At 70.6% G+C, this 57,671-nt stretch carries 50 protein-coding genes (2 of these 50 only partly in view); 21 read left to right on the plus strand and 29 right to left on the minus strand.

Annotation, left to right across the window (positions count from 1 at the left end; translation table 11 throughout):
• A protein-coding gene (locus KRR39_RS07965) for a hypothetical protein (RefSeq protein ID WP_216941509.1) crosses the window boundary here: on the plus strand, nucleotides 1-201 show its 3' portion. The gene continues 60 nt to the left of window position 1, outside the view; only the last 201 of its 261 coding nucleotides appear in the window; the start codon falls outside the window, past its left edge; it ends in the stop codon at nucleotides 199-201.
• A 106-nt stretch (nucleotides 202-307) separates the two neighbouring features.
• Here the strand turns inward: KRR39_RS07965 and KRR39_RS07970 are convergent, their stop codons facing one another.
• From KRR39_RS07970 to KRR39_RS08005, 8 genes are all read right to left on the minus strand, one after another.
• Entirely contained in the window at nucleotides 308-1,582 is a 1,275-nt protein-coding gene (locus KRR39_RS07970) for an HNH endonuclease signature motif containing protein (RefSeq protein WP_216941510.1), read from the minus strand.
• A gap of 107 nt (nucleotides 1,583-1,689) precedes the next feature.
• On the minus strand, nucleotides 1,690-3,006 hold the full coding sequence (locus KRR39_RS07975) for a family 16 glycosylhydrolase (RefSeq protein WP_216941511.1): 1,317 nt from the start codon (nucleotides 3,004-3,006) through the stop codon (nucleotides 1,690-1,692).
• A 478-nt stretch (nucleotides 3,007-3,484) separates the two neighbouring features.
• Nucleotides 3,485-4,507, minus strand: a complete 1,023-nt coding sequence (locus KRR39_RS07980; protein WP_216941512.1) for a phosphotransferase — start codon at nucleotides 4,505-4,507, stop codon at nucleotides 3,485-3,487.
• 248 nt (nucleotides 4,508-4,755) lie between these two features.
• Nucleotides 4,756-5,145: a glycosyltransferase gene (locus KRR39_RS07985; protein ID WP_302053560.1), complete on the minus strand. Its 390-nt coding sequence runs from the start codon at nucleotides 5,143-5,145 to the stop codon at nucleotides 4,756-4,758.
• 817 nt (nucleotides 5,146-5,962) lie between these two features.
• Nucleotides 5,963-7,249: an aminoglycoside phosphotransferase family protein gene (locus KRR39_RS07990; RefSeq protein ID WP_216941514.1), complete on the minus strand. Its 1,287-nt coding sequence runs from the start codon at nucleotides 7,247-7,249 to the stop codon at nucleotides 5,963-5,965.
• Nucleotides 7,246-8,610 carry a glycosyltransferase family 4 protein gene (locus KRR39_RS07995; RefSeq protein ID WP_216941515.1) on the minus strand — a complete coding sequence of 455 codons (1,365 nt, stop codon included), beginning with the start codon at nucleotides 8,608-8,610 and terminating at the stop codon, nucleotides 7,246-7,248. The genes KRR39_RS07990 and KRR39_RS07995 overlap by 4 nt, the downstream gene beginning before the upstream one ends.
• Nucleotides 8,603-11,590 carry an ABC transporter transmembrane domain-containing protein gene (locus KRR39_RS08000; protein ID WP_216941516.1) on the minus strand — a complete coding sequence of 996 codons (2,988 nt, stop codon included), beginning with the start codon at nucleotides 11,588-11,590 and terminating at the stop codon, nucleotides 8,603-8,605. The genes KRR39_RS07995 and KRR39_RS08000 overlap by 8 nt, the downstream gene beginning before the upstream one ends.
• Nucleotides 11,587-12,711 (minus strand): glycosyltransferase family protein, encoded by a 1,125-nt coding sequence (locus KRR39_RS08005; RefSeq protein ID WP_216941517.1) that lies wholly within the window; start codon nucleotides 12,709-12,711, stop codon nucleotides 11,587-11,589. The genes KRR39_RS08000 and KRR39_RS08005 overlap by 4 nt, the downstream gene beginning before the upstream one ends.
• Before the next feature lie 153 nt (nucleotides 12,712-12,864).
• On the opposite strand from KRR39_RS08005, the gene KRR39_RS08010 reads away from it, so the two are divergent.
• Nucleotides 12,865-14,262, plus strand: coding sequence for an aminoglycoside phosphotransferase family protein (locus KRR39_RS08010; protein ID WP_216941518.1), 1,398 nt, complete (start codon nucleotides 12,865-12,867; stop codon nucleotides 14,260-14,262).
• A gap of 441 nt (nucleotides 14,263-14,703) precedes the next feature.
• Here the strand turns inward: KRR39_RS08010 and KRR39_RS08015 are convergent, their stop codons facing one another.
• The 6 genes from KRR39_RS08015 to KRR39_RS08040 all read right to left on the minus strand — a co-directional run bounded on the left by KRR39_RS08015 (nucleotide 14,704) and on the right by KRR39_RS08040 (nucleotide 19,479).
• Nucleotides 14,704-15,579, minus strand: coding sequence for a site-specific integrase (locus KRR39_RS08015; RefSeq protein WP_216941519.1), 876 nt, complete (start codon nucleotides 15,577-15,579; stop codon nucleotides 14,704-14,706).
• Between the two features lie 267 nt (nucleotides 15,580-15,846).
• A complete protein-coding gene (locus KRR39_RS08020; protein ID WP_216941520.1) occupies nucleotides 15,847-16,266 on the minus strand; it encodes a hypothetical protein in 420 nt (139 codons plus the stop codon).
• Between the two features lie 293 nt (nucleotides 16,267-16,559).
• Nucleotides 16,560-16,880: a hypothetical protein gene (locus KRR39_RS08025; protein WP_216941521.1), complete on the minus strand. Its 321-nt coding sequence runs from the start codon at nucleotides 16,878-16,880 to the stop codon at nucleotides 16,560-16,562.
• A gap of 665 nt (nucleotides 16,881-17,545) precedes the next feature.
• Nucleotides 17,546-17,851 carry a helix-turn-helix domain-containing protein gene (locus KRR39_RS08030; RefSeq protein WP_216941522.1) on the minus strand — a complete coding sequence of 102 codons (306 nt, stop codon included), beginning with the start codon at nucleotides 17,849-17,851 and terminating at the stop codon, nucleotides 17,546-17,548.
• 9 nt (nucleotides 17,852-17,860) lie between these two features.
• Nucleotides 17,861-18,127, minus strand: a complete 267-nt coding sequence (locus KRR39_RS08035; protein WP_216941523.1) for a hypothetical protein — start codon at nucleotides 18,125-18,127, stop codon at nucleotides 17,861-17,863.
• Nucleotides 18,128-18,552: 425 nt separating this feature from the next.
• Nucleotides 18,553-19,479, minus strand: a complete 927-nt coding sequence (locus KRR39_RS08040) for a tyrosine-type recombinase/integrase (protein WP_216941524.1) — start codon at nucleotides 19,477-19,479, stop codon at nucleotides 18,553-18,555.
• A 139-nt stretch (nucleotides 19,480-19,618) separates the two neighbouring features.
• Here KRR39_RS08040 and KRR39_RS08045 point away from each other — a divergent pair, with 139 nt between their 5' ends.
• From KRR39_RS08045 to KRR39_RS08055, 3 genes are all read left to right on the plus strand, one after another.
• The gene (locus KRR39_RS08045; protein ID WP_216941525.1) at nucleotides 19,619-20,248 is read left to right on the plus strand and encodes a hypothetical protein; all 630 of its coding nucleotides are present in this window, start codon (nucleotides 19,619-19,621) and stop codon (nucleotides 20,246-20,248) included.
• A gap of 436 nt (nucleotides 20,249-20,684) precedes the next feature.
• A complete protein-coding gene (locus tag KRR39_RS08050) occupies nucleotides 20,685-21,101 on the plus strand; it encodes a hypothetical protein (protein WP_216941526.1) in 417 nt (138 codons plus the stop codon).
• Between the two features lie 153 nt (nucleotides 21,102-21,254).
• Complete coding sequence (locus tag KRR39_RS08055; RefSeq protein ID WP_216941527.1) at nucleotides 21,255-21,428, plus strand: hypothetical protein; 174 nt, start codon at nucleotides 21,255-21,257, stop codon at nucleotides 21,426-21,428.
• Nucleotides 21,429-21,465: 37 nt separating this feature from the next.
• Here the strand turns inward: KRR39_RS08055 and KRR39_RS08060 are convergent, their stop codons facing one another.
• Entirely contained in the window at nucleotides 21,466-23,241 is a 1,776-nt protein-coding gene (locus KRR39_RS08060; protein WP_216941528.1) for a Calx-beta domain-containing protein, read from the minus strand.
• Here KRR39_RS08060 and KRR39_RS08065 point away from each other — a divergent pair.
• The 6 genes from KRR39_RS08065 (at nucleotide 23,234) to KRR39_RS08085 (ending at nucleotide 27,984) form a co-directional block, all read left to right on the plus strand.
• On the plus strand, nucleotides 23,234-23,836 hold the full coding sequence (locus KRR39_RS08065) for a GmrSD restriction endonuclease domain-containing protein (RefSeq protein WP_254185598.1): 603 nt from the start codon (nucleotides 23,234-23,236) through the stop codon (nucleotides 23,834-23,836). The genes KRR39_RS08060 and KRR39_RS08065 overlap by 8 nt on opposite strands.
• A gap of 190 nt (nucleotides 23,837-24,026) precedes the next feature.
• Complete coding sequence (locus KRR39_RS08070) at nucleotides 24,027-24,704, plus strand: thermonuclease family protein (RefSeq protein WP_216941530.1); 678 nt, start codon at nucleotides 24,027-24,029, stop codon at nucleotides 24,702-24,704.
• A gap of 234 nt (nucleotides 24,705-24,938) precedes the next feature.
• Nucleotides 24,939-25,334, plus strand: a complete 396-nt coding sequence (locus KRR39_RS24545) for a hypothetical protein (protein WP_254185599.1) — start codon at nucleotides 24,939-24,941, stop codon at nucleotides 25,332-25,334.
• Nucleotides 25,335-25,371: 37 nt separating this feature from the next.
• Nucleotides 25,372-25,617, plus strand: coding sequence for an RCC1-like domain-containing protein (locus KRR39_RS24550; RefSeq protein ID WP_254185600.1), 246 nt, complete (start codon nucleotides 25,372-25,374; stop codon nucleotides 25,615-25,617).
• Between the two features lie 727 nt (nucleotides 25,618-26,344).
• On the plus strand, nucleotides 26,345-26,623 hold the full coding sequence (locus KRR39_RS08080) for a helix-turn-helix transcriptional regulator (RefSeq protein ID WP_216941532.1): 279 nt from the start codon (nucleotides 26,345-26,347) through the stop codon (nucleotides 26,621-26,623).
• Nucleotides 26,620-27,984, plus strand: a complete 1,365-nt coding sequence (locus KRR39_RS08085; protein ID WP_216941533.1) for a type II toxin-antitoxin system HipA family toxin — start codon at nucleotides 26,620-26,622, stop codon at nucleotides 27,982-27,984. The genes KRR39_RS08080 and KRR39_RS08085 overlap by 4 nt, the downstream gene beginning before the upstream one ends.
• A gap of 46 nt (nucleotides 27,985-28,030) precedes the next feature.
• Here the strand turns inward: KRR39_RS08085 and KRR39_RS08090 are convergent, their stop codons facing one another.
• Together KRR39_RS08090 and KRR39_RS08095 are read right to left on the minus strand one after the other, a co-directional pair.
• Nucleotides 28,031-28,600, minus strand: a complete 570-nt coding sequence (locus tag KRR39_RS08090; protein ID WP_216941534.1) for a hypothetical protein — start codon at nucleotides 28,598-28,600, stop codon at nucleotides 28,031-28,033.
• 126 nt (nucleotides 28,601-28,726) lie between these two features.
• Nucleotides 28,727-29,860, minus strand: coding sequence for a helix-turn-helix domain-containing protein (locus tag KRR39_RS08095; RefSeq protein WP_216941535.1), 1,134 nt, complete (start codon nucleotides 29,858-29,860; stop codon nucleotides 28,727-28,729).
• Between the two features lie 1,121 nt (nucleotides 29,861-30,981).
• Between KRR39_RS08095 and KRR39_RS08100 the strand changes: the two genes are divergently transcribed.
• Nucleotides 30,982-31,695, plus strand: coding sequence for a hypothetical protein (locus KRR39_RS08100; protein WP_216941536.1), 714 nt, complete (start codon nucleotides 30,982-30,984; stop codon nucleotides 31,693-31,695).
• Between the two features lie 765 nt (nucleotides 31,696-32,460).
• On the opposite strand, the gene KRR39_RS08105 is transcribed toward KRR39_RS08100, so the two are convergent.
• Nucleotides 32,461-33,570, minus strand: coding sequence for a serine hydrolase domain-containing protein (locus KRR39_RS08105; RefSeq protein WP_216941537.1), 1,110 nt, complete (start codon nucleotides 33,568-33,570; stop codon nucleotides 32,461-32,463).
• Nucleotides 33,571-33,610: 40 nt separating this feature from the next.
• Nucleotides 33,611-34,138 (minus strand): GNAT family N-acetyltransferase, encoded by a 528-nt coding sequence (locus tag KRR39_RS08110; protein WP_216941538.1) that lies wholly within the window; start codon nucleotides 34,136-34,138, stop codon nucleotides 33,611-33,613.
• Here KRR39_RS08110 and KRR39_RS08115 point away from each other — a divergent pair.
• Entirely contained in the window at nucleotides 34,137-35,054 is a 918-nt protein-coding gene (locus KRR39_RS08115) for a PHP domain-containing protein (protein WP_302053561.1), read from the plus strand. The genes KRR39_RS08110 and KRR39_RS08115 overlap by 2 nt on opposite strands.
• A 272-nt stretch (nucleotides 35,055-35,326) precedes the next feature.
• Here the strand turns inward: KRR39_RS08115 and KRR39_RS08120 are convergent, their stop codons facing one another.
• Complete coding sequence (locus tag KRR39_RS08120) at nucleotides 35,327-36,109, minus strand: alpha/beta fold hydrolase (RefSeq protein WP_216941540.1); 783 nt, start codon at nucleotides 36,107-36,109, stop codon at nucleotides 35,327-35,329.
• Between the two features lie 634 nt (nucleotides 36,110-36,743).
• Between KRR39_RS08120 and KRR39_RS08125 the strand changes: the two genes are divergently transcribed.
• Together KRR39_RS08125 and KRR39_RS08130 are read left to right on the plus strand one after the other, a co-directional pair.
• Entirely contained in the window at nucleotides 36,744-37,085 is a 342-nt protein-coding gene (locus KRR39_RS08125) for a putative quinol monooxygenase (RefSeq protein ID WP_216941541.1), read from the plus strand.
• 39 nt (nucleotides 37,086-37,124) lie between these two features.
• Complete coding sequence (locus KRR39_RS08130) at nucleotides 37,125-37,877, plus strand: AraC family transcriptional regulator (RefSeq protein ID WP_216941542.1); 753 nt, start codon at nucleotides 37,125-37,127, stop codon at nucleotides 37,875-37,877.
• A gap of 57 nt (nucleotides 37,878-37,934) precedes the next feature.
• On the opposite strand, the gene KRR39_RS08135 is transcribed toward KRR39_RS08130, so the two are convergent.
• Entirely contained in the window at nucleotides 37,935-38,849 is a 915-nt protein-coding gene (locus KRR39_RS08135) for an aminoglycoside phosphotransferase family protein (RefSeq protein WP_216941543.1), read from the minus strand.
• A gap of 321 nt (nucleotides 38,850-39,170) precedes the next feature.
• On the opposite strand from KRR39_RS08135, the gene KRR39_RS08140 reads away from it, so the two are divergent.
• The gene (locus KRR39_RS08140; protein ID WP_216941544.1) at nucleotides 39,171-39,689 is read left to right on the plus strand and encodes a SigE family RNA polymerase sigma factor; all 519 of its coding nucleotides are present in this window, start codon (nucleotides 39,171-39,173) and stop codon (nucleotides 39,687-39,689) included.
• Nucleotides 39,682-40,989 (plus strand): hypothetical protein, encoded by a 1,308-nt coding sequence (locus KRR39_RS08145; RefSeq protein WP_216941545.1) that lies wholly within the window; start codon nucleotides 39,682-39,684, stop codon nucleotides 40,987-40,989. Before KRR39_RS08140 ends, KRR39_RS08145 begins: the two co-directional genes overlap by 8 nt.
• On the opposite strand, the gene KRR39_RS08150 is transcribed toward KRR39_RS08145, so the two are convergent.
• Complete coding sequence (locus tag KRR39_RS08150; RefSeq protein WP_216941546.1) at nucleotides 40,908-41,777, minus strand: hypothetical protein; 870 nt, start codon at nucleotides 41,775-41,777, stop codon at nucleotides 40,908-40,910. The genes KRR39_RS08145 and KRR39_RS08150 overlap by 82 nt on opposite strands.
• A 360-nt stretch (nucleotides 41,778-42,137) precedes the next feature.
• Here KRR39_RS08150 and KRR39_RS08155 point away from each other — a divergent pair, with 360 nt between their 5' ends.
• Nucleotides 42,138-43,670 (plus strand): hypothetical protein, encoded by a 1,533-nt coding sequence (locus KRR39_RS08155; protein WP_216941547.1) that lies wholly within the window; start codon nucleotides 42,138-42,140, stop codon nucleotides 43,668-43,670.
• 544 nt (nucleotides 43,671-44,214) lie between these two features.
• On the opposite strand, the gene KRR39_RS08160 is transcribed toward KRR39_RS08155, so the two are convergent.
• The gene (locus tag KRR39_RS08160) at nucleotides 44,215-44,436 is read right to left on the minus strand and encodes a DUF7218 family protein (RefSeq protein WP_216941548.1); all 222 of its coding nucleotides are present in this window, start codon (nucleotides 44,434-44,436) and stop codon (nucleotides 44,215-44,217) included.
• 694 nt (nucleotides 44,437-45,130) lie between these two features.
• Between KRR39_RS08160 and KRR39_RS24555 the strand changes: the two genes are divergently transcribed.
• The 3 genes from KRR39_RS24555 (at nucleotide 45,131) to KRR39_RS08180 (ending at nucleotide 49,752) form a co-directional block, all read left to right on the plus strand.
• Entirely contained in the window at nucleotides 45,131-47,116 is a 1,986-nt protein-coding gene (locus tag KRR39_RS24555; RefSeq protein WP_254185702.1) for an SDR family NAD(P)-dependent oxidoreductase, read from the plus strand.
• A 73-nt stretch (nucleotides 47,117-47,189) separates the two neighbouring features.
• Nucleotides 47,190-48,797 carry a phytoene desaturase family protein gene (locus KRR39_RS08175; RefSeq protein WP_216941550.1) on the plus strand — a complete coding sequence of 536 codons (1,608 nt, stop codon included), beginning with the start codon at nucleotides 47,190-47,192 and terminating at the stop codon, nucleotides 48,795-48,797.
• 163 nt (nucleotides 48,798-48,960) lie between these two features.
• A complete protein-coding gene (locus KRR39_RS08180; RefSeq protein WP_302053562.1) occupies nucleotides 48,961-49,752 on the plus strand; it encodes an SDR family oxidoreductase in 792 nt (263 codons plus the stop codon).
• Between the two features lie 81 nt (nucleotides 49,753-49,833).
• Here the strand turns inward: KRR39_RS08180 and KRR39_RS08185 are convergent, their stop codons facing one another.
• The 6 genes from KRR39_RS08185 to KRR39_RS08210 form a co-directional block, all read right to left on the minus strand.
• Nucleotides 49,834-50,292: a ferritin family protein gene (locus KRR39_RS08185; protein WP_216941552.1), complete on the minus strand. Its 459-nt coding sequence runs from the start codon at nucleotides 50,290-50,292 to the stop codon at nucleotides 49,834-49,836.
• Nucleotide 50,293: 1 nt separating this feature from the next.
• Complete coding sequence (locus tag KRR39_RS08190) at nucleotides 50,294-52,714, minus strand: molybdopterin oxidoreductase family protein (protein WP_216941553.1); 2,421 nt, start codon at nucleotides 52,712-52,714, stop codon at nucleotides 50,294-50,296.
• A complete protein-coding gene (locus tag KRR39_RS08195) occupies nucleotides 52,711-53,505 on the minus strand; it encodes a hypothetical protein (RefSeq protein WP_216941554.1) in 795 nt (264 codons plus the stop codon). Before KRR39_RS08195 ends, KRR39_RS08190 begins: the two co-directional genes overlap by 4 nt.
• A 708-nt stretch (nucleotides 53,506-54,213) precedes the next feature.
• Nucleotides 54,214-55,296: an SDR family oxidoreductase gene (locus KRR39_RS08200; RefSeq protein ID WP_216941555.1), complete on the minus strand. Its 1,083-nt coding sequence runs from the start codon at nucleotides 55,294-55,296 to the stop codon at nucleotides 54,214-54,216.
• A gap of 121 nt (nucleotides 55,297-55,417) precedes the next feature.
• Nucleotides 55,418-57,283 (minus strand): glycoside hydrolase family 15 protein, encoded by a 1,866-nt coding sequence (locus KRR39_RS08205; RefSeq protein ID WP_216941556.1) that lies wholly within the window; start codon nucleotides 57,281-57,283, stop codon nucleotides 55,418-55,420.
• Between the two features lie 53 nt (nucleotides 57,284-57,336).
• Nucleotides 57,337-57,671, minus strand: the 3' portion of a protein-coding gene (locus KRR39_RS08210; protein ID WP_216941557.1) for a MarR family winged helix-turn-helix transcriptional regulator. The gene runs 115 nt beyond the window's last position; the window shows 335 of its 450 coding nt (coding positions 116-450); the start codon falls outside the window, past its right edge; it ends in the stop codon at nucleotides 57,337-57,339.

Genomic DNA, 57,671 nt, shown 5'->3' on the forward strand with positions numbered 1-57,671 from the left:
CGGGTGAGGTCCTTCTCGGTGAGTGTCTACCAGCGCAGGAACGCGCACTTCCACGGCTCGGCGCACGACCTGGACCACGCCTACCGAGCCCGCCACGTCGACCCCACCTGCGCGAGCGCCGAGGCAGCGATCGTCACGACAGACGGCCACCGGCGCGTCCGCTACGTCACCACGACCGGCATCGGCAACGGCGCGTGCTGACCGACGACGCTTCCCGGTAGTACCTCTCCCGGGTCTCTTCCGCGACGGCACGAGCTGATCGGCCGGTAGGTCCAGCGAGGCGAGATCGACCGTCCATGGGCCGTGTCTAGGTCCGTCGGTGGAACTGGATCTGGCCGGTGGGCAGGTGGCTGGTGACGTAGCCGGGTGAGTGGGCCTTGCCGTGGTGGAACGCGCACAGCAGCCGACCGTTGACGACGCTGGTGGGTCCGCCCTGGGACCAGGGCTGGTCGTGGTGGGCGTGGCACCAGGCGGCCGGCCGGTCGCAGCCCACCGTGGTGCAGCCCCGGTCCCGGATGGTCAGCGCGGTGCGCTGGGCCTCGGTGTGCAGCCGGGTCCGCCGCCCCAGATCGAGCACCACCGACGGCGAGCCCAGGACCCGGCGCCAGACCGCGGGCACGATCCCGGCCTCGCAGGCCAGCTGCCGGGCTGCACCGGCCGACAGGGGCTGACCGGTGTCCAAGGTGGCGGTGCCGAGCCCGGACAGCAGCCGGTCGTAGTCCAGCAGCACCACCACGGTCGCCGACATCCCGCCGGCCACCGGCAGCCGGTCGGCCGGCACCCGCTCCAGGAGCCGGCAGAACGCCTCCCCCAGCCGCTCGGGCCGCGACAGTCTCACCCGGCTGTTTGGCTGGTGCTGGTGCTGGTGCTGGTGTCGGGGGTGGGTGAAGGCGTGCAGCATCTTGGTCAGCATCGCCGCGTGCAGCGCAGGGATCTTGAACCGGCCGGTGTGGCTGCCGTCCGGGTTCGCCGACAGCTGCAGGAACGTGGCCCGGGCCGCCGCGGCCTCCTCGGCCTCCAACCGACGACCCTCGGCGAGATCGGCGGCGTCGGGGTCGATCACCTCCAAGACCCGCCGCCCCAGCACCTTCAGCGCCGCCGCGTCGAACTCGCCGGCCGCCCGCACCAGGTGCGCCTCGGTCCGCCCCCGGTCCACCACCGACACTCCCTGCGGCAACGCCTGGATCGAACGGACGATCACCGTCGCCTGCGCCGGATCCACCCGCCCGGCCGCCAACGCGTCCCGGGTCACGTCGAACCCGGTATCCAACGCCACCGCAAGAGCCACCTCGGCGTGCGCGGCACCCCGGCTCCGCCGAGTGACCTGGGCCAGCCAGGCACCGGTCGAGGTCGCCGCCGAGTCCGCCGCCACGTCGTTGCGGTCCGCCGCAGCCAGCACCCGCAGCCGCAGCTCGGCCAGCCGGGCCTCGGCCCGAGCCAGCCCCACCACCACCGCGCGCTGCTCGTCCGGGGTCATCGACCACGCCGGCGCCGAGGCGAGCCCGTCCAGCACCTGATGCACCCGCGTGGAGAACCGGGCGATCGGATGCGCCTGGTCCTCGGTCCGGATGGTCGTCGACATACCCACCACGCTAAGAACAACCAGCCATCTCTTCCGAACACACTTCCGGACCCGTGTACAAGCTGGAATTCGCCACGCTTGGGGACGAAAAGCGGCCGGAGCCGAGGCTACCGCTGGTACACCCGGACGTAGTCGATGACGTAGTCGCTGGCGCCCAGGGGGGCGCCGATGACCGGCTTCTGGTAGTAGGCCGGCATGCTGCCACCGACCTGCAGGTTGAGCCGGATGTTCATCGGGGTGTCGAACGTGTCGTCCAACCAGGGAACCGCGGAGACCGTCTTGGAGAAGACCAGCCGGTCGTCGACGTACCACTGAACCGAGCCCGGCTCCCGGTCGACTGCGTAGGTGTGCCAGTCGCTGAAGGTGCCGCTGGGCAGGACGTCCTCGTGACCGAACCTGGCCATGTCACCGTTGGTGGACTGGTGGACGGTCTGCACGGTGCGGTTGCCCATGCCACCGACGGCCTCCATGATGTCGAGCTCGCCCAGGCCGCTGTTCTCACGCAGCCAGAAGGCCGGCCACATGCCCTGGGCGGCGGGCAGCTTGGCGCGCATCTCGATCCGCCCGTACTGCCAGGCTGCCTTGCCGATCGTGTCGAGGTAGCCCGAGGTGTACTGCCGGGTGGTGGACCCGACGGTGTAGGACTCCTTCAACGCTCGCAACGTCAGCGCCCCGTTGGAGACGAAGACGTTGTCGGGCCGCGCGGTGACGATGGACTCCTCGTTGTTGGCCCACGAGTTGTTCCGGACGTTCCACTTGCTGCCGTCGAGCGAGGAAAAGTCGTCGGACCAGACCAGGCGGTACCCGGCGGGCGCGGGAACCACCGGCGGAACCGGCGGCGGCGTGGGAGGCGGCGACGTCGGAGCCGCCCCAGCGGGAGCAGCCGTCGTCGGGGTCGAGCGGGTCGGCGGCGTGGAGACCTTGACGAGACGCGGGGCGCTCACCACGAAGCTCCTGTGGGCCGGGAGGGCCCACGTCAGCATGTCAAGGTCCAACGTGGCCCCGGACGTCTTGGCCTTGTAGCGCACCGTCACGTGAGCCCAGCGCGACGCTGGGTGCCTCGCGTCGGCACCACGCCCCGCCACCGCGCGCCGGTGCCCCTTCTTGCTGCGCATCCACCTGCTCGCCACCGCGGAGCCGCGCTTCGTCGAACCGTCGTACTCCACGAGCCGGACACCCGAGGACACACCGGACCTGGTGGCTTTGAGCCACACGCTGGCCCGGTAGACGGTGCCGGCCCTGGTGGAGGCCACGGTGTTGGTCTTGTCGTTGAGCGCGAGCGTCCGCGCTCTGCCGGTGGTGTTCGTCACCTTGATCCCACGCCGGCCGTCGTGGCCGTCGACGACCGACAGGCGACCGCCGGACCTCACCGTCCACGCCGAGGTGCCGTGGGCGAAGTTCGGGTCCTTCACCAGGTTCCTCACGGACGGAGAAGCGACGGCGAGGGGGAACACGGCACATGCGGTGGGTACGACGGCCGTGATGACCGCGACAGCCGCGGTTCCGCGACGTGCCCGGCGGCGCGCTGAGGACGTCCGGGGGCTGGTCGAGCGGGGGGGGGAGTGCGGCCGGCCGTTCGGCTGGTCGTGCTCAGGACGCTTCTGAGGCGCTGGAAAGGGGTCATGCTGGGCCACGGGTCTCGGTGCGGTTGTCGGTGCGCTCAACGATCCCGGCCGCGTCCTACCCTCCACATCCCCCCCTCGCGGACGGTTCTGCTGCAGGGCGGCTCGGCAACCACCCCGACCGGGCGGGCCGCCTTACGGGCTGCGTCCCGTCGCCTCACCCCGATGCCGAAGATCTGGTCGGACGCACGCTCCTGTCTGGCTCCCCCCGCGACCCGACCGGCGCTGTGCTGCCCGAGCGGACAGGGGCGTGGTCCATGACTGGCAGACGCTGTTCCGGTCAGGCTCTCAGCAGCGAGGTCATCTCGGCGTGCCGTCCGAGGTCCGTCTCCAGGGCCGACTGCCAGCCGGGGGAGTGGCGGTGCAGGTGCCGGTAGCAGCGGTGCAGGAACTCGACGCCCGCACAGGTCTCCAGGAGCGCGGCGTCGATCTCGGTGCCGGAGGCGCGGGAGTACGACGCCAGCAGTCCGTGGGCGACCGCCTGCTTGACGCGTGCCGGAAGTTCCCGCAGCGCGAGCTCCACGAGGAACTCGGCGAGGTCCACCTCGGGGGGCCCGTGCACCATCGAGTCGAGGTCGACGAGCACGGGTCCTCGCGGTGACGAGACGAGCTGCGCGAGGTGGAAGTCGCCGTGCAGCGTGCGCACCCGCTCGTGGCGGGCCTCGCCGCGCCGCCTCGTCGTCGCGGTCACGACGTCGGCCACCACCGAGGTGATCGGGGGATGGGCACGGACGAGCTTGGCCGCCTTCTTGTGCGTCTCGACGAGCAGGTCGTCGACGACGACGTCCCGCGTGAGAGGCACGGAGGATGCGTGCACGGCCGCGAGCAGCGCCCCGAGCGATGCCGTCGCCTCGGGCAGCTGGTCGGGCTCGACGGCGTCCGCCAGGGGGGTGCCCGGGGACCGCGCGGGTCCACAGCACTCCTCGGACCGGGTCCGCTGCCAGCGGCTCGGCGACCCGGAGCCCGTGTGACGGCTCCGACGCGGACCACAGTGCCTGGTGGCGGGCCCCGATGTCGGCGGTCGTGCCGTCTGCGAGGTGCTTGGCGAAGACGGCCGGTGCGCCGTCTCCCTCGACCTCGACCTCGAGGCGCAGCGTGGCGCTCGCCTCGGGCTGGTAGCGGACCACCGTCGTGCGCAGCCCGTCTCCCGGCGACGCCCCCAGCAGGTCGCGGACAGCCGGCGGCATGAGACCGGTAGCCAACCGGGGGTCGACCAGGGAAGGCAGCGTGGGGAGCCGTGGGTCCTCGGGGAACCGCCACACGACCAGGTCGAGCTCGGAGAGGTGCGCGCTCCGACCGTCACCGCGAGCCACTCGGTCCTGCTGCCAGGCCACCTGACTGGCGTCGCCCGCCGGGAAGCCCTTGACGTACAGCCTCACCGGGTCGGCGTCGTGCGAGGTGACGAGGTACGTCGCCCACCCCCGGCATCGCAGGGACTCCGGACGGAACGGATGCGTGAGCCGCGCGTCGAGCAGCCGCACCGTGGCCACCTCACCCGGTAGCCCGAGCCTGCCGCCGTGACGCGCCAGGACGTCGGTCATCCACGCGACGTCAGTCAGGTTCGGGAGCCACACGCTGGCGCCCCCTCACGGCGGTCTCCGCGCTCCGTGCCGCCGACAGCGCCCGCAGCAGCTCCGACGTACGGGTGCGCCCGTCGAGGTCGAGAGGGACCGCGCGCGGAGTCCAGGCGAGGGCGTCGCGCACGGCGTCCTCGAAGGTCTGTGCCGAGAGTCGGGTCGGGTCGAGGACGCGCAGCGCACCGAGCCTCTCGAGCCTTCGGGCGCGGGCGGCCTGCTCGTCCTCCCGTCCCTCGCTGTAGGGCACGACGACGGCCGGTGTCGTGCAGCCGAGGATGTCCATCGTGGTGTTGTAGCCCCCCTGGCTCACCGACACGGCTGACGCTGCCATCTCGCTGCCGAGGTCGGGGAGGTAGCGCACCACCTCGAGCCCGGGCGCCCCCCGCCGCCCGGCTCGTGAGCTCGTCGACGACCGGGTCGGGGAGGAACGGTCCCGTCGCGATCACGGTGCGCAGCCCGAGGTCGCGCCACAGGCGCGGCTGCGCCTCGACGGCCGCGCGGAACAGCGGCGCGCCGACCCGTCCGCCACCCGCCGACACGAGGACCCGCCGCTCCCGCGAGGCCTCGCGGGTGCGGGAGCGGGGTGCACGGACGAATCCGGTGTAGTGCACGGGTACGCGCAGCGGGACGCTCGGACGGAACGTCTCCTCCAGGGTCGTGAACCGGGCGTCCGCGTGCACCAGCACGGCGTCGAAGTACGCGTTCGCCACCCTGCTCGCGCGGTCGTCGTGGCCCTGCTGGTCACGTCGGCTGCTGACCAGGATGTCGCGCAGGCTGCAGGCGATGAAGGGGACGTGGCCGGCGGAGCGCGCGGCCTCCAGGAGCGGCATCAGCTCGCCCGCGAACTTCCTGCGACCGAAGGGGAACAGCTCGATCAGCACCACGTCGGGGGTCGTGGCCCGGAAGCACTCCTGGATGATCGACCGGCGGAGCCGCAGAGCCCTCTCGACCGTGAACCGGTCGTCCCGGCTGACCAGGGCGTGGTCGCCGTCGAGACCCAGCGGCGGCAGGTGCACGACGTCGGTCGTGGGGGGGCTCGGGGAGCTCCGCGGGCCACGGCCCGCCGTTGAGGAGCGTGACGTCGAAGTCCTGCGCCAGGCCGTCGGCCAGGTGCATCGAGCGCACCAGGTGACCGAGCCCCGTCGTCTGCTGGCAGTGGAAGAGCAGACGTGGTCGCGTCGTCACCGGTCCGCCCCCTGGTGCCCGGCCCATCGCCGGGCCGTCGCCAGGACTCGCTCCAGGTCACCGATCGTGGCGACGTCGACCCGGCTGATCGCGCGCGCCGCCCGCTCGACGAGCAGGGCCGCGGCGGCGTACCAGAGCAGGTCGGTGCGTGACGGCCCGTGCTGGTACGCCGCGAGCAGCGCCTCTGCGGCGGCCCGGGCCGTGTCGGGGTCGATGGGGTCACGCGGCCGCGGGCACCAGAGCCTGGCCAGCACGCCGCCGAGCTCGGCGGCGGCCGGTCCCGCGCTCGCCTCGTCGAAGTCGACGAGGCTGACGCCCTGGTCGTCCACCAGCACGTTCTTGGGGTGCAGGTCGCCGTGCAGGAGGACGCGCGCACCGGGTGGCGGTGCGGTCCTCAGCAGCTCGCGGACCAGCCCCTCGGTCACCGGGCCCAGGTCCGGTCGCGCGGCGCGGACCAGGCTCCCCGCGGCCACCAGCCGACCCGGATCCAGCCGCGTGAACGGCGCGAACCCGTGGATCGGCTGAGCGTGCAGCACCGACAGTGCGGCGCCGAGTGCCGCCATGGCCTCCGGGTAGGCGACCCGGTCCAGCTGGTGGAGCGGCCGACCGGGCGCGGGCGTGAACAACGCCAGGTGCTGGTCGGGCAGGTAGCCGATCGCATCCGGCAGGCGCAGGCCGCCGCGCTCGGCGACCCCACGGCGCACGGCGCGCAGGAGGGCGACGCCGCGGCGGCCGTCGTCCCCGCTCTGCACCTTGGCGAAGCCGACCGTCGCCCCGCGCGCGTCCGCGCACCGGAAGGTGGCAGCCTTCTCCGGCGTGTACGCCTTCATCTCGCTCTGCGTCCACGGGGCACCGAAGACGCTCCGGAGCCCCGGTGGCGGGCTGGTCAGCGCGCGAAGGCCGAGCAGCTTGCGGTCCTGCGGGAAGACCCAGAAGACGGTGCTCGTCTCCTCGTCGAACAGCACCGACCCGGGATCGGCACCCTGGCGGACCGCGGCGTCGCGGGCGCAGCTGAACTGACCGGGGGCAGCGGCCGCCGGGAACATCCGCGCGCTCACCAGGAGGCCGCCCGGCTCGGGGCCGATGCGGTAGCTGGCCCGCAGGCTCTCGCCCCTGCGGTACTTCGCGCGGACCCGTTCACAGGTTCCGCTGCGATCGCCCGGGGCCCGGTCGAGCAGCCCGGCGAGCCGGGGGCCGACGACCCGGTCGTCGAGCAGGTCGTCGCGTCGCGGCAGCACAGGATCGGGGGCCAGGAGGACCGTCTCCTGGGCGCTGCTGCTCATCGCGCCTCCTTCCGTCGGTCAGGGGAGTCCGCGTCGCCCGCCGCTGCGACCGGGCGGGCGTACAGCAACGAGGCCATCCGCGCGGCGGCCGCCCCGGCGTCGAAGCGCTCGCGCACCGTCTCGCGTCCCCGCTTCGCCAGCTGTCGGGCCAGCTCGGGGTCCTTGATCAGCCGGTGCAGGGAGTCCGCGAGGTCGGTGGGGCGGTCGGGCTCGACGATCAGCCCGTTCACGCCGCCTCGCACCAGCTCGGTGATGCCCGAGACGCCCGTGGTGACCACCGGGACGCCACAAGCCATCGCCTCGACGAGCACGTTCGGGATGCCGTCGCGGTCGCCGTCCTCGAGCACCCGGCACGGCAGTGCGAACACGCTGGCCCGCTGGTACTGCGCGAACAGCTCGTCCTGCGTCAACGACCCCGCGAGGGTCACCCGGTCCTGCAGGCCCGTCGCGCCCACCCGGGAACGAACCTGCTGCTCGTGGTCGCCGGACCCACCGACGATGACGGCCTCCAGGTCCACACCGCGGTCGCGCAGAACTGCGCACGCGTCCACGAACGTGTCCAGGCCCTTCTTGCGCACCAGCCGCCCGACCGCGAGCAGACGGACGCGCTCGGGCTCCCGCCGTCGCACCCCCGCCGCGACGAGCGGCTCGAAGTCGGCGTTGAGACCGTGGTAGACGACGTGCACCGGGGTCGAGGATCCGAACGACGTCAGGTGGGCGCGGTTGGCCTCGGTGCACGTGACGACGAACGAGGCGGCGTCCATCTTGCGTCGCAGGAGGCCGGCCGGGTTGCGCTCCTCGGTCCAGATGTCCTTCGCGTGCCCGGTGAACGAGAACGGGAGTCCGGTGATCGTGGAGGCCAGCCAGGTGACAGTGGTCGTGCCGTGCGCGAAGTGCGCGTGCAGCCGGACCACGTCGCCGCAGGCGTCGAGCCGGTCGGCCAGGTCGACAGCGAGGAGGAACTCCTTGAAGTAGATCTTGCGGGGCGTGGCGAGGAAGCCGCGCCTGGCCCGGACCGCTTGGGCCAGTGCCTGCCCGGCGGCGTGCACCGTCCCCCTGGGGTGGCGGCGCGCCGTGCGCAGCAGGGCGGGCCGGAAGGCGGCCAGGTTGGCGCTCAGCCAGCGGAGCAGCCCGGTCGCGGACAGGGACGTCGTCTGCTGCAGGTAGTCGGGTCGGACGCGGAGGCGTCGTACGACGTCGTGCTGGACCTCCTCGTTCCCCGCCTTCAGCACGTACAGGCGCAACGGCACCCCGAGTCGCTCCAGGCGGTAGATCTCGCTGGTGATGAACACCTCGGAGAGCCGCGGGTGACCCTTCAGCACGTAGGCCACCCGGCCGGCTTCCGCTGCCTGGTCACGCATGGACGACCTCCCGCGGACGGGCGTGCAGCAGCTTGAGACGTTCGACGACCCGACGGGTGCACGTCGCGAGGTCGAAGTGCTCCTCGACGTAGCGGCGCCCAGCGTTCCCCATCTCGGCGCGCAACCGTGGATCGGCGAGCGTGCTCAACGCGTCGGCGAGCGCGGGGGCGTCGGCCGGGGGCACGACCAGGCCGCTGCCCGCGGCGTGCACGGTGTCCCCGAGGACGGAGATGTCGGAGGCGACCAGCGGCCGACGACACGCCATCGCCTCGAGGGTCACGTTGGGCAGCCCGTCGCGGTCCCCGCTGCTGTCCACGACCGAGGGCACCGCGACGACGTCGGCCCAGGCGTAGTCGTCGGGGAGGCTCTCGTGAGACCTGCGACCGGCGAGCTCCACCGTCCCGCCGAGCCCGTGGCGGTCGATGGACTCCTCGAGCGCCGGCTGCTCGACACCGGTGCCGACGATCCGCAGTCGCGCGGGGACCTGCAGTCGGTCGACCGCGTCGAGCAACGTGGAGAAGCCCTTCTTCTCGACCAGCCGGCCCACGGCCAGCACGTGCAGCCGCGCGTCGCCCACCGGGTGCCGGCGCGGACCGAAACGTGCGACGTCGACGCCGTGCGGGAGGAGGTACACCCGCGCACCGGGCAGCTCGACGTACCGCGCGACGTCGGTGTTGCACGCGATGACGCCGGCCGCGGCCCGGGCGCGACGAGCCAGCTCGGCCGGGGGGACCTTCCGGGCGTCGAGCGCGTGGACGCTGAAGCTGAAGCCCACCCCCAGGGCACCCGCCGCGCGGGCCGCGACCTCGGTCGGACGATGGGCGAAGTAGCCGTGCACGCCCTGGACCCCCGCGTCCCCCAGGTCGTCGACCAGCTCCGACGCCTGGTTCACGGCATCGCCCGGGGGCAACGTCCGCAGCAGCGGCAGCAGCTCCTCGACGCCCGGTTGCGGCGCCTCCCCGTCGCCCGACTTCGTCGCGTAGACGCGGACCAGCACACCGGCGCGGGCGAGGGCGACGAGCTCCCCGACTGCGAACGTCTCGGACGTGCGCGGGAAGCCGCTCACCACGACAGCGAGGCGGGTCGTCACGCGACGCCCCTCCCGCCGTCCGGATCCGTCGTCGTCATGGGCGATCGACCGTCCCGTCGTCGGGGAGGAGCGCCCGGGGTCCCGAGCGGGTCCGGTCCCGGCCGGTCGGGCGGACGCGGGCTGCCGGTCAGCCCGCGGAAGGCGGAGTCCCGGCTGAGCAGCCGCTCCGGGGGGCCGTAGGCGACCACCCGCCCGGCAGCCATCACCGCGACCTGGTCGGCGGAGCGTGCGAGCTCGGTCGAATGGGTGATCAGGATCGTCGTGCGTCCCTCGACCAGACGGTTCAGCCCGGCCATCACCAACGCCTCGCTCCCCGCGTCCAGACCGGTGGTCGGCTCGTCCAGCACGAGGACGGGGGGGATCGCGCAGCAGGACCCTCGCGATGCCGATCCGCTGGCGCTGGCCGCCGGACAGGCCCACCCCGCCGGGGCCGAGCAGGGTGTCGAAGCCCAGGGGCAGGGCCTCGATGAACGAGAGCGCCCCGGCGGCCCGGGCGACGTCCTCGACCGCCGCGAGGTCGGCGTCGGTGCCGTAGGCGATGTTGTCCCGGACGCTGCCGCTGAACAGGATGGTGTCCTGCAGGAGCACGCCGACCTGGTCGCGGACCCATCGCAGGGACAGCTCCCGCGCGTCCCTGCCGTCCACCCGGACCGCGCCGCGGCTGGGGTCGTAGAAGCGCGCGACGAGGGCGCCGACCGTCGACTTGCCGGCCCCCGACTCGCCGACGAGAGCCAGCCGTGACCCGCTCGGCACGTGCAGGGTGACGCCTTCCAGCGCGGCTCGCTCCTTCGTGTACCGGAAGTACACGTCGTCGAGGTCGATGGTGCCGGCAGCGCGGTGGTCCGGCCTCTCGGAGTCGGTGTCGTCGGCCAGCACCGTGTCGGAGGACAGGATCTCGGCGATGCGCTCGAGCCGGGCGAGGGCCCGCGCTGCCCGGCTGGCCTGCTTCGCGATGTCCTTGAGCGGCTTGTACAGCTTGTTGGTGTAGGCCACGACCACGACGAGGTCGCCGGGGCTGATCCGCCCGTTCGCGACCGACAGGACACCGAGACTCAGGACCAGCGCGGTGGCCACAGCCCCGAGCACGTCCACCAGCGCCCCGAAGCGGGCTTCCACCCGGGAGCTCTCGACGCCGACCTTCAGCCGCTCGGCGCTCCGCAGCTGGACCCGGTCGTGCTCGAACCGCTCGGTGCCGAACGCCTTGATGACCTGCATCGCGGACAGCGCCTCGGTGGCGAGCGACGCGATCTCGCCCTCCTGGGCCCGCTGCGTGCGCGCCATCAGCCGGATCCGCTTCTGGTAGTGCGTGGTCGTCGCCAGCAGGAGCGGCGTGACCAGGAAGGCGACGAACGCCAGCAGGGGGTCGATCCAGAACATCACGGCGAACATGCCGACGAGCACGAGCGACGAGGACGCCAAGGTGCCGAGCGTCTGCGAGAAGAGGTCACCGACAGCGTTGACGTCGCCGGTCACCCGGGCGACGAGGTCACCGGTCGGGCGGTTCGAGTGGAAGACCAATGACAGCCGCTGCAGATGCTCGTAGGTGGCCGTCCGCAGGTCGTGGACGATCTGCTCGCCGGACCGGTTGAGCCAGAAGTCCGAGAAGAAGGTGGCCAGGGCGTCGACCATCGCGATGCCGAGCACCAGGGCGGCGAGTCCCAGCAGCAGGGTGAGGTCGTCGCCGGTGAGCTCGAAGTCCGTGCCCCGCCCGGTCACCAGCTGGTCGATGGCGATCTTCAGCGGCCACGGTGCAGCGAGCTGGGCGAGGGTGAGCGCGACCGTCGAGGCGGCAGCGCCGGCGAGCGCACCCCAGTGGCGGCGTGCGTGACTCCTCAGCAGCCGCATCGTGGGGTTCCGCGGGCGTGCCGGGACGGTCTCCTCCGCACTCATCGCACGCTCCGTACGGCGCTGAGCGCCTGCAGCCGACGCGCCGCGTTCAGGGCCCCGTCGAGGTCGATCCCGGCGGACTCGAGGGCGCCGTCGGAGAGGCTGCGGGGGTGCAGCCGGATGAGGGACGCGACCTCACCGGGATCCGTTCCCGGATCGACGACGTTGGCGAGCCCCAGGCCGCCGAGCCAGTCGGCCCGGATGGCCTGCTCGCGGCGCGGCGTGCGGCGGGGCATCAGGATCGGCCGTCGTCCCGCGGCGAGTGCCTCGAGGGTGGAGTTGTAGCCGGCCATGCACAAGATCGCGTGGGCGCGCGAGAACCACCGCCCGCACGCGTCCAGGGGACCGACCACGCGCACTCGGTCGGACCCCAGCCGGCTGAGCTGGCGCAACGCGTCGGCGCCCGCGTACGGGCCGGGGGCGAAGAGACCGACCAGGTCGGCGCGGTGCCCGAGCAGTCGTGCGCCCATCTCGAAGACGGCGGCTCCGTCGCCACCGCCACCCGCCGCCACGACGAGGAGGTTGCCGTCCGAACGGCTCGGGCCCGGTCGTTCGACGACCCAGCCGCAGTAGTGCAGCGGAAGGCTGAGGCCGTACTCGACCTCGTGGTCGACGAAGTGCCGGCCTCCGTAGACCAGGACCTCGTCGTAGACGTTCCCGACGTCCGCCCACCCCCCGCCTCGCATCTCCTCCCGGACGATCGACGGCTCGTCCAGGACGTCTCGCAGTCCGAGCACGAGCGCGGACCCGAGCCCTCGCGCCAGGTCGAGGCCGGTCCGGAGCTCGCCCGCCGTGCCGTAGGGATGCCGGTCCACCACCACGACGTCGGGCCGCTCCTCCTCGACCAGGGTCGCGAAGATCCGCTCGCGTTCCCGCAGGGCGGCCCCGAAGGGAAGCTTCTCGTGGCGGTAGGACCCGTCCGCCGACTTGAGCATCGGCGGCACACGGTGCACGCGCACCCGGGCTGCCTGGCGCAACCAGCGCGGGCGCACCTCGACCCCCGTGACCAGGCTGACCTGAGCGGCCGGGTCGGTGTCCAGAACCGCGCGGGCTATCAGGCTGTTGCGACGAACGTGGCCGAGGCCGTAGCCGTCGTGCGAGTAGAAGAGATAGCGCGTGACCACGAGGGTCCCCCTCGTACTACCGCAGATCGCCCGAGGTCTGCTGGACGAAACGCTCCCCCCCAGAAAGCGCACTACCGGTTGGGATCTCCTTCATCGTGCGCCGCGACCCCTTCCGCGGCAACATCAATAGGTACTAGTCAGCTGGAGGGCGAGATGAGCGGTGGAGCTGGGCCGTACCGAGGCAGGCTCGAGGTGCTGGCGGCCGGTGGCGTTCTCGAGGCCCAGCTCGACGCCTGGGCGGCGCGACGGTCAACCGACCGGCCCGGGCCGTGGCGGCGCGTCCGCGGCAAGCTGCGCCCGCAGCGCTCTCCCTGGGCCGTCCTGGTCTACGAGGCGGTGGGCGGTCCGACCGTCCAGGTCCGCCTGCTCGAGGACAGCGACCCGAGGGCCGACGCTGCGCGCGGCGCGCTGCGTGGCGGCGACCTGGGTCCGGTCGAGATCGTGTCCTGCGCGGCGGACCCGGCGCTCCCGGGACTGCCTGCGGTGCTGGCGGCGCTCGACCGTCCTCGGGTGGTGCGCTACCACCCGGGCAACCGCTGCACCGTCCACGGAGGGGCAGGATCGGCCGCCCGGTACGTCAAGGTCCAGGCCGAGGGCATCGACGACCAGCAGGGGGTGCGGGCGCGGTGGGCAGCCTCGCTGTCCGGAGCGCTGTCCTTCGCGGTGGCCGAGCCGCACGGCTGGGACGAGCAGACCCGGTCGAGCTGGTACGGCGTCGTGCCGGGCGGACCCGTGCATCCTCGACTTCTCGGGCCCCATGGTGCCCAGCTCGCACGTCAGGTGGGGGCGTCGCTGGGCCAGCTCGCGACGGCGGTGGTGCGGCCGCCCAGGAGGGTGGACGCGACGGACCAGCTGGCCCGGACCGAACGGGCGCTGGCGCGGGCGACCGCTGCCGCCCCTGCTCTGGCGCCCGGGCTGCGGAGAGCGTCCGACTCGCTCACCCGTGCCCACGACCGACTGGGCGCACGGCCACTCGTCCCGGCGCACGGGGCGGCGCACCTCGGGCAGTGGCTGGTGGACGACACCGGTCGGTTGGGTCTCGTCGACTTCGACCGTTTCGCGTGGGGTGAGCCGGAGTTCGACCTGGCCACCTTCGTCGTCGAGCTGGCTGGTGCGTCCGCGGGTCAGCCGACGGACGAGCTCGAGACGGCAGTCCTCGACGGCTTCCGTGCGGTCGCCGGCGCGCCGGACGAGCTGCGGCTGGCGATCTACGTCCTGCACCGGCAGCTGGCCCAGGTTGCCCGGACCGCCTGCGCGCTCCGTCCCGACGCCGAGGAGCGCGCCGCGCCACTGCTCGAGCAGCTGCAGCGCCCGCTGGACCGGCTCGCCCGGCAGCGACCGGGCGGCGACACGCGCACGGCGTCGCGGGGGACAGCCGGGGGGGACCTGACCCCCGTGCGCCCGGCGGCTCGCCGGGTCGCGACCCGAGCAGGGTCTGCTCGTCGACGGAGACCATCGTCTGAAACGGAAAACGCCCCACCGGCAGGCGCTGCCTGCTGGTGGGGCGAGTCCGACTCACTGGTGTCCGAGGGGGGGACTCGGACACCGTGAACCGGGCGATTGCCCATCTGACTCGAAGGAGTGGATGGGCATGGAGGGCCTCCTAGGGATGGTCCGGTCGGTGCGGCGGTGGCTGGTGCATGCGGTCATCGTGCACCCTGGGCACCGCGAGGCGGAAGAGCCGGACGCGGATCCGTGTCCCGGCCGATGCTGCCACGGCAGGCCGGCCCGGGGCTGCGGAAACCGGACCGCGAGACCGGTCGGGTCAACCGGTCGTCTGGGGGTGACCGACGCGCGGGCACCCACTGCCAGCCGGGGTCCCGGACAGGTGGGCTGGCGGAGCCCCGCGGACGACCGGTGCCGCGATCGGGGCGCGTAGCACCAAGCGAACGGCGGCGGACCGCGGCGGCGGCGGCCCGAGCCTCGGTGCGGTCGGTGCGGTCGGTGCGGTCGGTGCGGTCGGTGCGGTCGGTGTGGTCGCGGACGGTCATCTCAGTCCTCGAGTCGACCGAACGCACGCTCCGCGGCCACACACAGTTCGGCCCAGGACGGGTTGGTCAGGTACGGGCTGGAGATGCCGAACTGGCTCATGCTGTGGTTCATCCAGAAGCTGGACAGGAAGGGATCCTTCGTCGCCTGCCGGATCCGGTCCGTCGAGGTGTGCCGCAGCCAGTGCGGGCTGACCCCGACGAAGGCACCGTCGGCACCGTAGGCCAGCTCCGCGGCAGCGGTGTGAAACAGGGTGTCCAGGTAGCGGCGGGTGACGGGTGCGCCATGTTGCTGCCTGAGCACGCGATCGGGTCCCTCTGTTGCGCCGCGTTCCCGTCCGAGCTCCAGGGCGCGGCGCAGCACGGAGCGGGCCACCGGGATCCGCTGCCCCTTCGCGTTCTTCTGGAATACCTGGATGGCGCAACCCACCAGGTCGATGCCGTCGACGGTCAGCTGCAGGATCCCTTCGCGACGCGACCCCGACCGGATGAACAGATCCAGCAGCAGGAGGTCGAGGATCGGATCGCGGCGCCGAAGGCAGATCCACGCGCGGAGATTGGCCTCTTCCCGGGCATTGATCGGACGTCGGTTGTGCTGTTGCGGAGGCTTGCCGAGACCGTCTGTCGGACTTCGGCAGAGGTGTCCGTCGCGGACCGCCTCGCTGAAGAACCGATGCGTCGCCTCGGCGAAGTTGCGCGCCGCACCCTGGCCGTGATCGTCGGCGCGGTAGGAGGCCAGGGGGGCGTCCTGCCGCGCGGGCGGCCGCCACCTTGTGTGCCCCGGTCCTCTCCTTGATGGCGGCCTGGAGCACTTCGAGATCGCTGCGCCGCACCTTGCGAATCTTCCGGTGCCCGATCCCTCGCACAGCCGGGTAGGCAACGTGGTCGATCTCTTCCGCGGGCAGCCCGTCCAGCAGTCGGCGAAGCGAGACGTCGTTGGGGGGCTGACTCATCCACTTGGGGAGCCCGAGCCGGCGCCGAACGTCGCGCACCGTCCGGTTGCGTCGGTGGCGCTTCCTGGCTCGCTTCCGTTTCGCCCGGGCGATACGGTGCTGACGGTCCTGGTCCAGCCCGTGCAGCAGCGTCATCAGGTCGTGAGTCGCGACGGGCCCGGCCTCCGGCGGCCGGGTGCCTTCCGGCTCGGAGGTCATGGCGACCACCATCCGAACCGGACGCCCTGCTTGCGGATCCGCTTGTCGACCGTGGCCGAGATCAGCCGGTGGTCGATCACGACCAGTCGGCGCGTGGCGTGTTGGTACCGGACGACGACGCGTGGCGCTCCGTCGAGGTACCGCTCCCAGAGCAGCAGCCCCAGTGTCAACCGGCCCGCGGGGTCGATGAGGGGGCGGGCCGGTCGGGTCGGCAGGCAGTCGGGATCGGTGGTCAAGACGACCCAGCCCGGCTGCGCGGCGAACACGCGGGACGACAGGGCGCTCTCTCGGACCGCGGTGGCCGTCGGACGGGGCAGGCCGAGGCGCAGGCGAGCGCTGGGGTCGACGGAGGCGACCGTGAGAAAACTGCGGGCTGCCTTGCGCGGCGCCGCGGCGTCGCGCTCGTCCCTGTTCATGCCTCAACCGTCACCCACAGGGGTGCGACCTGGGTATCGGAGGTCTGGCAATGTCCGCGAGTGACTTGAGTCGGTCGCTGGGGTCCGGGATCCACCACGTCCGGTTCGCCGGCGGCTTCATGCCTCCCCAGATGGGAGCGATGCTCCGCAGCTTGCCGACTTTCCCCGGGGACGCCGAGGAGCGCCGCGAGAGCCCGAGCACCCTCGTCAGGTCTCGTCCGCGACAGCGCCCGGGGGTGCCCGAGCCAGCCGCCGGAATGGGGAGACTGGCGGACCGCCACGTATCCGAGGTGCTAAGCGCGGTCGGCCCGTTGCACGCCCTGCCCCCAGGCGACTGCCTCGCGGCAAGCCGCGAGGGCGCGGTCGCTCAGCAGGAGTTCACAGGGATCCTCAGCGGACACCAGCTCGAGATGAACCTCCTGCTCGGAACGAGAACACATCACCAGTCCGGACTCAGGATGACGCACGATCTTCCGCAGCTCGGCATCGTTGGTGTCGAGTCCCATCGCCGCGCAGTTGCTGCGCAGGTCGATCAGATGGACTCGCGGCGAGAAGCGCTCGCTGCTTGGAACGAGTTGGCGTGCCATGACCGTCAACGTCACGACCGTGCGCACGGCTCCGGCATGGGACAGCTGAGACACGAGCGTGCTGGGCAATTCCGGGCCCCGAGGTGTGGATCTGAAGACGCGCCGAAGGGTGCCCGGCTGGAGGCGGGTTCGAGCGGCCATCTCCTCGGCCCACCGGATCGCCACACTGAGCTGGTACTCCGCGAGGAGGCGTCGCACCAGCCGCTCGAACTGTTCGCGATCGGGCTCACCGTCACGCGGGGGAGGTTCACTCGTCATCGCTAGACCTTCCAGCTCCTCGTGTGCTGACGAGTACTTGGTAGCGCATCTCCTCGCCGAAGTTTCCGGGCGCAGACGGTGTCGGAGGGAGGTGGACCTGGAGGAGGGACCGAGGTTCGCCACGCTAAGTGGGCGCCCGTGGGCGCCTGTGGGCGCTTGTGGGCTGTCGTGGGCGCTCAACAAGACCGCGAGATCTATCCCTAAAAGTACGTTTTTGTAGCGGTGCCAGGACTGGCGAGCGTGAGTTGCGTCTGGCTGTCCGTTTGGCTGCGCCGTGGCGGTGTCGCGCCCGGGCTGACCGACCGGCTCGCCAGGATTGGTTTTCACGCACCGGCGTGTCGCCCGGGTATGACCTGTTGGATACAGCCTCCGGGGGACCGAAGGTGCCGGCAACGCCGGCCGTGCGGTGTCGTCCGACGTGGTTGGCCGGAACGTCAGGTGGCGCGCCCGTCGGGAGGTTTGCTGGGGAGCCGGCGAGGCCGGGTCGCACTGCCGAACGGATAGACGCCCACCAACAGATCCACCAGGAGGACTTGGTAGGCATCCGCGAGAGAGACCAGCAACGGTATCGAGGGAAGCCTTCGCCCACGCTCGCAGTCAGAGATGTGCTGCTGGGAGGACCCGGTCAATCCCGCAACTTGGTCGAGTAGAAGCTCCGAGTCGATCCGCGCCTCGCGCAATCGCCGACCCAACTGGCGTGCGAGCAGCTGCTTGTTGCTGTCGCTCGTCCAGTCAGCCACGGGGGCAGCCTAACCATCCTCGGCCCGCGATGTGAGCATCGTGCGCCAGCTGGGCCGAGCGCGCCGAGCGACGCGCAATAGACGCGCCGAAGCGGGAAGCGCCAAGAAGGCCGGGACGCGGTCGGCGAACAGGGTCGCCAACTGGTCGACTGCGTCCCGGGCGATGCTGCGGTCGCGAGCGAGGGCCTCGAGGAGCTCTTCAACGGTCGTGTCGACGTCATCGAACACGTCGTCGATCACCGACGCCAGCGCCCGGATGACCTGGTCCCTGTTCAAGCCGATGACGGGCTCCGCCGCTGGTCGCACGTCGGCCCCGGCGGGGGCGCCAGCGCCGGAGCCGGGGGGCCCCCACTGAGGACGGGTGGGCCTGCTGCTCCATCCAGTCGATGATGCGCGTCGCCAGCACCTCCAGCGGGTAGGCGTCGCGCACCCGCAGGGGTGGGGTGTTCGGCGTCACCGGTGTCAACCACAACAGGGCGGGGTCGTCGCGGTCCCAGTGAGCGACCGCGATCCATGTAAGGCCGCCCCAAGCGGCGACCACCTGGTTGCCGGAGACGATCCGGCCACCCGGCAGCACGTTTTCGGCCAGTGTCCAGACTCCGTGCTCACCGCGTTGGTGAGGATCGGCCAGGACATCCGGCAGCGCGGCAAGTAGCTGGGCCGACCGGGTGAGTGGGCGCAGTCGTCTCGCCGGCTCCTCCTCAGTCACGGGGGCCGAAGAGTCGTTCGTACGCGGCGACAAGGTCATCAAAGGTGACCTTGGTGTAGCGACCGATGACCCCGAGCTCGTCGGGGGAGTGGCCGGCGTAGGTGGCCGCCACCCGGATGTCCGCAACCGCCGCGATGTCGGCGAGAGTGGTGTGGCGGATCCAGTGAGCCCCAACGTCCAGGGGTTCGGTCCACCTGCAGTTTCGGTCGACGCGGTCGAAGATGACATTGAACCGACGGCGGGTCAGCGGGGTGCCCCTCTGGTACCGGAAGACCGCATCCCCGGGCCGGTTGGCTCCCCGGGAGACAGCAAAGGCCTGTAGTCGGGTAAGGAGCTTCCTGCTCAAAGGGAGCTCGCGGGTGTCGCCGCCCTTCTCAGTCAATGTGACAAGGCAGTTGGTGAGGTCGAGGTGGTCGATGCACAGATTGAGGCATCCCTCTCGGCGAGCGGCCGTCTCGCGCAAGAACTGCAGGAGCAGGGCGTCCAACTCCGGGTCAGCCGAGCCGTCCAGAGCGCCGCGCCAGATGTCGACAAGTTCGTGTTCGCGCAACGGACGTTCCGGCGCGGTCGCGCGGCGAGGTGCCGTCAGGTCGAGCGCAGGATTGATGGTGAGGTGGCCGGCGGCGACCGCGTACCGGAAGTAGAACCGCAGAGCTCTGACGCAGTTCTCGGCCGCCCCGCGTCCATACGAGTCAGGGTCGTAGGACCGCAGCAACCGACCTCTCTGACGGGCCATCTCCACCTTGCGAAGGCCCACCTCGTAGCGAGTCTGGTCCCGGAGCCGCTCCAGGTCCGGGAGTCGAACCTCCTCGAGCAGCCGGTGACCATGTTCTTTGGCAAGCAAGAGAATGCCGGGGCGATATGTCGGCAAGGACTTGGGGGACACCCGCGCCAGCACGGTGTCCGTCAGGTCAGACACGAGGCGGCCTTCCGTCATATCCGATTGTCTACTACGCTGTGAGCGTAGTAGCAAGCGCTCCGAGGTGGTGTCGCCGCCCCGCGAAGCCATCCCTGGTCTCAATCAGAGGTCGAGCACGCAGTGGAAGGGAGACCATGCGATGAGCGATGTCCCTCGTCCCGCCAGCGACTGCGTGCGGATGGCCGGGCCCGGGTTGGTCGTCATGGTCATGGACGCAGACGGCGTGGTGTCGCCGATCCACGGGAGCACGGCCTGGGGCGACGACGTCCAGGCGGGCCAGCTCTTCGGGCCGCTCTGGGTCTCACCCACCGTCTGCTGTCGCCTCGACCGGATCGCCAGCCTGCCGCACGTCATCCCCGTGTGGCTCACGTCCTGGCCCCCGGAACTCCGTCAGGTCATGTCCCCCTTTCCTGGTCACGATTGGCCAGACGCGGGACTCCGCGCCGACCACACTAACGACGAGGGCGGTTGGTGGAAGTGGAACGTCTTGTGGCGCTGGCTCACCGATCACGACCGGATCGACAGGTTGGCGTGGTGCGACGACCACCTCACGCCGACACACCTGGCGCAGGTGGGGCGTCGCAGCGACCCTGCCCGACCGCCAGAAGGTTACCCACCCGACCTCAACGAAGGTCCTGGACCCGCGGCGATCTGCAGGGACCTCAAGCTGCGGGGGATCACCCCGCTCCTCATTGCGCCGGAGACCACCACCGGTCTGACCCCGGCTCATGTCGAGGCCCTTGAGCGCTTCGTACGCGGCGACCCCTAACTGCAACGGTGGACGCGTCCGTCGGGCGACAGGGTGTGCCTGAAGGCTCGTCCACCAGGTCGAAGGAGCGCCGTCGCAAGACCGGACACAACACACGCACCCCCTTCGGCAACGTGCTGAGGGATGGCAGCAGGCCGCCGAACACCGCACCGCCAGGTTCCGACCCTCTGGAGCGCGCCAGACTCTTGTTGGCGCAACGTTGTGAACCAGTTGACCTGACTGGCGGTCCGCGTTGAGGAGCTCACGGGAACACCTGCGACAAGGTCCACGAAGATCGGTCTGGACCGGCTGGCGGGACGCAATGCTCAACCCAGCGGCAGCCGCGAGAGGCCCAACGACAGATGACCGCCACACCATGCGAGACCCACTCGGGTGTCTCCGGCGAGTCTCCGACAGAGGCGGACGCATACCGGGAAGCGCTGAGGAGAGTGCACACGTGAGCGTGGAACTGCCGGGTCGCGGCCGGCCGGCCGATGCTGGTACCGACAGACTGACCGACGGAATGTTCTTCGACCGGTCAGGCGCTCCGCTGACCCTGCGGGAACTCATTCGGCTGTTCTCCGACCCGGAGTACCGCTTCTTGGCACGCGACGTGGTGCCAACTCCCGGCGGTCGTGAGATCGAGGTGGTCACGGCGTGGCTCGGCATCGACCAACGCGCCGGCATCGGCGACACCGATGCAGAGGGCGAGGGTGAGGGTGAGGACCAACCTGTCATCTTCGGGACCGTCGCGCGCGACCCGACCTGGACCGGCGGCCTCATCGAGGGCCTGGAATGGTGGGCGCGCACCGAATCGGAGGCACTGATCAACCACCGGCGCCTGCTCGCGAGGCTTAGTCAGCAGGGCGGCTGAGGGTCGCTCTCGGTAACCGCCTCCCGCCTGCGCGGCCGACACCGGAAGATCATCCGCCGCGAGGCACGGTCTCTGGATGACTACGCGTCACTAAGATCGGGGGAGTCCGCCCTAGCGGCGGAACCTGACCAGACACGACGACTGAGGGATCCGATGGCGCTCGAGCGCAAGATGCTGCGTGACCAGATCAAGGAACTGGTCCTGGAGCGGATCCTCAACGGCACCTACGAGCCGGGCGAGCGTGTCCACAGCCGATGCCCGGCGCCCGTCACAGAAGTCCACGAAACCGTGCTGAACCACGCTCTACATGTGCCCACAAGTGTGTAGAGCCGCTCAGACAGGGTCGTGGAGGCGCCCAAATGCTTTACTTTGTCTGGATGCTGCGCCTGTAGAACTCCACGCCGCCCAACCGCTCGACCGAGCAACGTTGCCGGCTGCCGCAGCACCGTTCAGGCGACGTTGACGTGCTGCGCTGCCGCCACGGCGCGCAGCAGCGCGTCGTCGGGCGGCTCACGTAGCGCTGCGTCGTCTCGGGCCGGCTGCGTGGTGACTGGGTTGGCGGCGCACGCGGACGACTGCGTGCACGACGTCGCGACGGGTGCCGTCCCCGTGCCAGTTCCCCGGAGACGGACACGACCTTGCGTGAGCCGGCGGTGGCGCGCTTCGACGCGGTCACCTGGACTCGCAGGACGTGTGAGGCGTGCGGAGCGGTCGGCAGCCGGAACCCGGCGGTCGACCGGATCTGGCGCGTCACGTCCACCTGGCCCGAGAAGTACCGGACCGTCGTGCGGGACGGTGCCGCAGCGGCGCGGAACGTGAGGGTGCTAAGCGTGTTCCCGTCGTTGGCGACCTTCACCCACACCGACCGGGTGTGTCTCCGGCGGGCGTCGACGGTGACGGTCTGCTTCTTCCCCGTCAGGTTGTAGACGTTGTTCCCGACGAACCCCTGCGAGGCCGACCGGCGTGACACGAGTGCGCCGGGCCGTTGGTCGCTGGTCGCGATCACCACCGCGGCCGTGTTCGGGGTCCCGACCGCCAACGGTGTCCCGGCATCGGCACCAGAGCCAGCACCAGACGCAAGCTGTGCGGAGTCCAGCACGACCATGAACGTCTCGGCGCCCTCACCAGACCCGTCGTTGATGATCGGGACGCTGAACTGTGCGCTGGTCTGTCCGGTCGCGAACCGGACCGTGCCGGAGGTCGACCGGTAGTCCCGTCCAGCGGCCGCGGCTTCCGCGTGGTACCGGACTGGTGGCGTGCCGGCGAGCTGCCGGGTCGTGTAGTGGGCGGTGACGGGTCGAGTTGCGTCACCGGCCCGGACCACGGTGATCGTCGCCCGCCGGGCACTCTCCTGGACCCGGGGCGTGGTAGCCGTGAACCGGACCGACGGCGCCGTCGTCCGCGACACCGTCCAGACGCCACTGTCACCGACGGCGCCGTTCCCGTCGGCTGCGCGCACGAATGCTCCTCCGGGGAGGTCGACCAGTTCGGGGGCGGCCGCCGTCGGGTCGTAGACCACCGGACGGCCCGCGCCGTCACCGGCCCGGGAGGACATCCCGTACACGAAGTCACCGCCGGCGACTTGAAGGGCTGCGCCGCCTTCCGGGCCGCTGATGGTGCCCAGGTCCAGCATCCGTGCGGACTGGTCCGCCAGGTCCAGGGAGAACGCGTGGCCGGACCCGCCGTACAGGGTGTCGCCGACGAGCGCTCCCGGAGTCGAGTCGTGAGCACCCGGTAGGACACCGAGGTCACGCATCACCGGATTCGCCGCAGCCAGGTCGTAGACGAACGCGTGCCGGTTCCCGGCCGCGGTCTGCGACCACCCAACAACCCGTGACCCGGAGACGTCCGTCGCTGTTCCGATCTTGCCGCCGAGGGTGCCCAGGTCACGCATCACCGGGTTCGCCGCAGCCAGGTCGTAGACGAACGGGTGCTGGTCGCCGGTCGCAGTGGTGGAGTATCCGAAGACCAGGTTTCCCACGATCCGGATGTCGCCGGCGTAGGTTCCACCGAGGCTGCCCAGATCACGCATGGCGGGGGACGCGGCGGCCAGGTCGTAGGCGAACGGACGCTGGCCGCTGACGGTGGAGCCGTAGCCGACCACGATGTTCCCGTCGATCCCGGCTGAGTCGTTGGTCAAGGTTCGCGGCTGCGACATCCAGCGCGGCAAGTGGCGCTCCTACTACGACGGTGCGGTGACCAGGGACTCTACGAGCTTCGACATCGACCATCTGGTGCCGTTGGCCGAAGCCTGGGACTCCGGTGCCCGGCGGTGGAACGCGGAGACCCGGAAACGGTACGCAAACGACCTCGGCGACCGACGCTCGCTGGTGGCGGTGAGTGCCTCCTCGAACCGGTCGAAGTCTGACCAGGACCCGGCCGAATGGATGCCCGACCTCGGCCAGTGCCAGTACGTGCGGCAGTGGGTAGCGGTCAAGATCCGCTGGACCCTGAAGGTGGACGCTGCCGAGAAACGAGCACTCCTGGCCCAGGCCAAGCACTGCGCGAACACCACGGTCACCGTCCGGCGTGCCGCGACCGGCCGCTCCTCCAGTGGTCCCGCAAGCGGCACCGCGCGCAGCCCCCAAGCGCCCGCGCCGTCACGCGGGTCCGATCCCCAGTTCAGCTACTGCTACCAGGCGATCGCAGCCGGCTACGGTCCCTACGTCCGAGGACGCGACCCCGAGTACGCCTGGTACACCGACAGCGACGGGGACGGCCGCGTCTGCGAGTAGAGCCGACGACGCGGACCGTCCGGTGCAGGCGAAAGTTGTGAGCGACACCACGGGCACCACCCCCGGCCGTGGTGCCTGTTCCCCGGCGAAAGCCGATCCTTCGGGTGCGCACCCGCCGGTCACCTTGTGGCTCGCCGGCCCGCGCTCACCCAGCCACCGGCCGCCCCACCACAGAACCAGGAACTCCCGCATGCGCAAGACCTTGCTCGCCGTCGCCCTCGCCGTGATCGCGTCGGTCCTCGTCGTCACCCCGGCCGCTGAGGCCGTCCAGCCCGTCCGCGTGATCCGCTGGGTCGACGGGGACACCGTCGACACGACCCGCGGCACCGTGCGTCTGATCGGCGTTGACACCCCGGAGCGAGGCAAGTGCGGATCCGCGGCAGCCACCCGCCTGGCCCGCGCGAGCGCACCGGCCGGCACCGTCATCGAGCTCGGCAACCCCACGAGTGTCCGCCACAAGGACCACTACGGTCGGCTGCTGCGCTACGTGAACCGGGGTGCCCGCGACCTCTCTGCGACCCAGATCTACCACGGAGCCTGGGCGCGGTACGACTCGCTCGACGGCTACCAGCACCACCCCCGCCAGGCCAAGTACCGCCGCCTGGACGCCGCCCACCGCAACTACTGCGGCCACCAGAACCCCGGTAAGACGTCGACGGCGTCCAAGCCGGCGTCGGGTGGCGCGGTGAGCGCACCGGTGACGCCGCGCGGCCACAACTGCCCGTCCTTCGCTCCCATCAAGGGCAACGCGCCCTCGATGATCTACCACCGCCCCGGGCAGGCGTACTACAACATCACCACGCCCGAAGACTGCTTCCGCAACGCGGCCTCGGCCGAGGCGGCCGGCTACCGCGCAGCAAAGAACTGAGGCCACGTTTGGATGGTCGGTAGGCCACTGCGTCCGGTAACGTCGATGGCCTCACGAGCTCGAGGTCGTCAGGTCGGTGCAAGGAACCACATAGGCCGCGTGTGCCAGCAGAACCAGCCCGACCCACTGCGGCGGGGGTAGGTCCCTGGCAGACTCCAGAGCGCCAGGGACCGAACCGGCCACCTGGTGCATCAACGGCGCTCGCCGACTAGCTTTCACCACCAGGGGGACCCGTTGAACCGCGCCACCACCATCGCCGCCGCGACCGCGACCGCTACCGCAGCGGCGCTCGCGCTGAGCGCCGCGCCGGCACAGGCCGCGACGTACTACGGCCGGACCGCGCGCAGCGTCGCCAGCCAGATCCACTGCGTCAACTTCGTCGGACACGGCGGCGGAGGCATCACCTACAAGGCGGGTGTCTGCTACCTGAACGGCAAGCGGGTCAACGTCATTACCTTCACCAACCGCACCCAGCAGCGGTCCTGGAACGCGGTTGCCAAGGCGGCATTCGGCACCGGGTTCTACTGGGGCAACGGGACTGGCGCACTCGTCGTGGCCAAGAACGGGAACCGCCCCGCTGCCGCTCTCGGCGCTCGCCGACTCCCGGGAACCGTCCAGCGCGGTCGCTGATCCGATACTCAGACCACTCGGCCGCCGCGTCGTCGCGGTGGCTGGCGGCGCCGGGCACACGCTGGCCCTTACCTCCGACGGCGAGGTGACCGCGTGGGGCTTCAACGACTCCGGACAGGCCACGGTGCCCTGCGTCTCCCGCACGCTTCGGACACAGCGTGCAGGTCGGGCAGGTTGGTGGTCTCCCACAGCAGGGTCTCGACGTCGGCTTGGGTTTGTTCGGGGGCGAACACGACGCCTGGGGTTCGCACGGTGCGCAGTTCCATGGGCCCGTCGAGGGTGAGGCCGACCGCGTACAGCACTGGTCCGGATCCATCGAGGCCGGCCACGAGAGCCACGGAGTGCACGGGTTGTCCGAACGGGCGAACCGTCACCGTGCTCGCTCTGGTGTGCGCGCGGAACGTGGGTGCGGCGCTGGCGAAGAGATGGGTGGGTGCTGTCGCGGCGGCCGAGGGGTCCGGGGCGGACGCGACCGCGCTGAGGAGCGCTGCGTGCAGGTTGACCTCTGTGCCGTCCGACCTGGAGGCAGACGCTCTGCCGGCAGCCGACGGCGACGTCGTGAGCGTTGACGAACAGCCTGCTGCGGTCCGTTGCTGGCGCTGGAACGCCCGGCAAGGGTTCGCGACCCTCGAACACGGCGGACCGGCCGGCCGCCAACACGAGCCCTGTGGGGTGCCAGGCAGCGATGAGGACTGACACGGGCGGCAACACTACGAGACCCGCAGCGTCGTCGGGAAGAACATGCGTTCAGGGCCGGACCGGTGCCACAGTGCACCGGCGTCAGCTGTACGAGTTCTTCGTCGAGGTGTCGACGAGCGTCTCCGGCCTGGCCGACGCGGACCTGCGGGGCGGGCGTGTCTACGATCCGCGCCCGTTTGCGTGAGGGTGGCGGGAGTGGCCGGCTCGACCCCAGCCCCGTGCGTAACGGGCTGATATGCTCACAGTAGCCCGATGGGAGGATATGCTCCCGTTACATTGATGGGAGGATATGCTCCCGTAAGGAGGTGGTGGTGGTGGCACGTTCGTCGGTGCGGTCGCCTGCCGCTCTCGGGCAGGAACTCGCGCGTCTGCGGTACGACCACGGTCTCACCCAGGACGCCCTGGCGGATGCGTTGGGTGTCACCCGTCGTTACGTCTACGAGCTTGAGAGTGGCAAGCCGAACCTGTGGGCGGTCCGGCTGTTCGAGGTTCTGCGCGAGCTCGGTGCCCACCTGGAGGTCGTCTCGGCTGTCGCTGGCGACCCGAGTTCCGGTGGGCCGGAATCGACTGGTGAGCAGGTCGGGGAGTGACCCGCGAGGCGCTCGATGTCTGGCTGTACGGGACCCGGATCGCGCAGCTGCATGAGACCGTCCGCGGCCGGATTGGTCTCGCGTGGACCGCGGACGCCGTGCAACGCTGGGGCCGCGGTGCGCGGCTGCTGTCAGCGAAGCTGACGATCGGCACCGTCCCGGTGGACGTGTTGGTGGGTGCCTACCTGGATGGGCTGCTGCCCGAGGGCAGTGCCCGGGTCAACCACGCGCTGACCGCCGGCGTCGCTCCGGATGACACCTACGCCCTCATCCGGGCCTACGGGCGCGACACTCCCGGCGCGACGATCTTCGTTCCCGCTGGTACCCCGGACCCGACGCGCGCGGGCCACTACGAGCCGTTGAGTGCCGGGCAGGTGGCTGAGCGACTGCGTCGCGCCGACGAGCACCTGCCGACCTCTCCGCGGGAGACCACCGAGTCCTCGACGCTGCCCGGCATGGTCCCCAAGGTCACCATTCACCGCGAGGGAGGTCAGTGGTTCTCGTGCAAGGAGGGTGCGCCCTCGACCTGGATCCTCAAGCGCTCCAACGACGCCGCACGTGAGATCGGTGACGTGGTCGACACCGAAGTGGCCTGCCTGACGCTGGCTCGTGAGATCGGGTTGACCAGCATCGACGCGGAGATCGTGGACTTCGGCGACGTCCGGGCGATCGCGGTCTCCCGCTATGACCGAGACGTTGCGAACGGGAACGCCCGTCTCCACCAGGAAGACTTGGCGCAGGCGCTCGGGCTCAACACGCAGGACCCGAACCGCAAGTTCCAGTGGGGCTCGCGTATGCCGTCCCTGGTGCACGCCGCGGATGTGCTTCGTCTCGACGGTGGGAACCCGGACGCGCTGCTCCGACTGGTCACGTTCTCGTTCCTGGTCGGGAATACCGACATGCACGCCAAGAACATCTCCTTCCTTCGTCACGATGACGGCAAGGTGGCGCTCAGCCCCGCCTACGACATTGCGATGCACCTGCATCATGAGCGTGAGAACCGGCGCAGCGCGCTCGACGTCAACGGACGGAACCGCATCGACGAGTTGACGATCGCGGACGTGGTCGCCGAGGCGGAGCGCTGGGGTCTGCCGGCACGCCGTGCGGCGCGGGTGGTTGCCGAGACGACGCGTGCCCTCGATGGCGCGTTGCGGGGGCTGGACCGGGCACGGCACGGCGGTGTGCCGCCGCGCGCCTGGGACCTGCTCGAGCGGCGCATTGCCGCCGCGGTGGCTGGCCTGCCCGGACCGGCAACACCCGCCCCGGCCGCGGGAGTCGTCGCTGGTGCGAGCGAGCGGCCCGCCGGTGCCGGCGTTGAGCCGCAGAGTGGCCGGCCGCGGGGCCCCCGCCGACCGCGCTGAGGGGCGCGCCTGACGCCCGCAGTGCGGTCGGCAGTCTGCGGACGACTCAGGCGGCGTCGGTCGGCTGCTCCGGGCCGCTGTGTGCCGCTGCTTGGGCGTGACGCTCGAGGCGAGCGAGGATCGCAAGCTCGTAGGGGGGCGTCTGGTAGGTCAGACCGTACGGGTTCGGGCCGCGACGTGAGTAGGTTTCGGCCGCTGACGTCCACTTGGCCATGACTGCCTCGGCAAGCCCTGGACGGTCCTCGCGGGTGTCGTTGGTCCCGGCGTCGATGATGGCTTCGAGGGTGGCTGCGGGTCCGTGCGCGTGGACGATGTTGTAGACGTTCCACCAGACCTGTCCGAGCACGGGCGCCTGGGTGGTCAGCACGTATTCGACGCGGTCGTGCTCGTCGAGCTCGTCGTCGTAGAGGTAGCCGGGGAGGCCCGGGCTGGGGTAGTCGACGTTATCGAGCCACGGACGGTAGCCCCACAGGATGGCGATGAGCCCGTACGCGACGTGCTTGTTGAAGGCCTCGTCCGCGTCGCTGTTGTAGGCCAGTTCGTCGAAGGCGTCGTCGAGCTCGTCGACGAGAGCGATGGATGCGGCAGACGCGGTAGTCGAGGGGGTGTTCGTCATGTCGGAGGATGGTGCGTGTTGGCGGCGCCTTGGCAATCACCGCGCTACTCGAGTGGGACTGCTGACGTGAGGTGAAGCGTGAGCGTTTCCGTGCTCGCAGAGGGCGGGGGCACGACGGTACCGGGCTCATGCCCGCAGGCTGCCCTCGGCGACGAACTCCGTGTAGATGGCGTCCTCGTCTTCGCGTTCCAGGAGCACTGCCAAGGGGCCTGTGCCCGTCTTGCGTGCCGCGGCAGCGTCGAGCGCAGCGTCGAGCAGTCGTCGGGGCGGGCGGACGGACGGAATGGTGCGTTGGCTCGTGACGGCCGAGTCTGCCCACTCTTTCTGGTTGTCCAGGAGGTCGATCCAGGTGTCGGTGTCAGCGATGAACCCGAGATCGGCAAGTTGGTACACGGTTGCGGGAACCGATGCTCCATACCGGTCGGCGAGGGAGCGCGCTGCCCGGCCGGCCTTGGATGCTTGCGTGTCGAAGTCCGCCTGCGTGACCCTGCGCGTGTCGAGCATCTCGCCTACTCCGGCCGGGGGCAGGAGCAGGTGGGCTGCGAACGCACTCACACGGCGTTCGGTCAGGGTGCCGCTGGCCGGCTCGACCTCGTCTTCGTCGATCACGGGCCTGGGGTCTGCGAGGAGGTGGTGGCCGAGTTCGTGGGCGAGGGTGAACCGGACGTGTCCGGCGTCGAAGCTGGTCGACGCCACGATGACGGCCCGGTCCTCGGTGTGGGCGCAGAGCCCGTCGACGTCGGTGCCGAGGGGTGAGAGGACGACGTCGGTCGCGAAGTGCGTCTCGATGAGGTCGGGTAGGTCGCCGAGCTCGGCGTTTCCTAGGTTCAGGGTCTCGCGTACGAGTTCGGCCATCCGGCGTCCTTGTCGCTGGGCCTCTTGGCGGCTGCGCGGCGGTGCGGGGAACCCGGTCCTGATCTGTTCCATGACCGCTTGCCCTGCGGCCGTCGGGACGGGCGCGTCGACTAGGCCTTGGTCTGCGAGTAGGTCCTCGACGTTCAGGACGGCGGCGGCTCGGACCTGGGCACCAGCGCTCTCTGCTGCTCCGTTGAGTCGGTGTGCAAGGGAGAACGTCGGGGTGGCCTTCAGCCCCAGGAGCCACTGCGGGGTTACCCGCAGGGCCTGGGCGAGCTTCGGCATCTCGCGCACGGAGATCCCGCGCGTCTCGCCCTCGATCTTGCTGACCTGGGTCTTGTCCAGGCCGAGGAACGCGCCAAGGTCGGCGCCAGAGAGCCCGACCTGGTTGCGTGCGGCACGCACGCGGGCCCCCACTCCCGGCAGCGTCTCGCGCGGGGGGAGGTGTGCGCCGGCGGCCGCGGTCGATGGTGCGGCGGGGCGTCTCGTTGCTGGTCATGCTGGTCTCCTTCGTCGAGCTGTCTCGACACTGTCCAAAGCTAGGCGACTATCGCAACTATTTCAACGGGCAGTTGCACTCCCTGGTGTCAGTTGGTCGGCCTCTCTGGACCGACCAAGGCCCAGACGGCTCCACGCCCCTCGACCCCGACGAAATCGAGGGCATCGTCTCGTCCTGGGTCGCAACGCGCGGCGACCTCAACGAGGTCGAACAGGCCAACATCGTCAAAGCGCTCACCCCGCGCGCCGCTGCCGGGAGTGGGGGCCCGGACGCCCGTCGCGAAGCCGCCTCTCATGCGGGACCCGACGCGGCTTTCCTACACCGCCCCGCACGCGCTCACCGTGGCCGCAGCCCATCGTGCGAACGGCCCTCATCGACTTCATCAAGTACGCGCACACCGACGTCAGGACAGCTGCTCGGGAGGTCCAGGACGCGTGGCGGAGCGGCGGCCTGTGCGACCTGATCGGTCGCTACCTAGGCACGGGTTCTCCAACCTGTGGTTCGCCGACCAGTACCGGTTATTCAGAGAATAGCCAGCCTCTTAGGTTGTGCTATCGCCGAAATAACAGAACCTATAGTTCCGGTCGCGCCCTACAGCGGCAGCGCTACAGGTGCACTGGACCCGACCAGGCTTTCCACCGGTTCACCCCTCCGCTACCCCGTGAGCGCACCACTGACGGGGTCTGCGACGTGTGCGACGGCACCGTCCACGCGCACGCCGGACCTGTCGTCTCGCGCGGGTACAGGCACCGACTGCATCTGGTCGCGGAGGCTCTCGTGGCGGTCGGCCGCGGGGTGAGCTACACCCGGGCTGCGCAGCGGGCGCGAGTCGCGGCCGGTCGCGACCCGTTGGTCGGGGGGAGCTCGGGACAGCTGGTGGCCGAGTGGGTCGACGCGTGGGCGCCGGTCATCCTGGCCGCCCACGCCGAGACCGAGCAGCCCGAGACCCTGGTGCTCGACTCGACGGACTTCTGGTGGACCAACCAACGCCCGCACCGGCATCCGACGCCGCGAGTTCGCCATCCTGGTGGCCTACGGCTACACCGGACCGGCTGCCGGCCGCATCTGGGGCATCCATGCCACACCCACGGCTCAAGGACGCGACTGGGTCCGGTTCCTGAGCAGCCTGAACCTGCCCGGACCACCCGCGAGCATCGTGGCCGACGACAACCTGGCCATCGAAGCTGCGGTGCCTCGCATGTGGAGTCCGGCGCCTGGCCCGAGTCTGCCCCTGCCGTTCCTCTTCGCCTGCGAACATCACCTCCGCGAACGCGCCAGGGACGCCCTCCAGGCCGACAACGCTCATGCTGGGTCCGGCCGCTGGATGCGGCGCCTGGACACGGCGTTCCGTCGTGACGAGGGCTGGGACGAGTTCCACCGGGCCACCAGCATCCTGGGCGCATCAGCCGCTTGGACCGCCAACAATGACGCCAAGCTGCGGCCGCAGACCTCGGTCCGTCACCTGCTGCCCGCGCACCGCTCTACGGCCGGCGCGGAGACCGCCGCCCACAGGCTCCGCAACCTCTACGAGCAGCGGTCGTTCTCGCTACGCAACGCGAACCGCACCAACCTGCTCCTCGGGCTGACGCGGCTGCATCTGAACAACCGCGACGATGTGAACGCCTACCACCGCATCCTGCGCCAAGCAGCTGAGGCTGGGCAGGGCAAACCTCGCCAGGGTCAGCGGCTCAACCGAGACCCGCGGGACACCAACGGTGACCCGCAGCCTTCCCTTCGGTAGGCCTGGCCTACGAGATGCGGTGCATCAGGACGTCCTAGTCGAAGGACGCAACGTCCAGTGAGGCAGCTCCACTCCTGCGGGTAGCCACTCAGCCTTGGTTTTCGTGTGGCCGCCCGAACGTGCTGTCAGGCAGTCACGAGCAGCTACCGCCGCCGCCCCCGCAGTCACCGCCGCCGCCGAAACCGCCGCCGCCGAAACCGCCGCCCACCATGCCTGGTGAGCCATAAGGCACGCTTCCGTTGTGGTCCTGGAGTGGCAAGACAACTGGACTCATGAGGAAGGCCCTGATGCCGATTGCGACCGGACCGGCCAACAGGACCGGCCCGGCGTAGGTCCAGCCGACCGTTGCGTATGCCGTGATGAAGCAGGCACACCAAGCAAGGGCCCCACGAAGAAGCGCCTTGGAAATGCGGCGGCGGGACACTGTGCCTGTGGAGGCTCGTGGCTCCTTCCATGAACTGAGTGTGCCACATGCGCGGCTCGGCGGAGGGGCGACGTGGGTGCCCTGAGTCATGCTGCACATGGTGTCAACCAGGGCGGCATCCGCGCCAGTCTTCTGCCCCCCCGAGTGCGTCCCATAGTCACACCGGAATCAGAGGGGGGCGGCCCTCGCCGTCTGGTCATCAGCACCTCGTTCATGCTGCCCGTCCTGATGCTGCTCGTCGTCATGCTGCTTGTCCTCGTCCAGGCCGTGTCGCCCAAAGGTCGGCATCTGCCCGAGAAGTTCAACCGTCTACTGGCGCTGGTTGCGACCTGGGGTCGGGTTCACCGCGTTCGTGAGCGCGTGGAGGAGCTGCTCGACGTCGTTTCCCCAGTGTGAGGTGACGACGAGGTCGCGGGCTGGGTCGACCCAGAGCAGGTGCCGGCCGCCGTTGCCGCGGGCACATCGCCCGGTTGCGGCGGCGGTCGACCAGACGGTCCGGTCGTCGTTGAGCCACCAGGACAGGCCGTAGTTCGCCTTGACCGGGCACGGTGTCCACAACTGGTCGATCCACGTGGAGGAGAGACCTGGCCGTGCCCCCAGGTGCCTCTGTGTAGGCACAGGTGTCCGATGCGGGCCAGGTCGAGGGCGCTGATCCACAGGCCACCGCCCCAGTGCGCACCCCCGGACACGACCGGTGTCAGCGCCTCGTCGGCGCCATCTGGGTCGTCTGGGTCGTCTGGGTCGTCTGCGTCGTCGAGGGTGATGCGGGAGTTGGGGTAGCCGTGCCAGGACCACGACGTCGACGCGCCGATGGGGTCCAAAATGCGTTCGCGGAGGACGTCCGGCAGGCTGCTGCGCAGCAGGGCGGTCAGGGCGAGGGCGGCCAGGTTCACGCGGACGTCGTTGTACGCCCACCCCGCCCCCGGTAGTCCGCCGGCTGACTCGGTGCCTTCCCGGGTGCTCTGGACGTCGACCGAGGTCGGTTTGCCCCACAGCTCCCCTTCCCACTGGCTGGTCTGGTCGAGCAGGTGACGCCAGGTGACCAAGCGGCCGTGCGGGTTCGCGAGCTGTGGGAGGTCGACGCGCCGGGTCACCGGCTCGTCGAGGTGCAGCAGGCCGTCGTCGTGCGCGATGCCGGCGACGAGCGACAGGACGCTCTTGGTGACGCTGAACGCCATCTCCACGCGGGTCGGGTCGCCCCAGGACGCGAGGACCGTCCCGCGTCGGACGACGACACCGCTGGGCCCGGCCCCATCCAGGAGCGGACCGAGCACGTCGCGGTGCGACGCATCCCCGACCTGGGTGGCAAGGTAGGACGCCATGTCGTCCACGCCGGCGACCGGGCGTGCTGCTTGCTCCGCCGCGGCGATCTCGACGGCGCCGAGGTCGACGCCCTCGAGGGGGTCGCCCAGCCAGACGTTCGCTGGGGCGCTGTCCTCGAGCGTCTCCATGACCACAGCCTTTCCGTCTCGTGTCGGCGAGCGACGTGGGTCAGAGCGTTCTCGTCGTGACGAGGTTGGTGCCGTAGGGGGCTTCCTCACGGTCCGTCTCGATGAACCCGACCTTGGCCAGCACACGGCGGGAGGCGGTGTTCCAGTCCCAGACGGAGGCCCACAGCCGTTCGTACCCGGACGTTATCGCCCAGTCCAGGACCGCCCAGGATGCCTCGGTCGCGTATCCGTTTCCCCAGACCCGTCGTAGGAACTCGAACGCCAGCTCCGGTTCGTGGGCCCCGTGTCCACTGTCGACCAGGCCGCAGTAGCCAATGGCATCGCCGACGATCTTCCGTTCGACCGCGAGCAACCCGACAGAGGTGGGCTGGTTGGCGCGGATCGCGTCCTCGAACTCGGCGAGGGTGGGGTGTCCGTCCGTGTCGATGCGCCGGTGTGGCGGCACTCGTGGGTCGCGTTGGGTCCACATCTCGCGCTGGATGGCGGCCTCGTCGACCCGCCATGGACGCAGTCGCAGGCGGTCGGTTTCCAGCACGACCTCACGGCCCCGACCTGTTTCCTCTGCCATGACCACGACCCTCTCACGAGCGCACGGACGCTCCGGTTCGGGAACGGCTGGAGGCACGGCATCTAGGCTCACGGGTGTGTCCTTGCCGGTCGACAGTCACGTTCACACGCAGTGGTCGTGGGACGCGCCGGATGGCGACATGGTCGCCTCCTGTGTGCGGGCGGTCGAGCTGGGCCTGCCGGCGGTCGCGTTCACCGAGCACGTCGACCACACGACGTGGCGGGTCGCATCTGAGGACCTCGCCCCCGACCATCTGCTGGTCCGGCTGAGCACACCGGACGGGAGCCTGACACCGCCGACGTTCGACGCGGCCGGTTACCTGGCGGCGGTCGAGGACTGCCGGGACCGGTTCCCGGAGCTACGTATCCTCAGCGGCGTCGAGCTCGGCGAACCGCATCGGCACGCGCCCCAGGTCGCGGAGGTGCTGGCCACCGGCACCTTCGACCGGGTGCTGGGGTCGGTGCACACGTTGCTGGACGGTGGCGGGTACGCGGAGCCGCCGGGCCTGTTCACGCACTGGGACCCTGCGGAGGTGCTCCGTAGCTACCTGGCGGAGGTCACCGCGCTGGTGGAGGGCAGCGACGCGTTCGAGGTCCTCGCCCACGTCGACTATCCGCTGCGGTCCTGGCCGGCAGCGGCCGGTGCGTTCGTCCCGGAGGAGTTCGAGGACGAGTTCCGGCACACGTTGCGCACGGTCGCGCAGAGCGGGCGGGTGCTCGAGGTGAACACCGTGGTGCCGTTCCACGACACGTTGCTGCGGTGGTGGCGCGCCGAGGGTGGGGACGCCATCACGTTCGGCAGCGACGCGCACGACCCGGCGGCGGTCGCCCGTGGCTTCCGGGACGCCGTGCACCTCGCCGAGGCACACGGGTTCCGCCCCGGCAGGCGCCTGTACGACCCGTGGGGACGGGTGTGACCGCCGTTGCCGAGCGCGGAGCGCTAGATGTTGTGTGTCAGGACGTTGCTGTCGTGACCGCGCGGACAGTGGCTGCCGGATGAGGACGTTTGCCGATCGGGCCGCGCCTGCATGCCTATGCAGGGCGAAGGCCGGCCGGCGGTTCGGCTTACGGACGAACCTGCCTCGACTTCTTCCTTTGCGAGTCGGCAGTCGATCGACGCGCGACACGGTGGCCGCAGAGGTATCCGCTACGACGACGGGTACTGCTGTCGGCAGGCCGAGCAACAACCTCAATCGGTGCTGTCGAGGATCAGTCGGGTCGCTTCGTGCGGTGCGTCCCATTGTGGGTAATGACCGCACCGCTCGAACCAGTGCAGCACCGCGTCGGGAAACAGTTCCGTGGCACGTGCGGCCTGTCTCGGCACGGTCACCAGGTCACGACGACCCCAACCGATCGTGACCCGGCCGGGCACTGTGCCAGCCGGGGCTCCCTGTTGCTTGGGCCCTTGGGTCAGGGCGTCCAGGGCAGCGCCGGTCGCCGGGGAGTCGGCCAGCCCGCGCACGTCCGGCAGCACGGTCTCCCGCGAGAGCGCCCAGGGCCGCGCCGAGAACTGCGCCAGCAGCAGAGTCCTTCCCACCGAGCTGCCAAGCAGTGCTGGCAGCATTCCTCGTAGCGCTCGGACCAGAGCGATCGACGGCCGCAGGGTGGCGCCGAAGACGATGAGCTCGCGGTCGCTCCAAAAGCCGCCCGGGTCCAACGCCACGGTGTCGCCGCCGACGCCCCGCCGGGCGAGCTCGAGCACTATGCGGCCGCCCATCGACTGGCCGACGGTCGAGACTCCGTCCAGGCCCTGTTCGAGGATGAAGTCCGCGACGGAGTCGGTCAGGGTGGCGATCGAGACGTCGCCGGTCAACGGCGGCGTCTCGCCGAACCCCGGTAGGTCGACGGCGATCACCTCACGGCGCTCGGCCAGTTCGTCGAGGATCGGAGACCAGGATCGCCACCCAGCGCCCAGACCGTGCACGAGCAACAGCGGGCTGCCGCTTCCTCGTCGTACGTGATTCAACGTCATACCGGGAACGCTAGCCGCTCACGCATAACTCGGGCTTTTCGGCCACCGCAGGCGGATCCGCGTGCGGGATCGGCTCCGTGGGCGCAGCGGGTGGGCGTCAACAACCTCATGAGATCCGACAGCTAGACCGACGCCCGCAAGATGAGTGGGCGGGAAACCCTCCGAGCGCGACCTGGTCGTTCGACCCCACCGGACCAAGGAAGACATCCCCAGACGGGCGTGATGGTCGATGCGACCCGTCCGCTCACGGTGGTCGTCGGCGAGATCCTTCTTCAGGCGGGGCTGCTCAACACTGACGCCAGCGGATAGCGATGCGGCGTCTGCTGTTCGGCTGCTCGGTCACCTCGACGCCCACAGGGAGACCCGCCTAGCGCTGTTCCCGCCCGCGACGGTGGGCACCGGGGTGGAGCGTGAACGACCGTGAATCGGAGGCCAGCAGGGGAGCTTCCGCCCCGTGACGGGGGAGACACGAAGCGGAAGCAGCACCAGAATACCGATACCGCAGGAGACGCACGAGTCCGCACGACATCGGATGGACGCCGTCTGAGCGCGGTCGCCCGGAGATGTCCGCTGAGAGCTTGAACCTGTCTGTTCGACGCGAGCCGGACTCCGGTGCGGCGCTGCAGGATCGAGAGTGTCCCACCACCTACCCCGTCTCGACTGCCAGGAGATTCCCATGCTCATCGCGATACTCGACCTCCGGACCACCCCGGCTGACCGGCCGGCTGCACTCGCCCAACTCGACAGCGAGAAGGACGAGATCCGCGCCATGCCCGGCAACCTGGACTTCCGGGTGTACGCCACTCGCCACGACGAGGAGGCCGTCGTCGTCATCCACGAATGGGTCGACGAGCCGTCGTTTGCCGGCTACCTGTCCTCTGATGCATTCGCCCGTTCGGGCGCGGTGCTGCGTCCGCTGGTGACCGCGCCACCGGTGAGCCGCCGGTTCCAGGCCGCTCTTCTCGAGACGGTCTGACCCGCAGCCCGTCTAGGGTGAGCGGGTGCGAGTCAGTTCGTGAGGCGCGAAGCGTTCGCGTTCGTCCGGGATTTTGCGGTGGCCCCGCCGTCCGAGCTGCGCGTGGACCGGCACTACCTGCTGTGTGCCTCCCGGGGCGCGCTGCGGCTGGAAGCACACGGCAAGTCGTGGGTGCTGCCTCCGGCCCGGGCCGCGCTGATCGCGGCGGGTGAGCCGATCCAGGTCGCGATCGCGCAGCCGGTGACCACGTCGTCGGTGCTGTTCGATCCCGCGTTCGCTCCGGAGCCAGCCGTGCCCCTGACCGTGTTCGACCTCAGCCCGTTGGCTCGGGCCTTGGTGTCGGAGTGCGTCGCCTGGCCTGACGGTGCGGAACCACTCCCGCCGTACGCACGCAGCGTGTTCGGTGCGCTGGTGGCCGTGGTGTGGCGGCTGGCGCAGCACCCCAGCCCGGTGACGGTCCCCGCTGGCCAGTCTCCGGAGCTGCGTCGGGCGCTGGCACTGACCTACGAACGGCTGGCCGAGGACGTCCGGTTCGAGGACATCGCCGACGACGTGGGGTTGGTGCCACGGTCGCTGGCTCGCCGGTTCGAGGACGAGTGCGCGATGACCTGGCGTGCGGTGCTGCGCCGGATGCGGGTGCTGCGCGCGATCGAGGAGCTCGCGGCGGGCGAGGACTCCGTCACGACCATCGCGCACACGGTGGGGTACACCTCCCTGTCAGCGTTCAACGCCGCGTTCCGCGAGCTGACCGGTCGTACGCCGACGCAGTACCGCGCGACGTTTCGACCGTGACCTGCGCCGGCAGTGGTGCTTGGGACTGGTGGCCATGGTCGTGTTCAGATCCGGTGTTCAGGGGCTTGCGTTGGCCAGGTCGATCAACAGGTCAACGCACTCGCGGGTGGCGTCGGATGCTTCGGCGAGCTCCAGGGCGGTCATCGTCGCGAACGCGGTGCACCATCGGGTGAGCCGGCGAGGCGTCGTCCCGATGGCGGGAGCGAGCTTCTCGACGCGTGCGGTGATGGTCTGTGCGTTGTCGGCTCGCCAGAGCACGAGGTCGATCGCGTCAAACGCTGGGTCCCCGACGCACGGCGCTGGGTCGATCGCCACCAGACCGCGCTGGTTGCCGCCGTCGAGGATGTTGGCGGGGGTCAGGTCGCCGTGCAGGAGGACGGTGGCGGGCGCGTCGCCGGCGAGCCGCACCGCCAGCTGCTTCCCGCGTTCGTACAGCTCGGGCGGGACGACCGCGGCCAGTCCCGGCCGGCATGTGTAGTTCTTCGTGCCTGCAGCGTAGAGGTAGGTGACGCGGTCGGCGACGGATCGGTAGGTGGGGTCGGGCGTGCCGTGTGCGTGCAGTGCAGTCACGAGGGTGCTCACAGTGTCGAGGTGCGGGTAGGCCGAGTCGGCGAGCGGCTGGCCGGGTTCGATGGCCTCGATGAGGAGGGCGCCAGCCCGCTTGTCGACGGCGAGCACGGCGGGCACGTGAGTGGTCGTCCATCGGGTGAGCGCGGCTGCTTCGTCCTGGATGCGTCTGCGGTCCGGGCTGATCTTCAGCACGGCCGGGTGTCCGTGGACGGTGCGGCATCGGATGACCACCGACATGGTCCCGCGTTGGATGAGCGCCCCGAGGTTGAGCCGCCACCGGTCGGCAAGGTCGACCAGCACGGGCGGTACCTCGTCGAGCCAGGACTCGATCGTGGCTCCGAACCGTCGCCCGAGCCGCCTGCGGAGCTCGTCATCGAGTTGCGGAACGTGCGGCGTTGTCATGGTGGCGGGAGTCTTGCCCAACTTCTGGCGGGGTGCACGTGCGTTTCGCCGGTCTGGCTGGGGCTAGGTGCCGCTCACGGGTAGAGCGGTACCTCGCGCGAGGCGACGTCGAGTCCTGATGGTGTGCTGAAGGACGCCCGCTTGCTCTGTTGCCTGGCCTAGAGGTTTTGCGGTATCCCGGCGGCCGGCCGGCCGGCCGGCCGTCGCGGCACGCGACCGCAGCCGTCGCTGGGAAGAGGTTTCCTCCCGGTCGCTGTGGTCCTGGTGGGATGGTCGGACCGTATGAAGGGGCGAGAGCGGCCACCGACGGGGGAGACGCAGATGCGGCGGAGCGAGCGAGACCTGCGGTTCACGAAGTACGTCGCAGCGCGCTCGGGACAGCTCACCCGGACCGCGTACCTCCTGTGCGGGGATCGTCATCGGGCCGAGGACCTTGTCCAGATCGCGTTGACCAAGCTGTACGTGGCCTGGAATCGCGTCGACCGGTCCGCCACCATCGACGCCTACGTCCCGCAGATCCTGGTTCGGGCCAGCATCGACGAGTCCCGCAGGCCGTGGCGCCGTCGCGAAGTCGCCGACGGCCACGACCGCGGACACCTGCCTGCACGCGACGGGGAGCCGGATGTCGGGTCGCCTGTGTTCGCGGCCCTGGCGGCGCTACCTCCCGGCCAACGGGCCGCGGTGGTCCTGCGGTATTGGAACGACCTGTCGGTCGAGGAGACCGCGCGCCTCATCGGGTGTTCGCGCAGCACGGTGAAAACGCAGGCGTCCCGAGGCCTCGAGCGGCTCCGCGCCGCTCTTGAGAGCACCCCATCGGCGAACGGAGCGAACCATGAGTGACCGCGGCATCCTCGACGAGCTCGACCGGGTCCTGGACGCGCACCTGTTCGCCCCGGCCGACCCGGCCGCGGCCATCCGCCTCGGGATCCGGGCCCGACGACGACGCACGACACGCGTGGCCGTCGGTGCCGCCAGCGTGCTGGCCGTGGCCGGTGTCCTGACCGCTACCCGACTCTCGACGCCCTCCCCGGGTCAGCCGACCGCGACGTTCGGGAATCCCGGGGGCCGGGTGTCCTTGGTGGCCGGCGGCGGCCCGCGTGACGGATACCCCGACCTCGTCGTCAGTCGTGAAGGTAAGCAGTGGGTGAGAGTCACCGGGTTCGGTTGGCCGATGAAGGGGATGGCGCCGGTCAGCTCTGCCGACGGCAGCGTCACGTTTCCGAAGGTGTCCAAGGTCGACGCCGAGACGATGTGCCTGCCGATGCTCAACCAGGGCGCGCCGGGTGTGCCGGACAGCGCCTGGCGGCATTCGCACGGTTGGGTCGATGAGTTCCCGTCTCGCGTCGGCCTCGTCGCGACGTACGAGGCCAGCTACGACGGGCACGTCTACAACGCGGCGTGCACGCTGCCGGGCGACTTCAGTCCGGGCCGTCGCCCGAACCTCGCTCACGTGCCCGCCGCCGGCGACCGTCGAGCCGTGTTGGAACAGTGCTCCTACCAAGGGCACGTGAACTTCGGCGCCTGGCGGGTCGGCGCCGCGGACCGGGCCGGAGCCACCCTCAGCGCAGCGTTGGTCTCACCGGACGGCCACGTGGCACGGTGTGCGCTTTCCTCGGACCCACGCCAGCGCGTCACCCAGATCTCCGCGACACCGGTGGCCGCGGCCGAGCCGAGTGGTCCGTACCTGTACGGCGGCCAGGGGACCGACCATCTCACCCTGGCCGGCGCCGCCGGTGCCGGCGTGGACTTCGTCGCAGTGACCGTGGCCGGCGCGACTCGGACCGTGCCGGTGACCGGCGGTGTGTTCGCTGCGGTCGTGCATGTGCCCGGCGGTGCGCCGGGTGAGGACACGGACGTCCGGGCGTTGGGGGCGGACGGGCGTGAACTCGGAGTAGTTCGCGCCCAGGCGGACAACCCCCCGAACGACATGCTCATCCCGGTCGAGTGCTTACCTCGGTCGAGACCGGTGACGACGGCTGCTAGCTGTCGGATCTCGGGAGAAATGCAGCGGAGACTGGCTCCCTCGCGGGGAGCCAGTCTCCTGGTTGCTGGCGGCTGTCAGCGACGGACGACGTGCACGCAGTCGCCGGCCGCGATGACACGCAGGGTGGTGTCGGAGCCGCGGTACACGAAGCGGTAGCAGCGGTCCTCGGGCAGGGCCTTCAGCTTGGTGGTGAGGTAGCCGTCCCGGTTGCTGCGGACCGTCCGGATGTTGTTGTAGGTGCCGGACAGGGTCCGTCGTTGCAGCACGACCGGTTCGCCGGCGAAGGCGACGTATTTGTCGATGTGGGCGCCGGTCGAGAGCCGGTTCGGTGCCATCGCCTGGCGGGTCAGGCGGCCCTTGACGGTCACGGTCGCACCGCGGCGCACCGGTTCGGGGGAGGCGTTCGTCGTGAGGCGGGAGCCGCGGAACAGCGAGAAGACGGCCTTCGCGGTGAAGGGTGCACCCTTGGTGGTGGTGGAGGTGTCGCCGACCTTGTAGGTGTTGTACGGCGTGGCGACGATGTCCCACGGTCCGGCACACGCACTGGTCGTGGCCGGGGTGTCGTAGTCGTCGTTGGCCTCGAACGACCAGGGCTTGCTCAGCGGGTAGTCGTAGACGTCCGGCTGGTCGGTCGCGTTCGGACCGGCGTCGGAGCCGATGTAGTCCGAGGACGTGCGGTCCGCGCAGGCCCGGGCCTTCTCGCCGACCTGGCCGCTGCGGCGGAACTGGAGCAGCAGGTAGCCCGTCGTGCCGGCGCAGGTGTTCTGCATGGTCACGTGCACCGGTTGGTGGGTGAAGCCACCCGAGGACGGCAGGAGGGTCACGTCGTCGGCGTGGACCGCGAGCACCCGCGGCGGCGGGTTCGCTGGCGTGCAGTCGGCGGTGGCGCCCTGGGCCGGTTGCGTGATCGTGGAAAGGGTGGTTGCGGTGGCGATGAGCGCCACTGCCGTTGCTACTGCACGCCGAGTCGTGCGAACCATGGTGGTCCCCCGTTCTGTTCGCCATGAACCGTACATAGCGGGCCCGTTGACGTCCACCATTTCGAGTGACGGCGGTTACCGGGTCTGCCGAGTTGAGGGGCGGTTACTCTCGCAGGGGTCTGCCGTGGAACGGCTCGACGATCATGTCGAGACTGGCGAGTCAACTGGGAGTTCGACTGGCTGGACGGGCAGCCTGCGTGGGACGTGTGGAAAACGACCGCTGCGGAGTCTTCCACGAGTACCGTCTGCTGCACCGCGAGCCGCACACGCCCGCTCGCGTCAGCCGCGTCCGCGGTGAGATGAGCTGAAGCGGGGGAAGTACGCATGGCCGAAGAGTCCTGGCACGAGGCACGCCTCATCCCGACGTCCGGCATCAACGGCGCCGAGGAGCAGGAACGCCGCGCGACGTCCGCGCTGCTTGCGGTTGTCTCTGCCGTCAGGGAGTTCGGGCGCGGGTTCGTGAAACCGTTCGGGGCACCGGCCGGCACCCTCGAGTGCTACATCGAGGTCCCGTTCCTCCTCGGCGAGCGGCGCCTGTACCCGGACGGACTCATCCGGGTCACCCGGGGTGGAAGGTCGTGGACCGCCTTGGTTGAGGTGAAGACCGGACCGAACGAGCTCGCGACCGAACAGCTGGAGAACTACCTCGACATCGCCCGTGAGCAGGGCTACGACGCCGTCATCACCATCTCGAATGAGATCCCGGCCGTCGCCGGTCAGCACCCGACGAAGGTCGACAAGCGGAAGCTGAAGAAGGTTGACCTGCACCACGTCTCCTGGTCCCAGGTGCTGGCCGAGGCCGTGATGCAGAAGGAGTTCCGCGGCGTCGCGGACCCGGACCAGGCGTGGATACTCGGGGAGCTGATCCGGTACCTGGAGCACCGCAAGTCCGGTGCGCTCGAGTTCGACGACATGGGGGAGGCGTGGGTCGGTGTTCGGGACCAGGTCGCAGCGGGCACGCTCCGCGCGTCCGACAAGGGCATCGCGGAGGTCGCCGCCCGGTTCGACGCCCTGCTCAGGTTCACGAGCCTGCAGCTCGGCCGGCAGCTCGGCACCGAGGTCGTCCCCGTCCTGTCCCGCAAGGAGCTCGCCGACCCGGCCGCCCGCGTCCAGACGCTGACCCAGTCGTTGTGCCAGACCGGCACCGTGTCTGGCACCATCCGCATCCCGGGCACTGTTGCCCCGCTCGTCGTCACCGCGGACCTGCGCGCCGGGAAGGTCACCTGTCACGTCGACGTCGAGGCGCCTCGGGAGGGGAAGGCGACCACCCGGGTGAACTGGCTCGTCCGGCAGTTGAAGAACGCCCCGGATGGCGCCCGTGTCGAGGTGTTCGTCGCACACGCCCGCGGGTCGTCCGCCGCCGAGCTCCTCTCCGCCGTTCGGGAGAACCCGTCCACCCTGGCCGTCGACCCGAGCAAAGACATCCGCCTGTTCCGGGTCGCCACCACCGGGAACCTCGGGACGAAACGCGGACGCGGTCGCGGGTCGTTCATCGACTCCGTCCTCACGGGCGTCGACGGGTTCTACGGCGACATCCTTGGCTCTCTGCGCGCGTGGTCCGCTGCACCGCCGAAGCTCCGCCCCGTACACGCCGAACCGCCCGAGGTCGACGACTCCGTCCCGGCCGCCTTGGCCTCCACCGACTTCTCCTCCCAAGACGGCAGCCAGCCGGCCGGGGCCCACAAGGACGGAACCACTCCGAACGCGACCCTGGTGTCGGACGCAGCGCCCACCTCCGCGACTGAGGGCGTGACCTTCGACGGCGCCGTAGACACCTCAGATGAGAGTGGTGGGTCCGACGACCAAGCGGACAGTGCACGCGGGGCCGCCGTGGTGGGCTCATCAACCCCCGGGTGACAACGAAAGGTCTCGTGCATCCCGCCGGGTTCGGGATGTCAGGAGTCCTGGGTGTCGTTCCAGCGTCGCCAGACCACGGCGTGCCGTTCGCGGACGCACGGCTGCCGGACGTCGGGTGCGAGACACGTCGAGGTGCCAGATGGCAGTCCGTACACGGCGATACCGCGTGGCCGTCCTCGTAGAGGTAGTCGAACGGGAGGGCGGGGCGCTGGTCGTGTTCTCACGGGCCGTACGCGGTCAGCCAAGGTCACGACCAGCTGGAGTTGGCCGCGCCGTGCCGCCCGCACGGGTTGCACACCGGCCACGCACACGTCCGCACGTCGGGGGTACCGGCGCGGCCCTCACGGGTTCCGCTTCGCCTCGTGGGACGGACCACCGCTGTCCTCAAGGACCCCGCGGCTGAGGGTTCCGGTCGCACCGCCCCGGTCCGTCACAGGTGTGCGACGCCCCGCCTGGTGACCGGTCCTCGGCCCCGTCAAGATGCGGTCTGCCACCCACCGCTTCGCGGCAGCGCCGAGCGTGGTGGCGGGTAGGCGGTGGATGCTCACTTGCCGCTACTCGCCTTTCCTCCCTTGCGGCCGGCCTTCTTCTTCTGAGCGGTCGTACCGCCCTGCGAACTGTCGCCGCCGGACCCGCTCTTCTTCCCGCCTCGCGCAGATGCCCCGTCGGAGTTCGCGATCTTCGCGGCCCGCTCCTTCGACATGCCCTTGTCCTTGAGGGCCTCGTACTGCTTCTCGTTCTTCACGTTCGCTGACTTGCTCGGCATGGCGCTCTCCTCACGAATCGTGTGCCTGGTAGGTCACCGACCGCCTGGGCGCGCGCGGACGGTTCCTCGATGCGTTCGAGGCGGGCGACCTCGTCCCCGAGTGCGGTGCGGATCTCCCCGGACAGTGCTCCGGGTCGGGCGCCCGCGCGGGGTGGGCGCGGCTGGTTTCGTCGACGGGGAGGCATCCGCCCAGTTGATTGTGTGTAGAGGTCTACACGCTCGTGTGACGCGCAGCATCGGGGACGTCGAGTGCTCGGGACGGCCGCGCCCTCTGGGTCGGGCGCACGTTCGTCGGCGGCGGCGTCCGGCGCCGTTCGCGGCCTCGAGCCGGGCCACGGCGCGCCTGAGCCACCGCCGCGGGGGAGTCGCACGCCGAGCCGAACTCGTTGGCTGCATGCCACGATGACCACCTGCGGCACGCCAGCGCGTCGACTCGCGCTGGGGCGCGTAGCTCGACTCCGCGTCGCACTGCTCACGCGGTGTCGGATCACAGCCGCCCGGATCGGGTTGATCGCTTCCCGCGTGGGTACCCGGAGCCCGGCGTGACGCGACTTGGTTGCTTCCGCTGTGTGTGGTTCCGGTGACTGCGAAAGGGATTCCCATGAAGGCGCTGGCTTGGCACGGGAAACGTGACGTGCGCGTCGAGGAGGTTGCCGACCCCCGTATCGAGCAGCCGACAGATGCGATCGTTCGGGTGACCTCGACGGCGATCTGCGGCTCGGACCTACATCTCTACGAGGTGCTGGGGCCCTTCCTTACTCCCGGTGACATCCTCGGACACGAAACCATGGGCGTGGTCGAGGAGGTGGGTGCTGAGGTCACGCACATCAAGGCGGGGGACCGGGTCGTGATCCCGTTCAACATCTCGTGCGGGCACTGCTGGATGTGCAGGCGCGGACTGTTCGCCCAGTGTGAGACGACGCAGAACCGTGACACCGGCAAGGGTGCTTCGCTGTTCGGCTACACCGAGCTGTACGGGTCGGTGCCAGGAGGGCAGGCGGAGTACCTGCGCGTCCCTCAGGCTCAGTTCGGCCCGATCAAGGTCCCCGACGAGGGACCGGACGAGCAGTTCCTCTTCCTCTCCGACATCCTGCCGACCGCCTGGCAGGCCGTGCAGTTCGCGGACCTGTCCGAGGGCGACACCGTGGCAGTCCTGGGTCTCGGCCCGGTGGGTCAGTTCACCAGCCGCATCGCGCGCCACCGGGGAGCCGCCCGGGTCATTGCGGTCGACGACGTCCCGGAGCGACTCGCGATGGCTCGTCGCCACGGCATCGAGACGGTCGACTCCAGTGACGTCGACGACGTCTCCGCCATTCTCCTGGAGATGACCGGGGGTCGAGGACCGGACGGCGTAGTGGACGCGGTCGGCATGGAGGCGCACGACTCACCCGTCGGCAAGCTGGCCCACACGGCGGTCGGGGCCCTGCCGGACGTCGTGGCCAAGCCGCTCACCGACCGGATGGCGCTCGACCGGCTCGGTGCCCTTCGTACTGCTCTCAAGTCGGTGCGGCGCGGCGGGACCGTCTCGGTCAGCGGCGTGTACGGCGGCGAGGTCGACCCCCTGCCGATGATGGAGATGTTCGACCGCGGCATCACGATGCGCATGGGCCAGTGCCACGTGGAAGCGCTGGATCGACGACCTCATGCCGGTCGTCCTGGACGACACGGACCCCCTGGGCACCCTGGACATGACCACCCACCACCTGCCGCTCGACCAGGCACCGCACGGCTACGAGATCTTCCAGAAGAAGCAGGACGCCTGCATCAAGGTGGTGCTGAACCCGTGACCGACGGGTCCACGGTCACCACCGTCCTCGTCGTGGGGGCGACGTCCGGCATCGGCCGCGCCGTCGCCCACCAGCTGGCCGCCCGGGGCGGCCGGCTGGTGCTGGCCGCCCGGTCGCCGGAGACCTTGGAGCAGACCCGCCAGGAGTGCGTCAGCCGCGGCGCCGGCGACGTGCTGGTCGTCCCGACCGACGTGGGCGACCGCACCCAGGTCGAGCATCTTTTCCGGGCGGCGGTCGAGCGGTTCGGCCGGATCGACGGGGTGGTGCACGGGGCAGCGGTCATCGCCTACGGACGGTTCGAGGACGTGCCCCCAGAGGTGTTCGACCAGGTCATGACCACCAACCTGAGCGGGACCGCGAACGTCGCACGTGCCGCGTTGCAGCTCTTCGACGCGCAAGGCGGTGGGTCGCTGGTCGTGATCGGCTCCGTGCTGGCCAAGATCGCGACGCCGTACATGGCGACCTACTGCACCAGCAAGTGGGGCGTCCAGGGGCTCGTGCGGATCCTGCAGATCGAGGCGCGCAGCAAGCCGGGGGTGCAGGTCAGCCTGGTCTCTCCGGGCGGCGTGGACACGCCCATCTACGACCAGGCCGGCACGTACACCGGCCGGCATGGCAACCCGCCGCCTCCGGTCAGCGCGCCGGAGTCCGTGGCCGCCAAGGTGGTAGCGGCCCTGGACAAGCCAGGCCGGGACATCTCGGCTGGTCCGGTCAACTGGGTGATGGTCGCCGGTTTCCGCCTGCTGCCCGCGGTGTACGACGCCCTCGTCGGTCCGCTGATGCGGCGGCTCGGGCAGGGCAAGCCCGGTGTCGCGGCGACCCCCGGAAACGTCTTCGACGCAGTGCCTGACAAGGAAGCGGTGCACGGACGGTGGCCCCGCCTGCGGGGGTGACCCGGCGGCGACGTGCGGTCCCGTGGGCCGGGAGATCCGTGCATGGCGCCCCGGGGGAGGGGTAACTGGCGGGATGCCCTCCCCTTCGCGCCGCGGCGACGACACCTACGACGCCCTGGTGATCGGTGCGGGTCCCAACGGTCTGGTCGCTGCGAACCACCTGCTCGACCGTGGCTGGTCGGTCCTGGTGCTGGAGGAGCAGGCGACCCCCGGAGGAGCGGTCCGCAGCGACTCCGAGGTCGCGCCGGGGTTCGTGCACGACACGTTCAGCGCCTTCTACCCGCTGGCTGCGGCCTCGCCCTTCATCCGGGACTTCCACCTCGAGAAGCATGGTCTGCGATGGGTCCACGCTCCCGCGGTCGTTGGCCACCCGCGCGCCGACGGGTCCTGGGCCCTGCTGCACAGGAGCCGGCACGTCACGGCCGGGCTGATGGATCACCAGCACCCCGGCGACGGGGAGGCGTGGCTCCAGCTCTGCTCGCAGTGGGATCGCGTCGGTCACCACCTGGTGAGGGCCTTGCTGTCGCCGTTCCCGCCGGTCCGTGCCGGCCTTGGCCTGGCTACGCGGTTGCGCTCGGTCGGGGGCCTGGGCTTCGTGCAGACCCTGCTGTCCCCGGCCACCGAGCTGGGCCGTGACCGGTTCGGCGGCGAGTCGCCTCGGCTGCTCCTTGCCGGGAACGCCGGACATGCCGACATCCCGCTCGGCTCCGCCGGTTCGGGGCTGATGGGGCTGCTGCTCGTCATGCTGGGACAGACCGTGGGCTTCCCGGTCCCTGAGGGCGGCGCCGGCAGCTTCGCCCAGGCGCTCACCCGGCGGATCGAGTCGCTGGGCGGCCGCGTCCAGTGCTCCACTCCGGTGAGCGGCGTCAACGTGGACTCCGGGAGGGCGACCGGGGTCACGACACGGCACGGCGACCGCTTCTTCGCCCGGCACGCGGTGATCGCCGACGTGGTCGCCTCCAAGCTCTACGGCGACCTCATCCCTCGAGGCGAACTTCCGGCGCGCACGACGCGGGCGATGAAGCGGTTCCAGATCGACCCCTCGACGATCAAGGTCGACTGGGCCCTCGACGGCCCGGTCCCGTGGTCGACACGACCGCCGTACGACCCCGGCACCGTGCATATCGCGGACTCCGTGGACCAGATGGTCGAGGCGCTCGGACAGGTCTCCGCCAACGCCATCCCGGCACGGCCCTTCATGCTCACTGGGCAGATGACCACCGCCGACCCGACGCGTTCCCCGGCCGGGACCGAGTCGTTGTGGGCCTATACGCACGTGCCGCAGCACGCGACCCGTGACGCCGGGGCCGGCGACGTCCGGGGCACCTGGGACCGAGACGACCTGGAACGATTCGCAGACCGGATGCAGGCCAGGATGGAAAAGGCGGCACCCGGCTTCGGCACGCGGGTCAGCGCCCGGCGCATCCTCGGGCCGCACGAGATGGAGGCCAGGAACGCCAACCTGGTCGGCGGTGCGATCAACGGCGGCACCGCCCAGCTGCACCAGCAGCTCGTGTTCCGTCCGACCCCGGGCCTCGGCCGCGCCGAAACCTTCCTCCGCGGGCTGTACCTGGGCTCGTCGTCCGCGCATCCAGGCGGCGGCGTCCACGGAGCTCCCGGCATGAACGCAGCCCGAGCCGCGCTGGCGCACGCACGCGTGCGCCGATTCATCCGAGGCTGACGCTTTCCGGGGTCAGACGTGGATGCCCGCGTCCAGGCTGCGAGCGTTCGACCCTCGTTTACGCCCGCAGGCGGAGGGTACGGCGCCTGCCTGGACCGTGACCCGAGGAGCACCGATGAACCAGCCGGCACAGCAACAGGAAGTTCCGGGAACGCAACACGTCATGAACCCCGTGCCCGACTGCGGTGAGGCCAGCTATCAGGGTTCCGGGAAGCTCACCGACAGGGTCGCCGTCATCACCGGCGGTGACAGTGGGATCGGCCGGGCGGTGGCCATTGCGTACGCCCGGGAGGGCGCCGATGTGGTCATCAGCTACCTGTCGGAGGACGACGACGCCGACGACACCGCCCGCCTGGTCGCCGAGGCCGGACGGAAGGCTCTCGTCATCTCCGGGGACATCTCGCAGCCGGATCACTGCCGGGACATCGTGGCGCGAACCGTGCGCGAGTTCGGCCGGATCGACGTCCTGGTGAGCAACGCGGCCTACCAGATGAACCACACCGACATCCAGGACGTCACTGACGCCGAGTGGCAGCACACCTTCGCCACGAATGTGTCGGCGATGTTCTACCTGGTCAAGGCCGCGCTCCCGCACATGCGCCCGGGCTCGTCGATCATCGGGAGCACGTCGGTCAACTCGGACATGCCCTCACCAGATCTCGCGCCGTACGCGGCGACAAAGGCAGCCATCGCGAACTTCTGCGCCAGCCTCGCCCAGATGCTCGGCCCCCAGGGGATCCGGGTCAACAGCGTCGCCCCGGGTCCGATCTGGACGCCACTGATCCCGTCCACGATGCCACCGGAGAAGGTGGAGCAGTTCGGTGACGACACCCCGCTCGGCCGTCCGGGCCAACCCGCGGAGCTCGCGGGCGCCTACGTCCTTCTCGCCTCGGACGAGGGCAGCTACATGTCGGGGGCCCGGATCGCGGTGACGGGCGGCCGACCGATCCTCTAGGTGTCGTCACCAGGATGGGGTGCTGTTGACGGCATGAAGCTCCGGACACTGCTCGCTGGACTGAGCTCGACCCGAGGAGGGTCAGTCGGCGACCAGCAGTGCCTGAGGTGCTGCGGCCTTCATGCGGGTGGTGAGCCACTTCAGCTGGGCCTCGGTCGTGGCCGCGCTCCGGGTGACGGTGGCGTCCAGGTCGGTGTTGCGGTCACCCTTGGCGGCCTGCCCGACCATCGTCCAGGAGATGTCGAGGTTGGTGGCGAGCAGGTACAGGTCGTGCAGGTCGCGGAGCAGACCGAGCCCACCGGTCCGGGCCTCGGCGAGTCCATCGGCGTGCAAGCGCTCGGGTTCCCCGTCGGGGTGCGTGCCGTAGGTACGCACGAACGGGCTCATCCGCGCCTTCTGCTGGTCGCACTCGGCGGCGAAGCGGAGGCAGAGGGTGGCGACGTCCGGTTCGTCGCGATGCCCGTCCGCGACCTGTCGGTAGGAGGTCGCAAGGGTGCTGCAGCCGGTCTCGAGCAGACCGAGGTAGGTCGCGAGGTGCATCTCAGTCCTCCTCACGTGTGCGGGTAGGCGACTGGTCAACCCGGGTGATGCGGACGGCGCCGCTCTTGAAGGTGGGTTGTTTGGAGACCGGGTCCCACGCGGTCATCGTGAGTTCGTTCGCGGCGTGTGGCCGCTCGCTGGTCGACGGGTCAGCCGAGTCCTCAGCCACATCGTCCTTCGCGTCGGCGCCGTTGCTCGGGGAGGGGTCGAGGGTCCCGTAGTGGAAGGGGAGGAAGACAGAGCCGGGTTTCGTCCCGGTGCACCGCGCGGGCACCTCGACGTGTCCTCGGACGGACTCGACCCGGACCAGGTCCCCGTCCGCGATGTGGTGCTCGGCGGCGTCCTCGGGGGCGAGCTCGACCCACGCGTCTGGTGCCGCGGCGGCCAGCTCGGGGGCTCGGCCGGTTTTGGTGCGGGTGTGGAACTGGTAGACGGTCCGGCCGGTGTTCAGGTGCAGCGGGTAGCTTCCGTCCGGGTTCTCGGGTGGCGGTGTCCACGCGGCGGCCTTGAGCCGGGCGCGTCCGTCGTACCGAACCGCACGGTGTTCGACCGGGGTGACCGCAGCACCGGTGGCAAGGTCGTGCCCGTAGGTCTCGCAGTCGTCGTCGAACGTGTGGAACTGGTGGTCGGTGTAGATCCGTTCGGTGCCGTCCGGGTGCTCATCGTTGCACGGCCACTGGATGCCGCGGCCCCGGAGCTGGTCGTAGGTCATCGCGGAGTAGTCGCACGGCCGGCCGCGGGAGCAGTCCCGCCAACCGTCGAACGCTCCCTCGGCGGTATCCCAGGTCGGGAGCGGCTGCCCCGACCGGTTCCGGAACCCCATCCGGCGGGCGTACTCGACCCAGATGTCCAGGTCGCTGCGCGCCTGCCCAGGCGGCGCGACTGCCTGTTCGGACAGGTGCACGGTCCGATCGACGTTCGTGTACGTCCCGGTCTTCTCACCCCACAGCGCGGCCGGCAGCACGACGTCCGCGAACTCGGTCGTCTCGGTCCGGTAGGCATCGGTCACGACGAGGAACACGGAGTCCTGGGCGAGGATGCGCCGGATCCGGGCCAGGTCGGGCATCGACACGGCCGGGTTGGTGCCGGCCACCCAGAGGAACCCGATGGATCCTTGCTCGACGTACCGGAAGATCTGCATCGCATGGGTCGGTTCGGCCCAGTGCGGGATGACGGAGTCGTCAACGTCCCACAGGTCCGCCAGCTGCTGGACGTGCTGGGGGTTGTTCCAGTTCCGGAAGCCCGGCAGGTCCCCGTCCGCGCCGCACTCGCGGTTGTTCTGGGCGGTCGGCTGCCCATTCATCTGCAAGATGCCGGCCCCGGGTCGACCCAGCATGCCGCGGACCAGGTGCAGGTTGTTCACCGCGACGGACGCGGCCGTGGCCTGGTGCGCCTGGTAGAACCCCTGCAGGACGGTGGAGACCACCCGCTCGTGGGTGCCGAAGATCTCTGCGGCCGCCTGCAGGTCCCGGACGGTCACGTCGCAGAGGTCTGCGACGTGCTGCGGCGTGTAGGCCTCCACGGTCCGGGCGAGCTCGTCGAACCCGACGGTGTGCGCGTCGAGGTAGTCGTGGTCGATCCACCCGCGGGAGATGACCTCACGCAGCAGTCCGTTCACCAGGGCCAGGTTGGTGCCGGGCCGCACCGGCAGGTGCACGGTCGACGCCCGGGCGACCGCGGTGCGGCGCGGGTCGACGGTGACGTGCGCGGGCGGGTTCGGGCCGGCGAGCCGGTCCAGCATCCGCGCCCACAGCACCGTCTGTGTCTCGGCGACGTTGTGCCCGAAGTGGAACACCGCATCGCAGGAGTCCAGGTCGGTGTACGAGCCGGGCTGTCCGTCGGCTCCGAAGGTCTCCTTCAACGCGGCCGCAGCGGTCGCCGTGCACAGCCGGGTGTTGCCGTCCATGTGCGGGGTGCCCAGGCCCGCCTTCCCGATGACAGCCAGGGTGTAGTACTCCTCGAGCATCAGCTGCCCGGACGTGTAGAACCCGTGCGAGAGCGGTCCCTTCTCCTCCAGCAGCTGCCGGGACCGGTCGGTGATGAGCGTCATGGCCTCCTCCCAGCTCGCGGGTTGCAGGCGGCCGTTGCGGCGGATGAGGGGTTCGGTGAGTCGGTCCCGCAGCTGGCCCTGCCACCCGAACAGGCCCTTCGGTCCGAGCCGGCCGTGGTTCACCCGGTCCTCGGCTCGACCCCGCACCCCGACCATCGCACCGTCCCGGACCGCGATGTCGAGGCCGCAGCCGTTGCTGCACAGCAGGCACGCCGAGGGCACCCACCGGTCCACGTCGGCCGCTGTGGTGCCGTCCGGGAGGAACGTGTCGACCCGGCCCGGCCACACCTCACCCGCCCCGTACGGGGTCCGGGCTCCCCAGATGTCCTCGATGCGGTCCGGGTCGGGGGTCGCGCGGTCGATTTCCGTCATGTCAGTCCCATCTCCTCGTTCGTGTGGCCCAGGCGTCGGGGTGCCGCGTCGTCACCAGCTGGCCGGTGGCGCGCAGGACGCGCGGGCGGCCCGGTCGGGTCCGGCGAGGGCTGCCCGCCGGTCGGCGAGGAGTGGCGCGGGTGACCGGCTGGCTGTGCTCGGTCCGGGAGGGCAGCACCCAGGCCCGCGAGGAAGACCAGGGCACCGGTGACCAGCTCGTTCACGGTTCCTCTGGTGGTCGCATGCGACTCGAACACGGCAGCGGTCAGGAGTAGCAGTCCGCTGAGCACGGCGATGATGCTGGCCCGCGGGCTGCGAGTTGAGCAGAGGCGGAACCCGGCGAGCGTGACGACGATCGCGAACCCGGTGTCCCGCAGCGCGGTGTTCTGCCCGAGAAGATTGAACGGATACACCAGCACCCACTGGCCCACCTGCAGCCAGACGCCGAGAACGACCAGCACGAGCGCAGCCGGGAACCGCACCGACAGCGGGGACCCCTCCCGGTCCTGGAGGAGCGCCCGGGTGCCAGCCGCGACCTGGGCCGCTTCGGGACTGTGCCTCATGTCCTTCGCAGAGGTGCCCTCGTGCCGCGTCCCGGAGGCGGCGGCTGCCAGCTCTTGGCGAACGGCCTGGGTGGAGTGCGTGTCGTGCATGATGCCGCCGACGCGGCTCACCGCGCCTCCGGCGAGCAACAGACCGATGCCGGCCGTCCAGAGCCAGGGCGCGGAGGTGAGCATCCCGAGGGCCACCGCGACCATGCCGAGGACGATGACGGCGACCCCGGCCCACACGACGCGCGGGCGGACCGTGGCCGATCGCCCGGTTCCCGACGGGCTCGCGGGTGATGAGGAGGCCGCGGCAGGCAGTGCGGGGGTCCGCTGCAGAGCGTCCGGGTTGCGCCCCGGGACCGGTCGGCTCGGCGGCGATACCGCAGGAGGCGGAGCGGGGGGTGTACAGGGGAACGGTCTGGGTGTCATCGGGATCCCGGGAGACCTGCGGCTTGTCGCGCGCGTCTCCGGTCGGCTCACCCGGTGGCCGCGCGGGCGCGTCCGCGGCCTGGTCCAGTGCGGTCTCGGTGCTGTTCGGGCGGGTGCGCTTTCGGCGCTCGTGGATCTGGGCCGCGCTCACGTAGCCGACGGCCAGCGCGGCACTGGTCAGGGCGGGGCGCCGCAGCCAGGGCCACCGTCGGGCGACGACGAGCATGCTCAGCGCATGCAGCACGTCACCGGCCTGGGCGGCGGCGTGGACGGGGGAGCGACGAAAGAGCCGCATGAGGAGGACCTCGAGCAGCTGTCGTGCGCCCAGGACGCACAGCGCCCGGACCACGACCTTGTGCCGCTCGGTCGCGTTCCCGTCCGCGGGTGCGGCGGCTTGAGCCGCGCCCCGGCCGGGCCGCCGTCGCGACGAGCACGGCGCTGGTGCGCCGTACCAGGACGCCAGGCGACTGGGCCAGATGACGGTGAGAAGTCCGTGCGCCGCCCGGATGAGGATCAGTCGGTTCATCGCCAGTCTCCGTGCGAAGCAGTGAGGTGTCGGGCCGCGAGCAGCGCCGCGGCCGCTCCCGCGGCCAGGGCGCCGAGCAGGCCGTGGTGCTGGGAGGCCCACACCTGCGGGGACCGGGCCAGCGACTGTGAGTCGAAGGCACCGTGCGCACCGAAGTCGTGCCCGTGCGCCCCGTCGGCTGGCTGCCACAGGTTCACGGGCTGGTCCGGGTCCCGGGGCTGGTCGGTCTGCTGGCTCTTGAGGCCGGTCCGGGCCAGGTACCGGTCCAGCAGACCGGGTGCGACCGCGTTCACGATCAGGGTGGCCATCGTGGACGCGCCGACCCAGTACTCCCGACGCTTGGGATGGTCCGCGGCGTACACGACCGCTCGGGCCGCGACCTCGGGCTGGTAGATGGGTGGTACGGGCTGCGCGTGGTTCGGGAGCCGGGAGAGCACCCAGGAGAACTGCGGGGTGTTCACCGCGGGCATCTGGACCATCGTCACGTGCACGTTCGCCTTGTCGTGCATCAGCTCGGTCCGCAACGACTCGTGGAATCCCTGCAGCGCGTGCTTGGAGCCGCAGTACGCGCTCTGAAGCGGGATGCCGCGGTAGGCCAGCGTGGAGCCGACCTGCACGATGGTGCCGTGGTCGCGGGGCAGCATCCGGGCGAGAGCGGACCGGGTGCCGTTGACGTACCCGTGGTAGTTGACGTCGGTGACGCGCCGGTACTCCTCGGCCTTGATGTCGGTGAACCGGGCGAACACCGAGGTGAACGCCACGTTGACCCACACGTCGATGGGTCCGAGCTGGTCCTCCGCCTGGGTGGCGGCGGCCTCGACCTGGTCCGGGTCGGACACGTCGGTGACGATCTGCAACGCCTGGCCACCGGCGGCTTCGACGTCGGCGGCGGCCGCGCGGAGTCCGGTGGTTCCGCGGGCCAGCAGGGCGACCGCGGCCCCGCGGGTCCCGAAGGCGATGGCGGTCGCCCGTCCGATGCCGCCCGTGGCGCCGGTGACCACGACGACCTGCCGAGTGGGAACGCTCCGCGGGCGGTTGATGAGGTCGGGTTGATCGATGGCTCGGGTGCTTGACGTCATGGGGGCTCCTTAGTGGTCGGCGTGCTGGGCTCCAGCTGGTCAGTTGGTCGGTTGGCCGGACCGGAGGACGGCAGGTGTAGGAGGCGGCTGTTCGAGACAGCGGGAGGGTGGCGCCGCGCTCCTACGGCTGGCCTGGCGGTGGCCGGGCCGCGCTGGTAGCGGTCTCGCGGCGCACTGGACGACGCGTCCGGGCGCCGCGGTCCGACTGGTCGGGTGCGGCGGTCAGCGTGACCGCTGTTTCCATCAGGAGGGCGTGCACGAACGCCTGCGGCAGGTTGCCGCGCTGTTGACGTTGCACGACGTCGAACTCTTCGGTGAACAACCCCGGTGGACCGATCGCGGACCGGTTCCGCTCGAACCACCGGACCGCGGCGAGCGGGTCACCGATCTGGTGGGTGGCCAGCGCCATGTGGAAGCCGCTGAGCAGGAACGCGCCCTCCCAGTCGTTCAGCTGACCGGGCCCTTGCCGGAACCGGAACACGAACCCCTCGTCGGACAGCTCCGACTGGACGGCCCGCAGGGTGGCGCGGCTGCGCGGGTCCTCGGGCGAGACCGCTCCGCGGATGGCCGGCAGCAGGAGCGCGGCGTCGACCCGGTCATCGCGCGGTGCGCGCTGCCACCGACCGGTCGGATGCACGCTGGTCCGGGAGGTCTCCGCGACGATGACGTCGGCGAGCGCCGACCAGTCATGGGTCTCCGGGCCGGGCCACGCGGCAGCGTATGCGCGTAGCCCGGCAGCACAGGTCAGCCGCGAGTGCGCCCAGGGCTGGTTGTCCAGCTCCCAGATACCGGCGTCCGGCTCCCGCCAACGCTGCGCGATGGTTCGACCGGCGAGCAGCGCGGCATGGTGCTGGTCCGGTGTGCTGGCGCCGTGCCGGACGGCGGCCGCGAACAGGAGCAGCGCCTCGCCGAACGCGTCGAGCTGGAACTGGGCGTTCACGTGGTTGCCGACCTTGTCGGCTCCGCCCGGGTACCCGGGAAGGTCCACGGACGTTTCGTCGGGCACGGCGTCACCGGCGACGGTGTAGGCGGGTTTCAGATGCGGGCCGTCCTCGAGCAGCCGGGCGGTCACGAAGCCGAGGGCGCTGCCGATGAGGGGGTCGGCGTTCGCGACGATGGCGGCCTGCCCGGTGTAGCACTGGTCGCGTATCCAGGCGTACCGGTAGTCGTAGTTGCGGCCGGCCTCGGCGTGCTCGGGCAGCGCCATGGTGGCGGCGGCGACCATCCCGTTGTCCCGGCTGGTCAGACCGCGCAGGACGGCGTAGGAGTGCGTCACGTCGTCATCGGCCAAGGACGTCGCCAGCCGCGGGTGCTGGGCACGCCAGGCGGCCTCGGTCGCGTCCCAGGCAGCTTCCGGCTCGGGCAGCGCCCAGGGGAGCGGCTCGTCGGAGATCTCCAGGACCAGGTCGTGGCACTCGCCGGCTCGGATGTGCAGCTCCCCGACGATCGCGCTACCGGAACGCGAGAACCCGCCCCGATCCGGTCGTGGGTTGCCGGCGAGGTTGCCCGGTCCGGTCTGCCAGCGCACCCGCAGGTCGCCGGTCTCCCCGGTCCACAGACCGGCCTCGATCCGGTGCAGGGCGCTGGCGTGGCATCCGAACCCCGCGCGGGGGTCGAGCACCACGGTGACGCGGGCGTCCCCCTGCACGGCTTCGATGCGCCGCAGCAGCACGAGTCGGTGCGGGTCGCCGGGAAAGGCCAGCGCTTCGCGGCACTCGATGACCGCGTCGCCGGTCACCCAGCGGCTGCGCCAGATGAGGGAGCTGGGCTCGTAGTGCCCGCCCCACACGTACCGGGACCCGCTCGGGGTGACCGCGTAATGGCCGGCACCTCCGACCAGCGAGGAGAACACCGCGGGGCTGTGCCAACGCGGCGCGCACAGGAACGCGATGTCACCGCGAGGTCCGATCAGGGCGCCGCGTTCGCCATCCGCGACCAGGGCGTACTGGTTCAGGGTCTCGGGCGGGTACGGGGCGGTTTGGCTCACCTGCCCTCTCTACCCAAAACGTTTGCGTTGATGCAACCAATTTGGTTTTTCGGTCAGGTCATCCAGACCACCAGGTCGTCGGCGGCGTCCGGGTGGGCGTCGTGCTCGAGCTCGGTCGCGGCCGCGTTGAACGCCTCCAGGGCGTCGGTGAGCACGGCCCGCTTCCACGGGCTCATCCGCTCGACCACGGCGGCCAGCAGCTCCTGGCGGGTGCGCATCACGTCGTCGACGACGCGTCGGCCCCGCGCGGACAGCGTCAGCTCCACCTGCCGGCGGTCCTCGCTGCCCGGCGACCGGTGCACCAACCCGGCCTGGACCAGGCGCTCGCACGTGCGGCTGGCGTTCGAGGCGTTCACCCCGAGCCGTTCGGCGACCGCGGAGAGGTTCA

The sequence above is a fragment of the Nocardioides panacis genome (assembly GCF_019039255.1).
Lineage (GTDB): Bacteria > Actinomycetota > Actinomycetes > Propionibacteriales > Nocardioidaceae > Nocardioides_B > Nocardioides_B panacis.

Excerpts from the sequence above, each read along its gene's own strand:
- KRR39_RS08020 (WP_216941520.1), bottom strand. The coding sequence starts at position 16,266 with ATGAACAGGGACGAGCGCGACGCCGCGGCGCCGCGCAAGGCAGCCCGC.
- KRR39_RS08155 (WP_216941547.1), top strand. The coding sequence starts at position 42,138 with ATGGCCGAAGAGTCCTGGCACGAGGCACGCCTCATCCCGACGTCCGGC.
- KRR39_RS08000 (WP_216941516.1), bottom strand. The coding sequence starts at position 11,590 with ATGAGTGCGGAGGAGACCGTCCCGGCACGCCCGCGGAACCCCACGATG.
- KRR39_RS08055 (WP_216941527.1), top strand. The coding sequence starts at position 21,255 with ATGGCGCTCGAGCGCAAGATGCTGCGTGACCAGATCAAGGAACTGGTC.
- KRR39_RS08110 (WP_216941538.1), bottom strand. The coding sequence starts at position 34,138 with ATGGCAGAGGAAACAGGTCGGGGCCGTGAGGTCGTGCTGGAAACCGAC.
- KRR39_RS08175 (WP_216941550.1), top strand. The coding sequence starts at position 47,190 with ATGCCCTCCCCTTCGCGCCGCGGCGACGACACCTACGACGCCCTGGTG.
- KRR39_RS07995 (WP_216941515.1), bottom strand. The coding sequence starts at position 8,610 with ATGCGTGACCAGGCAGCGGAAGCCGGCCGGGTGGCCTACGTGCTGAAG.
- KRR39_RS07970 (WP_216941510.1), bottom strand. The coding sequence starts at position 1,582 with ATGTCGACGACCATCCGGACCGAGGACCAGGCGCATCCGATCGCCCGG.
- KRR39_RS08115 (WP_302053561.1), top strand. The coding sequence starts at position 34,137 with ATGACCACGACCCTCTCACGAGCGCACGGACGCTCCGGTTCGGGAACG.
- KRR39_RS08070 (WP_216941530.1), top strand. The coding sequence starts at position 24,027 with ATGCGCAAGACCTTGCTCGCCGTCGCCCTCGCCGTGATCGCGTCGGTC.
- KRR39_RS08190 (WP_216941553.1), bottom strand. The coding sequence starts at position 52,714 with ATGACGGAAATCGACCGCGCGACCCCCGACCCGGACCGCATCGAGGAC.
- KRR39_RS08090 (WP_216941534.1), bottom strand. The coding sequence starts at position 28,600 with ATGACGAACACCCCCTCGACTACCGCGTCTGCCGCATCCATCGCTCTC.
- KRR39_RS08120 (WP_216941540.1), bottom strand. The coding sequence starts at position 36,109 with ATGACGTTGAATCACGTACGACGAGGAAGCGGCAGCCCGCTGTTGCTC.
- KRR39_RS08180 (WP_302053562.1), top strand. The coding sequence starts at position 48,961 with ATGAACCCCGTGCCCGACTGCGGTGAGGCCAGCTATCAGGGTTCCGGG.
- KRR39_RS08160 (WP_216941548.1), bottom strand. The coding sequence starts at position 44,436 with ATGCCGAGCAAGTCAGCGAACGTGAAGAACGAGAAGCAGTACGAGGCC.
- KRR39_RS08010 (WP_216941518.1), top strand. The coding sequence starts at position 12,865 with ATGAGCGGTGGAGCTGGGCCGTACCGAGGCAGGCTCGAGGTGCTGGCG.
- KRR39_RS08105 (WP_216941537.1), bottom strand. The coding sequence starts at position 33,570 with ATGGAGACGCTCGAGGACAGCGCCCCAGCGAACGTCTGGCTGGGCGAC.
- KRR39_RS08045 (WP_216941525.1), top strand. The coding sequence starts at position 19,619 with ATGAGCGATGTCCCTCGTCCCGCCAGCGACTGCGTGCGGATGGCCGGG.
- KRR39_RS08185 (WP_216941552.1), bottom strand. The coding sequence starts at position 50,292 with ATGCACCTCGCGACCTACCTCGGTCTGCTCGAGACCGGCTGCAGCACC.
- KRR39_RS08135 (WP_216941543.1), bottom strand. The coding sequence starts at position 38,849 with ATGACAACGCCGCACGTTCCGCAACTCGATGACGAGCTCCGCAGGCGG.
- KRR39_RS07990 (WP_216941514.1), bottom strand. The coding sequence starts at position 7,249 with ATGAGCAGCAGCGCCCAGGAGACGGTCCTCCTGGCCCCCGATCCTGTG.
- KRR39_RS08145 (WP_216941545.1), top strand. The coding sequence starts at position 39,682 with ATGAGTGACCGCGGCATCCTCGACGAGCTCGACCGGGTCCTGGACGCG.
- KRR39_RS08200 (WP_216941555.1), bottom strand. The coding sequence starts at position 55,296 with ATGACGTCAAGCACCCGAGCCATCGATCAACCCGACCTCATCAACCGC.
- KRR39_RS08140 (WP_216941544.1), top strand. The coding sequence starts at position 39,171 with ATGCGGCGGAGCGAGCGAGACCTGCGGTTCACGAAGTACGTCGCAGCG.